The following is a 41,956-nucleotide window of genomic DNA, read 5'->3' as shown; positions in this document are numbered from 1 at the left end:
AAAGCCTGGTGCAACAACCCTAATAATTGGTCTCAAGAAATTCTATAACATCTATCTAGGATTCGAAATCCAAAAGGATGTGGGTACACGGTAGGATTGCAGCGGCATCCCGAATTTCTCGGGATATAGCAGAAAGCGGGACTGCTGAATCAAAAAAGGTACTGGGATTGCTTTCCAAATCTTAAAACACGACAAATTTTCAGGATAAATAACTAATTACCAGCAATTTAGTCATTAAAAACAATTTAAGTAAGACAAAATTTCCGATTTAGAAAAGCAATTTGCCGATGGCATTTGTTTTGATTAAAACGGTTATATGAACTTCAACAATTTTACAATAAAAGCCCAGGAAGCAATTCAGCAGGCTTCTGAAATAGCGCAAGGCAATCAGCAACAAGCTATTGAAACGGCACACCTTTTAAAAGGTTTGCTTACTGTTGATGAAAACGTAGTTTCTTATGTTTTAAAGAAATTAAATGTTAACCTAAGTACATTAAACCAAAATTTAGATGCAGAAATCGCAAAGTTCCCGAAAGTAAGTGGAAGCAATGTTTATCTGTCATCGAATACAAATAATGTTTTACAAAAAGCGCAATCGTTTTTAAAAGAATTTAAAGATGAATTTGTTTCTGTTGAACATCTTTTACTTGGAATTTTAGCCGTTAATGATAGTACCTCGAAGTTGTTAAAAGAACAAGGTGCTACAGAAAAGGATCTTAAAAAAGCCATTACAGAATTACGCGGAGATAATAGGGTAACCGACCAAAATGCCGAAGCAACTTATCAGGCTTTAGGCAAATATGCCCGTAATTTAAACGAATATGCCGAAAGTGGTAAACTCGATCCAGTTATTGGTCGCGATGAGGAAATACGCAGGGTGATTCAAATTTTATCTCGAAGAACTAAAAATAACCCGATTTTAATTGGCGAACCCGGTGTTGGTAAAACCGCTATTGCCGAAGGTATTGCATTTAGAATTATTAAAGGCGATGTACCCGAAAATTTGAAAAGCAAAACCGTTTACTCGCTAGATATGGGTGCTTTAATAGCAGGTGCTAAATACAAAGGCGAATTTGAAGAACGTTTAAAAGCCGTTGTTAAAGAAGTTACGCAGAGCGATGGCGACATCATTCTATTTATTGATGAGATACACACTTTAGTTGGTGCAGGTGGTGGCGAAGGTGCAATGGATGCTGCAAATATTTTAAAACCTGCTTTAGCTCGTGGCGAATTACGTGCAATTGGTGCCACAACTTTAGATGAGTATCAAAAATATTTAGAAAAAGATAAAGCTTTAGAACGTCGTTTCCAAAAGGTTATGGTTGAAGAGCCGGATACTCAAGATGCGATTTCTATTTTGCGTGGTTTAAAAGAGCGTTATGAAACCCATCACAAAGTGCGCATTAAAGATGAAGCCATAATTGCTGCTGTAGAAATGAGTCAGCGTTATATTGCCGACCGTTTTTTACCAGATAAAGCCATCGATTTAATGGATGAAGCGGCATCTAAACTTCGTTTGGAAATGGATAGCGTACCAGAAAATGTTGATGCTTTAGACCGTGAGATTATGCGCATGGAAATTGAGCGTGAAGCCATCAAGCGTGAAAAAGACGATAAAAAGGTTAAAGAACTAACAGAAGATATTGCAAACCTTTCAGCAGAGCGTGATGAACTAAAAGCTAAATGGCAAGGCGAGAAAAATCTGGTAGACAACATTAACAATCAGGTTGAATTGATTGAGCAATATAAACTTGAAGCCGAACAGGCCGAACGTGCCGGGGATTATGGTAAAGTTGCTGAAATCCGTTATGGTAAAATTAAAGAAGCGCAAGATACTTTCGACAGGCTAAAGGCAGATTTAGAAAATCAGCAAAGCGATAGCAGAATGCTTAAAGAAGAGGTTACCGCTGATGATATTGCAGGCGTAGTTGGGCGTTGGACAGGTATCCCGGTTACGAAATTAATTGCAAGTGAACGCGAGAAATTGTTGAATCTTGAAGCTGAACTACACCAACGTGTTGCCGGGCAAGATGAAGCGATTGAAGCGATTTCTGATGCCATTCGTCGTTCTCGTGCAGGTTTACAAGATAAACGCAAACCAATTGGCTCATTCATTTTCTTAGGTACAACTGGCGTAGGTAAAACCGAATTGGCTAAAGCGTTGGCAGAGTTTTTATTCAACGATGAAAATGCTTTAACTCGTATTGATATGAGTGAATACCAGGAACGCCATGCAGTTTCAAGGCTAATTGGTGCGCCTCCGGGATATGTGGGTTATGATGAAGGCGGACAATTAACTGAAGCGGTTAGACGTAAACCATATTCAGTGGTATTGTTAGATGAAATTGAAAAAGCACACCCAGATGTATTTAACATTTTGTTACAAGTTTTAGATGATGGACGTTTAACCGATAATAAAGGTAGAACGGTAAATTTCAAGAATACCATTATCATCATGACTTCGAACATCGGTGCGCATTTAATTCAGGATAACTTCAAAAACCTGGATGATGACAACCGTGATGAATTAATTGCAAAAACTAAAAACGAGTTATTTGAAGTTTTAAAACAAACGATTCGTCCGGAGTTTTTGAATAGAATTGATGAACTGATAATGTTTACACCGTTAAACCGCAGCGAAATCAGAGATATTGTTTCACTTCAGTTTAAACATGTTCAACAGACGTTAGCAGAGATGGGCATAGAAATGGACGCATCAGCAGAAGCTTTAGATTGGTTAGCTCAGCTTGGTTACGACCCTCAATTTGGTGCTCGTCCGTTAAAAAGAGTGATTCAAAAACGAATTTTAAATGAGCTTTCTAAAGAAATACTGGCAGGCAAGGTTGATAAGGATAGCAAAATAAAACTCGATATGTTCGATAATAACTTTGTGTTCTTGAATCAGAACGCTTAAATGAAATAAACGATTTGTAAAGAGGCTGTTAGATAACAGCCTCTTTTTTTTTAACTAAAAAATAAGTTGTACTTTGGAGTTACATCCAAATATTATGAAAGCGCTCAAAACCCTATTTGTTTTATTATCAATACTTTCATTTTCTAAGAGTTTAATCGCTCAGCAACAAGCATTCAGCACAAAGTTTATTAAAGATTATGACAGTGCAAGCAAAGTTGCCCCAAGAGAAAAATTATATGTACAGCTAGATAGAACCATTTATTCTCCTCAAGATACATTGTGGTTCAAAGCTTACTTAACAGATGCAAAATCACATACTTCATCAAAAATAAGCGGACTAATTTATTTTGAAATGTTAGATAGTAAGGGAAACCCGATGCAAACCATTTGCCTGCCAACGGCTATGGGCATAACTTGGGGAGGATTTGCATTAAAACCTGAGCTATATAAAGACAGTCATTACACTTTTAGAGCTTACACTAATTGGAGTAAAAATTTTGGCGATGATTATATATTTAAGCAAAACATCCAGATTGTGGATTATGTTGAACCAGAATCCTTGACAGATGAAAAAAATATACCCCAAACTATTGCAAGCACATCAAACTCAAAAAAACAAAGTCCTAAGGAAATAGATGTTCAGTTTTTGCCCGAAGGCGGAAACATACTTACAGAAATTCATCAAAAAATTGCATTTAAAGCGATTGATTATAACGGATTTGGCAAAAAAATTAAAGGTACTATAATTGATTCCAAAGGAAATATGATAACTCCATTCGAATCAAATGATAGAGGGATGGGTTATTTTACCATGTTCGCAGAACCAAACGAAAGTTATTCTGCCAAGTTTGATAGTGTTGAACCGATAAAGAACATAAATCTCCCCTCCTCAAAAAATTCGGGCACATCAGTTCAGCTAAATAATTCTTATCATTCAGATTCTGTTGCCGTACATATTAATATAAAAACTCAGCCTCAAGAGGTATTTTTAATTGGGCAAAGCAGGGGGATAATTTGCTTTATCGCCAAGTTAAATGCCGGTGTAAAATCCAAAACGATAAAAATAGCGAAATCACTTTTTCCAACTGGTGTAGCACAAATTCTTCTGGTCGATATAAATAAAAAACCACTGAATGAAAGGAGCTTTTTTATTTACAGAAATGATGAATTGAAGATAAACCCAATTTCTTCATTAAGCAGGTATACTTTAAGGGATAGCATTAATATAGATTTAAGTGTTTTAAACCAATATAAAAAACCTGTTGAAGGTAGCTTTTCGATTGCTGTAACGGATGATACACAGATAAAAAAGGACAGTTTAAATTGGAATAACATTTTTGCCCACATGCTATTAAATTCTGATTTAAAAGGAGAAATTGAATCACCAGGCTATTACCTTCAAAATTATAATGAACAGAAGCATAACGAATTAGATGCACTTTTGCTAACGCAGGGATGGGTTAATTACAATTGGGATTTATCTAAAAAGCCAATTTTTGAGCCTGAGAAAGATTTTACCATCAGCGGGAAAGTTACAAACATGACAAATAAGCCAATAGATAAAGCTCAGATTTTACTTTTAGGCACAACAAAACAGTTATCAATTGCAAGTACCACAACAAATGCCAAAGGAGAATTTTTATTCCAAGATTTTACGCCCATGGATAGTGTTTCATTCGTACTTCAAGCTAAAAATTCGAAAGGCAAAGTTGGAACATTAAATATAGAAGTTAATGATTTTAAGCGCCCGCCATTTTTACCATTAGCTGTGAAAAAAAATTATATCGATAATCCAGTTGAAAAAGTTGCTATCGACAGCCTGATTGCAACTAAAAAACAGGAAAATGATATCGCCTTTAAAAGTGGAATTAGGCTAAACGAAGTTAAAATAATCGGAAAAAAAACTGTCAGGGATTCCAAAAACCTAAATGGACCGGGAAATGCAGATGTTATTTTAAACGAAGAAGATTTAGAAAGGGTACCAAAGAAAACTTTGTATGATTTGATTAAAGAAAATGTTAAAGGGTTTAGGGTTAATGCAGAAGGTAAGATTTTACCAAGAATTCACTTCTTTGCTGTTGATGAAGAGCCTTTAAGCTTAATCATTGATGGGGTAAATATTAAATTCTTTTATGAAAAAATTGATGCCAGAAACGGTAAAGAATACCTCTCTTTTATGAAGAGTTATATGGATTTATACAAGGCTGAGGATATTAAAGGCATTGAAGTAATGATTTCAAATAAAAACACGAATAATTACATTAATGAATATACTGATCCATTTACAACATCAAACACGGCATTTGTAGAAGTAACAACTAAAAGTGGTTATGGTCCGCATCTTAAACAGGCTGATAATATGTTTAAGTACAAACCACCAACTTACGGAGATAATAAAACTTTTTACAGCCCGAAATATACTGCTGCAAATAAAACCAATCCAAAACCAGATTTCCGTACAACAATTTATTGGAATCCAAACTTAATGACTGATAAAAACGGCAAGGGCAATTTTTCATTCTTTTCTGCTGATAAGAAAGGAACTTATACCGTATGGATTGAGGGTACAGATTTTGACAGCGGTTTTGGATTTAAAACGATGACTTTAAATATCGGTGATAAAAAATAACTTGTTTGTAAAGAGGCTGTTAATCAACGGTCTTTTCTTTATTAGCTAAAATATATTTGTATTTTGGAGTTACATCTCAATGCTCATGTCTAAATTGCTTTATTCCTTCTTTTGCTTGATAATCCTTTTAGGTAGTTACAGCAATGGATTTTCGCAGACTTTAACCGAAAATGATAAGCAAATCTCCAAGCGATACGATAGTTTACTTAAAATTGCTCCCAGAGAGAAAATCTATGTTCATCTAGACCGAAATACCTTTGTTCCGCAAGATACATTATGGTTTAAGGCTTATCTTATTAATGCCAATACAAATGGTTTTTCTAAAATAAGTGGTTTAGTATATTTTGAAATAATTGATGCAAATGGCACAATTGTTCAAACCATGAGCATGCCAACGGCGATGGGCATAACCTGGGCCGGATTTGCTTTAAAACCAGAAATCTATAAAAAAGGAAATTATACATTCAGGGCTTATACCAACTGGATGCAAAATTTTGGACAAACCCATATTTTTTCGAAATCATTTAAAATATTAGATTTTTTACAAGAAGAGCAAATTTCGGAAGTTGAAACCACGAAGAAAGCAAAAGCCATAAAAACTGTAACATCAGTTCCTGAAAATCAACAGCAAATAGATGTTCAGTTTTTGCCAGAGTCTGGTGCTTGGTTAGCCGATAGAAACCAAAAAATGGCTTTTAAAGCCATAAATGCAGATGGTAAAGGCATTAAAATAAACGGAGCAATTTTGGATTCAAAACAACAACTCATTACAAATTTTAGTTCTAACGAAATTGGTATGGGTTATTTCGAAATGATTCCGGCAGCAAATGAAGTGTACACCGTAAAAATTAATGAATATCAAAACCTAAAAAGATTAAACTTTCCCAAAGCAACTTCACAAGGTTCTTATTTTAGGTTGTTCAATAATTTCAATACAGATTCTATTAGCATTCAGGCTTACGCAGATTTGCCAGAACAAGTACTAACTATAATTGGTCAGTTAAGAGGGAGCATTTGTTTTCAGGCACAAATTAAATCAAAGAAACAATATCGTCCTTTTAAAATTGCTAAATCATTTTTCCCGACAGGTGTTTGCCAGATTTTGCTGCAAAATGCTAAAGGTCAAATTTTAAATGAAAGGAGTTTCTTTATAAATCATCAGGATGAAATAAAAATTGAGGCAACTCCGCAGGCAACAGTTTATAATATTAGAGATAGTATTTCGATAAATTTAAACACAACAGATACAAACAAAAAGCCTGTTTCTGGTGCATTTTCCATTTCAGTTACCGATGATAATCAAATCCAAAAAGACAGTTTAAATGATGAAAATATTCGCTCGTACTTTTTATTAAGCTCCGATTTACATGGAGAAATTGAAAAACCAGGCCATTATTTTCAAAATTACAATGAAGATAAGCATAATCAGTTAGAAGCCCTCATGCTTACACAAGCCTGGGTTAGCTACAACTGGAATGAAACTAAAAAACCACTGTTTAAAGCAGAAAAGGATTTTAGCATCAGCGGTAAAATAACCAACCTTACAAACAAGCCCATTAACAATGCGAAGATTATTTTAATGGGTTTAAAAAAGCACGCCACAGTAATTGATACCGTTACCAATGAAAAAGGAGAATTTGTTTTTGAGAACTTCCCGGCTTTAGATAGTGCTTCCTATGTTATACAAGCTAAAAATTCGAAAGGAAAATCTGGAACCTTAGGTATTGAGTTAAATGAATTTAAAAATGCTCCATTTTTATCAAGATTAAAAAAACAAACACTTGAAACCGCTCAGGATTTAGACATTTTAAGCCAACAATTTATAGCAATTAAAAATGAAGAATATAAGGTTGCTTTTAAAAGTGGAATTAATTTAAGGGAAGTTAAAATTATTGGAAAGAAAATCATCAAAAGCTCTAAAAATTTAAATGGAGCGGGAAATGCAGACCAGGTTTTAAACGAAGAAGATTTGGATAAGGTTGCAAAGAGAACTTTATTAAATGTTTTGAAGGATAATGTAAAAGGTTTCAGACAAGGATTTAATAAGGCAGGTAAAGGTGGGTATTATATAAACTTCAGCATTTTCAGGTTAATTATTGATGGTATTGATGTTGATTTTTTTTACCAACCATCAGGTGCTTCCAGTAATGAATATGTCGATTACATCAATACCTATCTCCTATACTACGCTGCAGAAGATATAAAAGGCCTGGAAGTTATGGCATATCCAAGATATAGCAATAGCTATCGTTCAAAATTTCAACATCCATTAGATGATAGAGATTTTGCTTACGTGGAGGTTACAACAAGAACTGGTGAAGGACCGTTTGTGCGCAAATCTGCTAACATGTACAAATTCAAACCTCAGTTTAGCTATGGAGATAATAAAACATTCTACAGCCCAAAATACACTTCAAAAAATAAAACTGATAAAAAACCTGATTTCCGGTCAACAATATTTTGGTTACCCAACCTTGTTACCGATGATAATGGCAAAGCTAACTTTTCTTTCTTTTCTGCTGATAAAAAAGGAAGTTACACCATTTGGATTGAAGGTGCAGACATGGATGGAAACTTTGGTTTTAAAGCAATTAAATTAAAAATAAATTAACTTATATTAAATAGTTATTCAATTTAAACTAAGCAAAATAACCAATGCATCATGTTTTAAGATTTACACACTAACTTGAGTACAATTTTCTTTAATCCACCTGTAATCCCGCCAAATATTTTTTGGCCGGGATTTTTTTATGCTGAATTAATCCATCACCTAAAGCTCAGCCCACAACCAAAAGTTGTAAAAGTTTATTAGCTTTGCCCTTTTAAAATTATTTATTCAATTAGAAATGAAAAAGATTATTACAAGCTTATTATTATTAGCAATAGGTTTTACGCAAGCAAATGCACAGATTGATGCTTACAAAGGGAAAGACGATTTGAGGTATCAGATTGGTGCAAGTTTTCAAAAATGGGGAACCGGAATTGTTACTTCATTAGATTATGGAGTTGGACCAAGTTTTTCCATTGGCACACAAGCAGGCTATATTTTGGGTGTGAAGGAATTTGCAGGCATCGATAAACCAGGCTTTGGCGATAGATTTGACCTTAAAGCAAAATTTAATGCCAATTTAGGTAGCGTAATTGGTTTACCTTCAAATGTTGATGTTTATCCGGGTTTAAACCTTGGTTTAAAAAACTTCGGTGGACATGTTGGTGGCAGAGTATTTTTTGCAAAAGGTTTTGGTCTTTTTGCTGAAGCTCAGTTTCCAATTGCAAGATATAACGCTGATGCCATTGGCTATGAAAGATTAAACAATCAGTTTACAGTTAACGCAGGTGTTGCCTTCGATTTAACTAAGTAAATACCAAAAATCATCCCTACCCTATTATTTCTTCGTTTCTATAATAGGAAGAAAGCCCGTTAACAAGCCAATTAAAGGTAGAAATGCACAAATATTAAAAACATATTCAATGCTCGTATTATCTGCGAGTTTACCTAATAAGGCCGAACCAATACCACCCATCCCAAAGGCAAAACCAAAAAATAAGCCTGCTACCAATCCAACCTTACCCGGAATTAATTCTTGTGCATAAACCAATATTGCAGAAAATGCAGAGGCTAAAATCATCCCGATAGGAACAATTAAAATGCCTATCCAAAATAAATTAGCATGAGGAAGTAAAAGTGCAAATGGCGCCGTACCTAATATCGATGCCCAGATTACATACTTCCGCCCTATTTTATCTCCAATTGGGCCACCTAGTAACGTACCGGCAGCAACAGAGAATAAGAAGATAAAAAGATATAGCTGCGAAGTTTGTACTGAGACGTGGAATTTGTCAATCAAGTAAAAGGTAAAATAATTGGTTAAACTCGCCATGTAAAAGTATTTTGAGAAAATCAGCAATAATAAAATACAAACGGAGAATATGACTTTACCTCTTGAAAACTGATTAACAACCGCTTGAATATTCGCTTTCTTACTTCTGGATAAAACAAAGCCTTTATACCAATTACCAACATAGCTTAAAATTACGATTGCCAATAATGCAATTGCAGAAAACCAGATAACGCTGATTTGTCCGTAAGGAACAATTATCCAGGCGGCCAACAAAGGGCCTAAAGAACTTCCGGCATTACCACCCAATTGAAATACAGATTGAGCTAAACCTCTTTTCCCACCAGATGCGGCATGAGCCATTCTTGAAGCCTCAGGATGAAATATAGAAGAACCAATACCGATTAAGCAAACCGAAATAAGCATAGTGTAAAAATGTGTAGATTGAGATAGCGTAATTAAACCAATCAGCGTAAAGCCCATACCGGTAGCTAAAGAATATGGTTGTGGTTTTTTATCAGTATATAAACCAACAAAAGGCTGTAAAAGCGATGCTGCCATTTGAAAGGTAAGTGTAATTAAGCCAATTTGTGAGAAGCTTAAATGGTAACTTGTTTTTATTATTGGATAAATTGCAGGTATTAAAGATTGTATGGTATCGTTTAATAAATGCGAAAAACTTAAAGCAAAAAGAATTGGAAAGACTGTTTTTTCGACTATCGATTTTGCGGAGGATGATTCTATCATAAAATAAGTACTTAATGCAAATGTAAACAATTACGCATTTTGGTTTGTAGATTGCATTAAAACTTTTAAATAGTTTATTAGGTTACAATAAGATGGAAAAGAATAAAAAAATAGTTGGCTTATGCGGAAGCCTTAGAAAAGGCTCTTACAATGCAAAGCTTTTAAAAATTGCCGGCGATTTATTACCAGAAGGAATAGAATTCCAAATTATATCATTTGATGATGTTCCGGTTTATATTGCAGATATTGACCTGCCCGAGGTAAATGAGCGACCAGAATCTGTTAACAAATTTAGAGAAGCGCTTGCTGCTGCAGACGCATTCATAATCTCTTCGCCCGAATATAACTTTTCCATTCCTGGTGGATTAAAAAATGCCATTGATTGGGCTAGTCGTGGCAAAGATTCCCCTTTAATGCACAAACCTGTGGCATTAATTGGCGCAACACAAGGTATGTGGGGAACTGTTAGAATGCAAACCGCATTTCTACCCGTTTTTACATTTTTAAACATGAATCCTGTTTTACAGCCCGAAGTTTTAATTGCACAAGCACAAAGTAAATTCGATGAGAATGGAGAATTAACAGATGATAAAACGTTGAACCTTATAAAAAGAAAGGTTGAAAACCTCGTTTCTGCCTGCCATGTATAATTTTGTTTTTGGCAGTTCAAACTGCCAAAAACACTTTCAAAAAACCTGACATTTATACAAAAAAAGTCAGATTGTCAATTCCTGACAGTTACCGAAGTTAATCAATCGATTAATTTTTAGTCACAACAAAATAATATTGATTTAACATCAAAATTATATCTGTTTATTAATAAACAAGTTAGCTATAATCTGATTTTTTAATGACTTTATTAATGTTTTTTGGCACAAGTGTTGACTTTTATCCAAATATAGTCAGAAGTTAAAAAAGTAAAAACTGGCTATTTATTAAAACAAATAAATAATAAAAAAGATGAAAAAACTATTATTATCATTAGTAGCAGTTGCAGGTTTAGTGTACAGTGCTAATGCACAAACAGAAAAAGGAAAAGTAATTTTAGGCGGTAGTGTTGGTTTCAATTCAACTAAAGTAGAAGGTGCTCAGAAATCAGATGTGAGCTTTAACATTATTCCTAGTGTTGGTTATTTTGTAGGCAACAACTTTGCAATTGGTACAGGTGTTGGTTATCAATCAGATAAAGAAGTTAGCCGTTTAATTCAAAACGAAGCATTTGTTGTTGCTCCTTTCGGTCGTTACTATGTTGGTTTATCAGATCAGTTTAAGTTCTTCGGTCAGTTATCAGTACCAATGGCTTTCGGTTCAAATAAAGTTGTTGCTCCAAATGGCGATACAGGTGCTAAAGTTGCTTCTACTACATCAATCGGTGTAAATGTAGCGCCAGGTTTCGCTTTCTTCCCAACTAAAAGAATTGGTATCGAAGTTTCAGTTAACGGTTTAGGTTACCAAAATTTTCAAGCTAAAAACGAAGCAACTGGTGCTAAAGCTACTACAAACTCTTTCGGTTTAGAAGCTGATACATTTGCTCCAAAATTAGGTGTAATGTTTCACTTTTAATCAGCAGTAAATAAATTCAACAATGAAGCCACAGATTAGCAGATTCATTTCTGTTAGCCTGTGGCTTTTTTTCTCTAACTAAAATCAAGAAAAATATTAGCAAATCTATGGCTAAAAATAGTTGCCACGGAAACACTGAATACACGGAAGTCATTTTAACAAATAATGGCAAAAAAAATAATGTAATCTGTAAATCTGTGGCTAAAAATAGTTGCCACGGAAACACTGAATACACGGAAGTCATTTTCACAAACAATGGCAAAATAAAATAATCTAATCTGTAAATCTGTGGCTAAAAATAGTTGCCACGGAAACACTGAATACACGGAAGTCATTTTAACAAACAATGGCAAAAAAATAATGTAATCTGTTAATCTGTGGCTAAAAATAGTTGCCACGGAAACACTGAATACACGGAAGTCATTTTAACAAATAATGGCAAAAAAATAATGTAATCTGTAAATCTGTGGCTAAAAATAGTTGCCACGGAAACACTGAATACACGGAAGTCATTTTAACAAATAATGGCAAAAAAAATAATGTAATCTGTTGATCTGTGGCTAAAAAATAGTTGCCACGGAAACACAGAATACACGGAAGTCATTTTCACAAACAATGGCAAAATAAAATAATCTAATCTGTAAATCTAGGGCTAAAAATAGTTGCCACGGAAACACTGAATACACGGAAGTCATTTTAACAAATAATGGCAAAAAAATAATGTAATCTGTTAATCTGTGGCTAAAAATAGTTGCCACGGAAACACTGAATACACGGAAGTCATTTTAACAAATAATGGCAAAAAAAATAATGTAATCTGTAAATCTGTGGGTAAAAATAGTGCCACGGAAACACTGAATACACGGAAGTCATTTTAACAAATAATGGCAAAAAAAATAATGTAATCTGTTAATCTATGGCTAAAAATAGTTGCCACGGAAACACTGAATACACGGAAGCCATTTCAACAAATAATGGCAAAATAAAATAATCTAATCTGTAGCTAAAAAATAGCTAAAAACTACTTCTTATCCCTTATTGCCTTAAACTCCGAGCCTTCTTTCCATTTCGGATAATGACTTTCGTTGCTCAATTTATACCCTAAATCAAACACCAACCGAACATCCTCTACAATACCAGATAAATCCCATGTTTTAGCATCAAAATTATCTTGTGGCGAATGGTAACGGTTTTTGGTAAAATCGGCTACTTGCTTCAATCCCCATTCCCTGCCGTTTTTTACGTTATCTACACCAGAACCTGTAAAAAGCGATGGTACACCAACTTTTGCTAGGTTAAAATGGTCAGATCGGTAATACAAACCCGATGATGGAACCGGATCTGGTACAATTACCCGATTTTGCTTTTTAGCAGATGCGGCAGCATAATCCTCCAACTCCGATTGACCAAAACCATAAACCACAATATCCTTTGTCTTTCCGGCAAGCCCCATCATATCCATATTAATATTTGCAACCGTTTTCTTTAGCGGAAATACAGGATGCTTTGCATAATATTCAGAACCTAGCAAACCCTGCTCCTCTGCTGTGTAAGAAATAAAAACAATACTTCTTTCTGGCGCTTTCGGTAATTTTTTAAATGCAGATGCAATTTCAAATAATGAAGCCACGCCTGTTGCATTATCAACCGCACCATTATAAATAGAATCGCCCAAAACCTTTTCACCAACACCTAAATGGTCCCAATGTGCCGAATAAATAATGGCTTCATCTTTACGTTTATCGCCAGGAATTATAGCAATAACATTATGAGTAACCGATTTTTTAATTTTATTCTTAACCGTAAGCGAAGTGGTCGATTTCAAATCAACAGCCTTAAACTCCTTTTTACGGGCACTGGTTGCCAAGACCTCAAAAGATTGACCGCCCAATGCAAATAACTTTTTCGCCACATCCAAACCAATCCAACCCTCAACAATAGTTCTGTTCATGCCATTATCTGGTGCTTGCAGCTGGAGTTTCGATTTAGACCAACCACTTCTAACCACTGTCCATGGGTAAGCTGCTGGTTCGGTATCATGCACAATTAAAACACCAGCGGCACCTTGCCTCGATGCCTCTTCAAACTTATAAGTCCAACGACCGTAATAAGTCATATTTTTGCCTTTAAACAGGGTAGAATCTGCAAATCCAGGGTCGTTAATTAAAACTACAACTGTTTTGCCTTTCACATCAAGGTTTTTATAATCATTCCAGCCATATTCTGGCGCAACAATTCCGTAACCTGCAAATACCAATGGCGAATTTATAATGCTGACCTCCTCCTGCACCCGGCGAGAACCAGCAACAAACTCTGTTAGATAATTTAAAGAAAGTTCCTTTCCATTGCCTTTAAAAATCATTTTATCTTCAGGAACAGACTTTATCTCAACCATTGGTACTTCCTGAAAATAGCTATCGCCATTTCCGGGTTTTAAACCAAGTTTTTCAAATTCTGCTTTTAAATAATTTATGGTTTTGGTTTCGCCATTGGTGAAGGGTTTTCTGCCTTCCAGGCTATCGGCTGCAATAACCGATAAATATTGGGTTAAGCTCGAATCGTTAATTGCTTTAATAGCTAAGGAATCTGGTGCATCGGCAGTAGTTTCAGCATTTTGTGTACAGGCCGTTAAGCCAATTGCTAAGGCAGAAATGTAAAATAAGGTTTTCTTCATAAAAATAAGTTTAAACCGTAATTTATAAATTTTTGGCGATTTTAATCTGTAAAATGATTTGAAGCGCAATAACAGAAGCCTCTATTTATGTTAGTCCCGCTATACATTTCAAGTCCTCTCCCGAAACAAGTTCGGGCTCCGGGCTTTTCATTTCTATCGGGGCTAATTAACAAAGTTTTCGTTAAATTAGGTAAAGCATCTATAACGCCTATGTATAACACAAAGCTAATAAAGCATAAAGGAGAAAACAGAATTGCCGTATATTTCGAAAAAAATGAAGCGCTGATTAACAGATTTAAACAACTGTCGGGCGCTAAATGGAGTAATTCGCTTAAAGTTTGGCATTTACCAAACAACCTAACGTACAGAAAACTATTTAAAATAGAACCAAAACAAAAAAGTGATAAAAACAATTTAGAAACTGCAACGCAGATAAATGAATTTATTTGTTGGCTAAAAAGCAAACGTTACAGCGAAAACACCATTAAAACCTACACCGATGCTATAAACGTGTTTCTAAATTATTTTACCGATAAAAGTTCTACTGCAATTAATAATAATGATGTTATAAATTTTACTAACGAGTATATATTAAAGAATAATTTATCAGCATCGTACCAAAACCAAATAGTTAATGCAATAAAATTATTTTTTAGCATTGTTCATAATACGGTTATAGATATTTCAAAAATACATCGCCCAAAACATCAAAAAACATTGCCCAATGTTTTAAGCAAAGAAGAGATAAAGGCCATTTTAAATGCACATGTAAATATCAAACATCGTGCAATGCTAAGCTTAATTTATGCCTGCGGACTTAGAAGAAGTGAGCTTTTAAATTTAAAACCTTTGGATGTAGATAGCAAACGTTGCATTTTAATAATAAGGCAGGCAAAAGGAAAAAAAGATAGAATTACGCCTTTATCTGAAAAAATTTTAATGCTGCTACGAGCGTATTATAAATTTTACCGACCTGAGAAATGGTTATTTGAAGGGCAAATAGCTGGTGAGCAATATTCTGAACAAAGTTTACAAAGTGTTCTAAAGCAAGCTTTAGAAAAAGTAGGACAAAAAAAACCAGTTTCTTTACATTGGCTTAGGCATAGCTTTGCCACGCATTTGTTGGAGGCGGGAACTGATTTGCGCTACATACAAGAACTCTTGGGACATAGCAGTAGTAGGACTACAGAAATTTATACCCACGTAAGTACTCAAAGTATTCAAAAAATTAAGAGTCCGTTTGATGATTTATAGTAGTATATTGTGATACATTTTTACCATACAAATACAACTTATAGTTGTATAATTTGTACTATATTGTGAGCTATATAAATAAGTTACCAGCAATGCTAAATGGACGACCACACAATAAAAACATTTGACTATGGGAATGGACATCAATATTTATACAAAAGGGTTTTCGGCTGACTTGATACCCAAAATCAAAAAACGATTTGCAGACTTTCACATGGACATTGAGTTCCATCCTGAATTTAAGTTTGACGAACAGACAGACACCGGCTTTCTACCAATAAAATTGAAGGTGCGTCCTGGACACTCAAAGCAGTATGACAACATTGACTATGAAATTATGACAGGCTTTGAGCTCCTATTCAGCGACTTTAACTTTGACGAAGAATTAAAAAACGCTCAACAACAAGCTGCACCGACTGAGAGCAAATCTTTTTTATCAAAACTTTTTGGCGGTAGTAAATCGGTAAATCAGACAGAAGAAACTTTTGTAGCTGATAAAGACCTTGACAAACTACTCAAACTATGTAAAAAGGATGTGATGCTTAACTGGAAATCTTGGAACAAAAGCGAATTAAGAATTAGTTTATTCTTCGCAGCTATTTTAGCGGAGTTGACCGACGGAGTTATTTACGACCCACAGAACGGACGCTATTTAAACGGACAACAAGCGTTGCATACATTTCCGTTGGAGATTGATGACTATGAGCAGTCTTTTGTCACGGACGAATTTATGGTTGACAAATTTGAAGGATGGGTATGACAGAGAGAAAAGCACATGCTGGTAACAGCACCTACACGCAAGGCGGGGTTTCGTGCCTCGCAGACACATTGGTGCAAGCCGAAAGTTCAGTTCTCCGAACAAACTTTAGTGCTAAAATTCCCGCCCTGCGTGTAGCTGCAAAACGTTACCTGCCATTTTAATGAGACACTGCATAAACATAATAACACTGACAATAATGTTTGGACTATTTGGATGTAAAGACAACAAAAAGAAAGATTTTGTATTTGACGAATTCAAATCTCAAATAGAAAGTAACGGAATGAAAATCGACTCTGTTGATGAAACAGGACTTATTTATATTTCACAAGGAGAAATGACACTTAAAGTAAGTTTGGACAATGTGCGAAGAAACTACGACCGAGATAAAGATAAAAGTCATATTTCTGACCTAGTGCAAACTTTGGTTTCTTACTCAATTGAGCTTCCTAAAAATTGGGAAGACGCAAAAGACGAAATTTACATTTCACTTTTTCCAAACGACCACGACTTTCAAGAGTTTTTACACGCTAAAGTAACAGATGAATTTAGCAAAGTGTATGTTTATAGCGGACAAGACAAGCTTACTTGGATAACTAAGGACGACTTGAAAAAATGGAATATTACAGAAACCGAAATTGACATTCAGGCTAACAATAATGCTGACAAATTACTTAAAACAACACCAATTACTTTTGACACAATTGAAAATCGAAAACTTGGATTAATAGAAGTTGAACATACAACATTAAAAGGTGCTTTACTCTTTGCACCGACAATGAAAGAGAAAATTAAGACAGACTTTGGATTTCCTTTTTATGCTGTAATTCCTGTGAGAGATTTTTGCTACATTTTTTCCGAGAAGGACTTTGAATTCTTTTCAGGTAGAATTGGTAAAGTAGTTGTTGACGAATACAAACAATCAGGTTATCCAATAACGACAGAAATATTAAAATTTACAGACAATGGAGTTGAAGCGGTTGGAAAATATCCGGTTGAATAAATGAAAGCAAAAGAAAAACGGCAGGTAACAGCAGTTTGGCAAAATGGCGGGTTCAGTGCTAAATTCAACGGCAGTTCTTCGATTGAACTTTTGTGCAAAAGTGAAAGTAAGTGCTTCGATTTCCGCCACTTCGCCAAGCTGCAAAACGTTAGCGGCAAGCATAAACATACACCCTAAAAATCAAGACAAGACAAAATGAACAAAACATTTCTTTTTTTATTTAGCATTTTAAGCACGGCAATTTTTGCTCAACAAAAAAATAACTTAGACAAAAATATTTACACGATTTTAGACAACAATGCCGAAAATTTGCTTAAAAAATCAAAAGCATATTCTGTTTCTATAGGCATTGTAAAAGACGGAAAAGTTTACACCAAACATTATGGTGAACTTGACAAAGGAAAAGGTAATAAAGCCAACAACGATACTTATTTTGAAATTGCTTCTGTTACAAAAGTGATGACAGGATATTTATAGGCAAAAGCCGTTTTGGAAAGAAAAGTAAATCTTGACGACGATATTAGAAAATATCTTAAAGGGGATTATAAAAATTTAGAATTCAATGGGAAACCAATTAGTATTAAAAACCTGATTTCTTATGAATCTGCTATTCCAAGCGTCTTGCCGGATGACAGAGATATTATGAGAACTTTTGACGATAGCACAACTTTTAAACTTGTCAAATTACATAGAGATTATACAAAAAACGACTTTTTACGAGACCTTAAAACAGTCAAATTAGATACAATTCCAGGAACAAAATACAATTATAGTAATCCAAGCCTTGAGATAACAGGATTATTATTGGAAAATATCTACAAAAAGCCTTTTGAAAACCTATTGAAAGAACATCTTTGGATAAAATTGAATATGAAGCATACCAAATTTGCATTAAACCCCAAAGAAAAATTAGCAACTGGCTATAACAATAATCACATTTTAATGCCTCATTTTGTCAGCAATTTATGGGGTTCATCTGGCGTAAAAACAAAATCGAATTTGAGCGATTTAATGAAACTGCTCAAATTTGAATTGGAAAGTCAAAATAAAATACTACAAGAAACACAACGTAATATTAAAAATAGTAATGGAAATTGGTTTGGCTATTTTTGGGATAATATTTATATATCAGAGTTTGGCAAGTATGCTTATAAACACGGTGGAGCTTTTGGAAATCAAGTTATGTTTTCTATTTTTCCAGAACAGAATATTGGATTATGTCTTATTGTAAACATCAGTGGACCCGAAACACACGGAGTTTTAGCTAATACAGTTTTTGATATAGCCAATGATTTACTTATTAAAGATAAAGTTGCTCCAAACACATATGGTTACAAACTGACCAATGATAAGGTAGTTTTCACATATCACCATAACCAAAAGTTAGATTCAAAATTAATAAAAAGTATTTCTGTTACAGGCTCTTTTAACGATTGGAATCCTGACAATAAAATGTACCAAATGCTTCCAAAAGACAATAACACATTTGAACTTGAATTACCAAAAACACAATTTGAGAAAGGGAAAGAATATCAATTTAAATTTGTAATCAACAACGTTCGTTGGATAATGACACCCAAAAACGCATTGAATACAGACAAAACGGAAGATAATAATTTGATATTTAAAATAGACTAAAAATGCCTGCCGCTAACAAGGTATTGCCAAAAGCGGGGCTGAAGTGCTTCGATTGAGCATTTGTGCAAGGTTCAACAGCAGTATTTCTATTGAACTTTAGTGCTAAAAATCCCCGCCTTCGGCAATACCCGAAACGTTAGCGGTCATGCTAAAACGAACTACGAACCGACAGAAAAATATGAAGTTTTGGATTAGGATAATTTTAATAGCAATAATTGACTTTGTAGTTATTTGGCTTTGGGTAAAACAAATGAACCCCGACCCAAGCGTTTCAATTGGAATTTTATTATTAGTTCCTTTAGTGGTTTTAGTTAATTTAATTATTGCTTTAATCCTATACTTTACAAAAAGACAATTAACCTCATTATTTGTAATTAACTCAATAATTTCTGGAATATTAATGTACTACTTATTCGGGCAAGGAATTGATAGATATCAAAATAACCGACTTGAAAGCTGGGAGTTTAAACTACAAGACACGACTTTCCAAATTACTCATTGGAAACTTAACAATACATTTAGTTTAAGTGAAAGCACTAATCCTGGTTCTTCCACAAGCTTTTTAGACGGAAACTTTATAAAAAAAGGAAACGCTTTTTATCTAACAACTGACACAACCGAATATATAATTAAAGACGACTACATATATAAATTCAGAAATCCAACCGACAGTATTAAATTGACGAAAATTAAAAGATAAAATGAAAAAAAGCCCGAACCGCTAACCACAAATTTGTATTATAATGGCTGAACTGCTTTACGTTATTTCATCGCAATTAACTAAGTTTATATGGGCAGACAAGTTTGTGCTTTCTATGCCATTACAATACAAATTAGCAAACCGTTAGTAGCAAGTTAAACAGACACTACAATAACGACAGGACAATGAAAGAAACCATACTGAATTTTCAATATCAATACAGTAAATTATTTAACCTCGGACTGAATAGAAAAAAGTTTGAAATAAATGCAACTGCGGACAAGTTATTCGCAATGAATACTTCAAAGAATACATTCATAGCATTATTTTTTACCTTGTTTGCAAGCGGACATCTTTTTTCAGGTTTAATTGTTGGCTTAAGTTCGACAGAGAAACTTGATACTGACTTTTATTTAGCATTTACTATTTTGTTTATAGTCGGACTTATTGGTTTTAGACAATTTTTGTGGTTGGTAAATGGACGACAAGAATTGACAATAGAAAATGGAACTTTGATGCTTACTAAAAATGGGACATTTTTCACAAAACCAAAATCTTATACATTTGACAAAGTTGAAAATATTAGGCAAGCATTTGACGAAGACAGTTTATCTCTATTTGACAAAATTCAAAAAAATATAGGTGTAAATCGAAAAGTGATTTTTGGACACATTTACGGACAAGTGCTATTTGACTATAATCAGCAGACTGTAAAGATTTTCTGTGATTTGGACAAAGACGAACGACTAAAACTAATTGACGAAATGAAGAAACAAAAATAAAACCAGCCACTAACAGCAGTTTGGCAAAATGGCGGGTTTAGTGCTAAATTCAACAACAGTTCTTCGATTGAACTTTTGTGCAAAACCGAACTTTTGTGCTTCGATTTCCGCCACTTCGCCAAGCTGCCAAACGTTAGCTGTCATTGTACCGAACGACACGAACAGACAAGAAATAATAGACCAAATGGAATCAACTTTTAGATTTGGAACAAGAAAAGCAAAAGAAGAATTAGCAAACGAACTAAATCTACCTTTTGAAAATTGGATGCAAGATTGGCCTTATGAAGTTGTAATTCCAGATGACATTGAAAAATACATTGAGCATTATGTAAAACTTACAGATGAAGACAAGAAATTTGTTTTAATGGAGGGAATTATTCAAGCAACCGAAGACCAAGTAAGAGAAGTTCAGTTTTTAAAATATTGGAATGAAATTAAATATTTACTGGACAATGATTTTTACATTCACGAATATACGATCTATTATTGGTCTTGTTTTGATAATGAAAACATTGACGATTGTTGGAGAATTACACCATTTATGCGACAATTTTGGAAAGAAAAAGTAAGCTGAAAAATCTATAAATCAAGTATAAAGAATTATAAAAAAGAAATTTCAGACAAGCTTTGTTACACCGAACTTGTTTATGGAAGAATTAATTTAAGAGTAGCAATGAATGACGTGGGAATTTTTAAACTTCCAAATGGAAAACATATTATTCTTTCTATCTACCTTAAAAACATAACGGAGACAAGGGATGATACTGAAAAAATAATTGCTGACATAACAAAAGCAACTTGGAATTATTATACGAAAAAATGAACTGTCAATAAACTCATAAACGTTAAATTACATAATGAATTTTGACTATAAAATTGATTATATCTTAGAAGACAAGACTGTACTTTTAAGACCTTTGAAAACACACGACTTTAAGCATCTTTTAAACTTTTCAATTAACGAACCTGAAATTTGGGAATTTAATATTGGTGGTGCAAATGGAGAAGAGAATCTAGTTAAATATATTGATAACGCTATAAATCAAAGACAAAGCGAAAAACAATATCCATTCATTATTTTCGACAAAAGAATTAACGAATATATAGGAAGTACGAGATTTTATAATATCGACCTGGAAATGAAAACAATTGAAGTTGGCTACACCTGGTACGGAAAAAAACATCAAGGAACGGGGATAAACAAAAATTGCAAATACCTGATGTTTGACTTTTCATTTGATAAATTAGGAATTGAACGAATTGGACTTGGAGCAAACAGCAAAAATAAACGAAGTATAAATGCAATGAAAAGTGTTGGTTGCACAGAAGAAGGACTTTTGAGAAGTCGTAGTTTAGACCAAAATGGCAACAGAATTGACTCAGTAATTTTGAGTATATTAAAATACGAATGGACGGAAATTTGGAAAACAAAACTTAATGATAAAACAATAAAATAAAAGCACTACTGCTAAATTTTTTTAGCCAGGCGAGCTGAATTGGGCACTTGAAATCTGGTTTCTACAATCTCTTAAATCTACAGCAATATCAGCAACGGCTTATCTGCTTCAATTCTTAATTCTTTTAACCAAAGAACTATCAAAAAATTAAAAAACAATATATTTTTATTGTTTATCAATAATTATTTATTAATTTTGAATCAACATTTTAAATTATTTATAATTATGAAAAGAATTTCAATTGTATTTCTCCAGTCGGTAATTGCACTAATTGGTATTATCGCACTTTTCATTTTGATTCGTTTTCCACTAACAGAAGGACGAGCTAAGGACCTGGATTTAATCAGTATTTATGCCGACCCTTTAATAATTTATGCCTACGTAGTCTCAATTGCTTTTTTTGTTGCACTCTACAAGGCGTTTAGGTTAATTGGCTATATCGGGCAAAATAAAATATTTACACCCAGTGCGGTAAACACATTAAAAAGCATTAAATATTGTGCAATAGCCATTAGTGTTTCTATTGTAATTGCAGGTATTTATATCAAATTTGCACACCACAAAGATGATGATCCTGCTGGCTTTATTGCCATGTGCATCGTAACTACCTTTGCCTCTATCGTAGTAGCAACTACTGCAGCGATATTCGAAAAACTTTTGCAAAATGCCGTAGATCTGAAATCTGAAAACGAGTTAACAATTTAAAATATGGCAATTACAGTAAATTTAGACGTGATGATGGCGAAGCGTAAAATGTCTCTCAATGAATTATCAGATAGAGTGGATTTAACACTTTCAAACCTGTCTATCTTAAAAACAGGGAAGGCAAAAGCAATTCGTTTTAGCACTTTAGATGCAATTTGCAAAGCTTTAGATTGCCAACCGGGCGATATTCTGGAATATGTAAATCAAGATAAATAAAAATTTTGTTGATTTAGGTTTCAAAGGAAAGCGAGAATTTTCTGGTCGATTTAATAATTATTTTTAATAATCTCTTGAAAATGAAAGCTTGGTACTAATGGCGGCCTTTAGCCCCGCTAACCGCTTTACTTGCCTGATAAAACCTGTGAAACAAGTAAGCAACAATTAAAAACGATTATTACAGTACTTTACTCAGGCTTCGTGTTCGCTATTATCGGGTTTAGAAACAACAAATCATGCATTAAAAAAACCTCAAAAAATTAACTTCAGCAAGTTTCAGATTTTTTGACTGAAACATAGTTTCGACATTTGTAATATAAAATTAAGAAGCAATGGAAACGCAGCAAGAAATAAATTACAGCCGGATTGCCGAAGCAATAGAATACATTAAAAACAACTTTAAACAACAACCAAATCTGGATGAAGTTGCAGAAAAAGTACATTTAAGCCCAACCCACTTTCAGCGATTATTTACCGAGTGGGCAGGTACCAGTCCTAAAAAATTTTTGCAATATATTAGTGTAGAACATGCCAAAAAAATATTAAAAGAAGAGCAATCTACCCTATTCCAAACGACATTTGATACTGGTTTTTCAAGTACAAGTCGTCTGCACGATTTATTTGTAAAGATAGAAGGCATGTCGCCTGCCGAGTATAAAAACGGCGGTAAAAACCTTTCCATTAATTATAGTTTTGCAGAAACACCTTTTGGAAATATAATAGTTGCGTCTACAACAAAAGGCATTTGTTATATGGTTTTTGAGGATGATGAAGAAACAGCGATGACTAACCTAAAAGTTAAATTTCCTAATGCAACTTATTTGCAAAAGTTAGATTTAATACAGCAAAATGCACTTTTCATTTTCCAGCACGATTGGAGCAAATTATCTGAAATAAAACTACATTTAAAAGGTACTGATTTTCAACTGAAAGTTTGGGAAACACTCTTGAAAATCCCTATGGCTAAACTTTCTACTTATGGTAACATTGCCCGGTTAATTGGCAATACAAATGCATCAAGAGCAGTTGGAACAGCTATTGGAAGCAATCCGGTTGCTTTTTTGATTCCTTGTCACAGGGTTATACAATCATCAGGAAATATTGGAGGATATATGTGGGGCAGCACAAGAAAAACAGCCATTATAGGTTGGGAAAGTGCAAAAGCAAATACCAACGAATAAATCTCGCAAAACATTATTAATGATAAGCCACACTGAACTATCGGATAAGGATTTAAGAAGTAGAATTAAAAATCAGGAAATTGGCTTTGCGGGAAACCAAAAACTGAAAATATACGGAATTTTAGGCTGCAAATCTGGCAAGAAAATGAAACGTGAAAACCGGGTTTTCTTTAATACAGAAAAAGAAGCTTTGGCAAAAAAATATCGCCCTTGCGGCCATTGCATGAGCGCAAATTACAAAAAATGGAAAGATGGATTTATTTAACCAAATTATAGATAAAAATAAAAATTTGCTACTTAAAGATGGTATTGTTAATTATTACGGCCGATTGTTTACCGCCACAAAAGCAGATTTTTACCTGGATAAATTGCTGAATAACATTGAGTGGCGCAATGATGAAGCCATTATTTTCGGCAAAAAGATAATTACAAAACGTAAAGTAGCTTGGTATGGCGAAAAACCCTTTGAATACACCTACTCTAATACAACCAAACATGCCTTACCTTGGACTAGCGAATTATTAGAACTAAAAAATATTATAGAAAAAGAAACTGGCGAAATCTTTAATTCTTGCCTGCTTAATTTATACCACAATGGCGATGAAGGAATGGCATGGCATAGTGATGGTGAACTTGATTTGAAGAAAAATGGGGCAATTGGTTCAATAAGCTTTGGAGCCGAAAGAAAATTCGCATTTAAACACAAAAAAACCAAAGAAAAAGTAGAATTAATTCTAGAAAATGGAAGCTTATTGATGATGAAAGATACCACTCAAACCAATTGGTTGCACAGGCTTCCTCCAACAAAAAAGGTAACCAGCGCAAGGGTAAACTTAACCTTTAGAACAATTATTGAATAAGAAGAAGTTAGATAAGCTTTTGTAATAAATGCCTGGTTATGTATCTTCAACAATATACAGAAATATTAAATAGTCTGCTAAGACAGGCATTTTAATTGTACCTATTATTATATTACCATGAGATTTTAAAATAATGGCTGAAAAAATTATCGAGACGTTTTACCCAACAAGCCGAGAAGCATGGAGAGAATGGTTGCTAAAAAATCATAGCTCATCACAATCTGTATGGCTGCTTGGTTACAAGAAAAATGCTAACATGCCAACCATAAGTTGGGAAGAATCAGTTGAAGAAGCTTTATGCTTTGGATGGATTGACAGCATCAGAAAAAGTCTGGGTGATGGAAAATTTATACAGTTTTTTAGTAAGCGGAAACCAAATGGCACATGGTCTAAAATAAATAAAGAAAAAATTATTAAATTGATTGAAACCGGACACATGACAGATGCCGGATTAGCGACCATTGAAAAAGCAAAACAAAAAGGTTCATGGACAATCCTAGACGAGGTTGAGGCGCTAATTATTCCAGCAGATTTAGAAGATGCATTTTTACGTAATCCAAACTCAAAAGAATTTTATTTAAGCTTAAGTAAGTCAAATCAAAAAGCGATTTTACAGTGGATAGTTTTGGCGAAATTGCCAGAAACCAGGCTAAAGAGAATTAACGAAATTGCAGAACGAGCGAGCCAAAGTCTAAAACCGAAGCATTTGTAAAAATGACACCATTAAACCAAGACACAGAATACTGAAACAAATTCAGCATGACGAGTTTACAAAAAAGGCTTGTGTAGCGATACACAAGCCTTTCTTTTGATAAACATCTTTTTAACTACTTCCCTGTCTTCTCAATATCCCTATCCATTTCGGTTAAGTCAACATCCTCAGGATTAGAAAAATCACCGATAAGATATTTGTTAAAGTGATCTGCCAATTTCCAGAAAGCATATTCTGTCATATCTCCAAAACCATGTCGCTGACCAGGAATAATTAAGAAATCAAAACGTTTTCCAGCCTTCATTAAAGCATTAGCAACACGAATACTATTTGCAGGATGAACATTATTATCTACATCGCCATGCATCAATAATAAGTGACCTTTTAAGTTTTTAGCCAAATCAGGGTTTTTATCAATGCTATATTTAAACGATGTATCTCCTTTTAAGGAAATAACTTCTTTTACACCATGATGTTTTTCACTCCACCAACGGTTGTAAATGCTATTATCATGATTACCGGCATTTGAAACTGCAGCTTTAAAAAACTCCGGATAAACCAACATTGCTGCGGTTGACATAAAACCACCACCTGAGTGACCAGTGATTCCAACTCTTGTTTCATCGATATATGGATATTTTGAAGCCAATTGCTCAATTGCAGTCTTTTTATCAGCCAATCCATAATCGCGAAGATTACCATAACCATAAGTATGATACCATTTAGAGCGAGATGGATTTCCGCCTCGGTTACCTACAGTAATAACAATGTAACCAAACTGAGCCAAGCGCTCTGTACGGTCCATACTTTTACTAAAAGCTTTGTTTACCGCTTCAGTTTGTGGTCCTGGGTAAACGTACTCTATAATCGGGTATTTTTTATTCGGATCGAAATCAAATGGTTTATACATTACTCCATATAAATCTGTTATGCCATCATCTGCCTTAACTTTAAATGGTTCAGGAAATTTGTATCCAGAAGCCATTAAAAGCGATAAGTCAGTAGTTTCTAAATCCATCACTTTTCTCCCGGCCTTATCGTAAACACTAGATTTCGGTGCAGTGTTTACTCTAGAATAATTATCAACAAAGAAAGTATTGTTATCGTTCATGCTCGATGCGTGGTCGAAATCTCCTGCATTAAGCAATTTAAGATTAGTACCATCAAAATTAATGCTGTACAAATGAAGATAATAAGGATCTTCTTTCGCTTCCTTTCCGTTTGCAGTAAAGTAAAGCACCCGATTTTTCTCATCAATATTTACAATACTTTCGCAGTGAAATGCACCTTTTGTAATCTGATTTTTCAGCTTTCCATTTCCATCAAAAAGATAAAAATGCGCCCAGCCATCACGTTCACTCCAATGGATTAATTCTTTTCCATCGTTAACTAAACCAGGGCGATTAACCTCAACATAGGTATTAAAACGTTCATCAATTAATGGGGTAACTTTACCCGTTGCAATTTCTACCATACCAATATCAATACGCTTTAAATCACGGCTGGTACGAGAGAAATATAATTTACTGTCGTTACCTAACCAAACCGAAGGGCGAAATTCATTGTCACGATCTTTTACCAAGCTTGGTTTACCCCAAACACCAATTGTTTGATCTTTAAACGCCGAAAGATTCAACTTTTTAGATGTTTTAGCAGCAAAATCAAAAAGTAAAGTTTCGTCTTTTGGTGCTTCGGCTTCGCCTGGCATTTGATATTTATAAGTTTCTAAGGTTGGACGACCTGGTGTTACACTATTAATAACCCATAAATCTTTAACCTTACGAGAATCCGTTCTATCTAAAACAAAGTATTTAGAATTTGGCGACCAAAGTACGTAAGCACCACGACGTTTTTTATTGTTCTTCTCATTTTCAACGTTATTTTCGCCATCTCCATCACTACCGTAAGAATAGAATTTAACGCCATCTTTTGTAAGTTGATGTTCTACAATTGTGCTATCATCTTCATTTTTAACCGCTTTTTTGTAATTTTCTTTATCCATCCAGTACAAATTATAATTGCGAGAAAAGATAATTGCTGATGAATCTGGAGCAACAGAACCCCATCTCGGTTTTACTTTTGGCTTGGTGTAATTAGGTATTTCAGTAAGTTTTGTAGTCGCTAAATCATACCTGAAGGAGAAGATTTTTTTCTGCATAGAATCCGCAGCTTTTTTATCCTTTCTATCTTGCTTTAATTCATCAATTGTACTCTTAATTTCGAAAGTGACGGTTTTTTCATCTGATGCGAATTTTAGTTCATCCAAAGGTAAATGCTCAGCATCAAAAGGATCGCGAACTATTAAAGTTATATCTGCTGCCAACTTTGCATTATCAAAAAGCAATTTTTTACTTTTCGTGGCTGGATCAACCAAATACCAGAATTTGCCTTTCGGACCTTCAAAAGTATACCAGAAACGGTTGGATAGTTTAAGCCAGTGCGGATCTACAGAAGTAGAGTACACCATCTTCTTTAATTTATTTGGCGAGAATCGCGATGCTAACTGATAATTTGCCTTAGGTTGTGGCGCAATATTTTCAGAAATAGTGAATGTTTTAGTTTGTGCTGCGACCGAAAAGGCGATTACCTGCGCAAAAAAAACAAGTTTGTAAAGTTTGTTCATTAATAAGTTGATTTTTAGTCGCCAAAAATATTTATTAATAACATAAAAGCTTATTTTGCTGTGTAATAAATGCGTTAGCTATAAATACCAATTAAAATAATTATCAACAATCTTTAATTCCGTTTTAAATAGTGGGCTTTTTTTTAGTTTTGTGCTAAATATCTAAAACATGAAATTCAAAATTCTAACTATTATAACTGCTTGTGCAATATTAATGAGCAGCTGTCAGTCAAAATCTCAAACAGAAGCAGAAAAACCAACCGATTCTACAGCTATAGGTACATCCGGTGATAACAATACAGCCGCTTCTGTTGATGTGTCAAAAATAAAGGTTGCCGATGCTAAAACCATTCTAGAACGTAAACAAGTACCCATTCTTTGCTATCATCAGGTGAGAAATTGGAAACCAACTGATGGAAAAGTAGGTAAAGATTATATTGTAGAGATACAAAACTTTAAAGACCAGATGAAAATGTTGGCCGACAGTGGTTACCATACCATTTTGCCCGATCAACTTTACGCCTACCTAAACACTGGAGCAGCATTGCCGAGCAAGCCAATTATGTTAACCTTTGATGATACCGATTTGGATCAGTTTACAATCGTTAACCCAACACTAAAAAAGCTTGGTTACAAGGCTGTTTATTTCATTATGACTGTTTCGATTGGTAAGAAAGGAAAATTTGTTGATTATATGAGCAGCGACCAGATTAAACAACTTTCTGACGAAGGGAATATCATCGGATCGCACACTTACGACCACAAAAACTTTAAAAAATATGCAGGTAAAGATTGGGAAGAGCAGTTAGATAAACCAACTAAAAGACTGGAAGAAATTACCGGTAAAAAAATGACTGAGTTTGCCTATCCCTTTGGCTTATGGAACGCAGAAGGTATTCCTGAATTAAAAAAGCGTGGATTTAGAATGGCTTACCAACTTTCTACTAAACGTGATGAAAAAGATCCATTGTTCACCATCCGCAGAATTATTGCCAGCGGCTACTGGAGTCCGAAAACATTAAGTAACAGCATTAAAAATAGTTTCTAATCTAATAAACCCTGGCAAATGCCGGGGTTTCTTATTTATAGATTAAAAAGAATTTATTCTATCTGAAAACGCTGTATCTTTGGTGAAATAAATTTTTAATGGCCACAGATTTACAGATTTTTAAACATCTATTTTTAAATCTGTGGCTAAAAATGAAGCTTAGCATCAAGAAATTAAACGGAAATAAATTGAATAAAAATTTAAAAACAGCTGCTCTATTCCTTTCATCGGCAACACTTTTAACTTGCATACTTATTGCTTGCTCCAACAATAAGACTAAAGAAAATGCAGCACAAAATACTACCATTCTAACTGATGAAAAAACAGATACTGCCAATTTAAAACCTGCTGATGCAAAAACCATTTTAGCCAGAAAGGAAGTTCCTGTTTTATGTTACCATCAAATCCGTAATAATATTGCAAGCGACAGCAAAAGGGCACACGATGATATTATTGCGCCTGATAAATTCAGAGAACATATAAAAATGTTAGCCGATAGCGGATATCATTCTATCTTGCCAAATCAACTTTATGATTATCTGGTTTATGGCAACAAACTACCGGAAAAGCCAATTATGATAACTTTTGATGATACCGATGAAGACCAGTTTACGGTTGGAAATGCGACGTTAAAAAAATATGGTTTTAAGGGTGTTTATTTCATAATGACGGTTTCTATCGGCAGAAAAGGTAGAATCAATTACATGACTAAAGAGCAGATTAAGCAATTAGCTAATGAGGGTAATACCGTTGCTAGCCATACTTACGATCATAAAAACTTTGCCCAATTTACTAATGAAGATTGGAAAACGCAGATAGATGAACCAACAAAAAAATTAGAGCAAATTACTGGTAAAAAGGTGGAGTATTTTGCTTATCCATACGGTGTTTATAAAGCAGCTAATTTACCAAAGCTAAAAGAGCATGGTTTTAAAGCAGCATTTATTCTATCAACAGCAAGAGATGAAAATTACCCGCTTTATACAATTAGAAGGATAATTGACCCGGGAAGATATACTGCAAAAAACCTTTATTACAGTATTAATAAAAGCTTCAATAAAACAAAAGCTAAATCTTAAGTGTAGATAAGTTAATAAAACAATAACTGCTACCGTTTGATATGAAGAATTTAATCTATCTGGGCTTATTTGGCCTGCTTATAGCTTCCGCATGTAATAATCCTAAAAACGAAGGTAATTCAGCAACTACAGATACAACTCAAAATACTAAAACCGAATTAACGGCCAATTTTTACAAACGTTTAGAAGGAACCATAGCTGGAAAACCTGTGGTTATGCATTTGCAAAGCACCGAGAATGATTATTCCGGCGTTTATTCATATAATGGCGCTTGGTTAAACCTTTCTACCGATACTCTAATTGATAAGGACAGCGTTATTTTAAACGAAAACGGTTTTTATGATTATTACTTCGATAAAGATGCAAAACAGTCTCGCCTGAACTTAAAATGGAATGGGAATGGTTTTGATGGTACTTGGAAAAACGATAAGGAAAATAAAACTTTCCCCGTTGCCTTGGTAGAAAAATATCCAAAAGGAAGTTATCAATTTGAAGCCGGAATGTATCAAGATTCCATAAAGGCGATGATAAATGATGATAAATCGCCTGTTGCTCAAATTACTTTTGAATACCTTAAGCCTAAAGCGAAAGATGATTCTGGTGTTTGGCTGGACAAACAGTTAAGGCAAATTTTTAACCTTCAAATGGCCCAAGCAGACAGGCACATTGGTTTTAAGAAAATTGCTTCAGCATACTTTGAGGATTACAAAAACCAGATTAGGGAGCAGCAAAAAAACGCCAAAGATCGAGGTTTTCTACAATGGATGAATTATACTAACAACTCGCAACAATCTATCGCTTATAATGACAATGATTACGTGGTTGTAGATTTTCTGGCCGATGCTTACACAGGCGGCGCACACGGCAATTACGGAAGTACCATGTTTTGCTTTGATGTGAAAAACAAAAGGCAATTGGTATTGAGTGATGTGGTAAAAATCGATTCGAATACATTACAGAAAATACTGGAAAAAAATCTGCGCAAAAACTACAACATAAAGCCTAGCGAACAGCTGAATAGTGTTTTATTCGACAACTTCATTAAACCGAATAACAATTTTTACTTTAATGCAAATGGCTTGGCATTTATGTATAATCCCTACGAAGTGGCCAGTTATGCACAAGGTCAAATTGTGGTTTTTATTCCTTATACAGATTTAAAAGATTATTTAGTTCCGGCCTTTGCCGATAGAATGGCGATTAAATAATCCATTCCGTCATGCTGAATTTATTTCATATTGATGCACCAAACCTAAAAATTTTCGAACCATCTAAGTTATATAAGCTAATGCAGTACCAACAAAAATCTGTGGCGTAGAACTAAAGAATTTCCTTAATCAAATATTTTTTACCGTTAAAGTTTAACTCTGCTCCTACTTTTTTTCCAATAAAAAGCTTACCAATTGGTGCAGCCTGCGAAACTGCAAAATACTTTTGTCCATCAAGGTTTAACTCGCCTGCACTAATGCTGATGTAAAAGTTACCTTCCGAAGTTAAAATCAAACTACCATTTTTTACTTCTTTGGCCGCATCAACATTCTCAACCTGTTGCAAAGCAATTTTTTGCTGACCCGCCTCGTAAAGTAATTTACTGCTTCTATCCATTTCCTGCTGCATCATCTCGCGTGTCGTTTCATACTTATCGCCTGCGCTGCTTTTGGTATCATCATTTGAAGCTTGTCTGGCTTGCCCCATAGAATATTCGATATTCTCTATTCGGTTTTGAATGAAAGTGAAGCAAAGCTGATACAGTTGAGATTTTAAATTAGACATATTTTTATAATGGAAAACGTCAGATTGGAAATGGATAAGAGATATTGGGGAATAGATAATGGATTAGCTGCGTAAGGTCAAGGCTTGTTTTAGAATTGATTTTATCTTTTCCTCTGGTATATCTTCGAGATGATTGATTAGTAAAATTTTCATTCTGGCTCTTTTCTCTTGCAATAAATCTTCGTGTTCAATTTTATTTCCATCAACAAAACCAATGTAAGGTTGATGGTATTTTTTATGAGTCCAAAGATAGCAGAACATTTTTCCTTTATGGTAATAAAAAGGCAATCCATATTTCCAATGTTCAGTGATATCTTCATAACCACTAAGCAGCAATCTTAAATATTGAAGGCAACTTTTTACTGGTTCTTCTTTTTGTTCGAAGAAATTATCTAATGGATTAAGCATAAGAAATTGATAAGCATTCTTTTTATTTTTCGTTGATTGTTTTTCGTCTATCGTTTCTCGAAAAACGAAAAACAACAAACGGTAAACGATCAGTCCTCTATCCAGCTCACTTTTTCCTCCATCGAAGTACGATTAGCTGCCCAAGGTTTCTCGTTATGATAGCCCATATAAAATAAGCCGATACACTTTTCATTTTCCTTTAATCCTAAGAAGTTACCTAAATCATGAATTAATGGCGGCGAGCTCCAATAAGCACCAACCTTTAAACTTTCAGCAGTTAAGGCCATATTTTGTACCGCACAAGAAACGGCAGCCAGTTCTTCCCACTCTGGAATTTTACCGCTAACCGCCATATTTATAGCAATTATACAATCTGCCTGACTCGTTTTTTCGGCAAAACTATCATATTTCTTTTGCAGAAAATTTTGTGGAGAAACCAGTTCCTTATATAACCTTCCTAGCTCTGCTCCTAGTTTAGCCAAACCTGCTTTTCTAATTATAGTAAATCGCCAGGGTTGTGTTAACTTATGTGTAGGTGCGTAATTCGCAGCTTCCAGAATCTGGTTAATAACTTCTACAGGAATTTCTTTTTTTATATAACTCGCCGGGAAAATACTGCGGCGTTCTCTTATAACTTGTGATACGATATCGTAATTGCTCATATTGTAAAAATAGCGAAAAGCTTTTTAGATTAAAGAACCAGAAATAAAGAATAAAGACCATAGCGGAAAGACAAAAGCGGAAAGGAAGTTCAAAGTCTATTGTCTAAAGTTGAAAGTCCAAAGCAAAAGCTATTTGTAATTCAATTTGTCTTGATACTAGATACCTGCTACTAGATACTTCCTACGATCGCAACTGCCTCCTAATCTGCTTAACCTTGGCGAAAAAGGCAATACTTTCCTTATCAACCAAAAAGTCCATGGTATAAGTAAGCTCATCTTTAATCCAGCTGTGTTTGTAAATTAAGTTTGCGAGAATATTTAAGCAATGAGATTTAACCGCAACCGGAATTTCATCAATTAACCAGGCGAAGGTAACTTCTACAAGTTTTTCTGTTTCATAATTTAGAATAATCTCCTTAACCTCAAAAGAAGCATTTTTCTTAGTCATGAAAGCCAGGATTTTTACGTAATGCCTTAGTGCCGATAGATTTTTCTGCAAAGGAAGTCTCTGGAGAAAATAGTTGCTAAACGCTAGAAATCTTTCCTGATGATTGGAATAAACCCGCTCTAATATCCAGGCGGCCCTAAAACCAATTTGCTCATCTGGATGAAAGCTTAAATCAATTAAATCTTTAGCAGAAAAGGTATCGTTTGATGCAAGAATTTCTGTTTCAATTTTTCCAATAGGTGTTTTTATGATATTGATTAAATCCATTGATACTAAAATAGTATTTTACCCAAGTATCTATAGTAAAAAAAACCTCACCATTTTAAAAAAGGTGAGGTCGAAAATCTTCAATTCAATGGAAAGCATTACATCATTTCCAAAAATATTCGTCTTGTGGTATTATATTTTTTTTAGAACCATTAGATTCAATAATAGTGTTACCGAAGATATCGATACTTTTCTTGTAAATAACGTTGCCCGACCCATCTTCAATAATTTTGTTTCCAAAAATATCTGTCTTATACTTTCTTAAAACGTTACCATTTCCAGCTTCGATAATAGTATCGCCAAAAATATCTTTCCGCTTTTTATAAACCGTTTGGCCAGAACCATCTTCTACAATTTTATCGCCGAAAATATCTGTTCTATACTTCCTCACAACATTACCATTCCCATCCTCAATAATCTTACTTCCAAAAATATCTGTTTTATACTTTCTGATTACATTACCATTCCCATCTTCAATAATCTTATTGTCGAAAATATCCTTTCTCTGCCTTTCAATTACTGTATGGTTTTTGTCAACGAGGATGGTGTCGCCAAAAATATCTACATCGAGTTTATAAGTATTAGTTTGACCGTGAGCCAATGGCCCAATGATAGACATGATAATGCCTAGTGTTAATTTTTTCATAACGTTTCATTTTTGTGTGTGAACTAAAATAAGAAAATGAAAGCAAGAACTTAGTTGAATTGCATAACTTTTTTAGTACCGTCTGTTGAAGCAAACGGCAATGAAAATCAAAAACCATAATTTATAATTATTGCCGTTGGTTTCAACCAACGGCAATAAATTGTAAATTGGCTTTAGCCAAATATAAAATTTGAGGTTTACTGAAGCCATGAGCAAATTCCTTTGTTAAATAAACCCGATTAAACGAAAATACTTTTAAAATTGCAGCAACCCTGAATATACTGTCATGCTGAGGCACGAAGCATCTGCAACCGATGAAACAGATGCTTCGTGCCTCAGCATGACAGGCTTTTTTAAAAGATTGCAGTGAAAGCGGGGCTGCATTTGCCATGAAATACCAAACGCTGATTTTCAAATTATTAGTTGTAAACCTTTTAAACTCTACCTTTTTACCCTCAACCTTTTTGCCTATCTTTGCGGCTTATTTATTTTACAGTATGATTTCAGTTTCTAATTTATCTTTACGATACGGCAAGCGCACACTATTTGAAGACGTTAACATTAAGTTTACCCAAGGCAATTGCTATGGTGTAATTGGTGCTAACGGGGCAGGCAAATCAACTTTCCTGAAAATTTTATCAGGCGAAGTGAGCCAAACTTCGGGTAGCGTAGCTTTTACTCCAGGAGAAAGAATGGCGGTTTTAAAGCAAAATCACTACGAATTTGATGAGTTTTCGGTATTAGAAACCGTAATGATTGGCCATAAAGAGCTTTATGCCATCATGAAAGAAAAAGATGCCATTTACATGAAAGAAGATTTTACCGAAAAAGACGGCGAACGTGCCGGAGAATTGGAAAATCTTTTTGCTGAAATGGACGGCTGGAACATGGAAAGCAATGCGGCAACCATGCTAAGCAACTTGGGCATTACCGAAGATAACCACCATAAATTATTAAAGGAACTGGATAACACCCAAAAAGTACGTGTGTTATTGGCTCAAGCGTTATTTGGTAACCCGGATATTTTACTATTGGATGAGCCGACCAACGATTTGGACATAGAAACCATTGCCTGGTTAGAAAATTTCTTGGCTGATTACCAGAACATCGTATTGGTTGTAAGTCACGATAGGCACTTTTTGGATGCCGTTTGTACGCATATTGTGGATATCGATTTCGCAAAAATGAGTACCTACACGGGTAACTACACATTCTGGTATGAATCTAGTCAGTTGGCGTTAAAACAACGCAGCGACCAGAATAAGAAAATGGAAGATAAGGTGAAAGAATTGCAGGAATTTATCCGCAGGTTTAGTGCGAATGCATCGAAATCTAAGCAAGCAACTTCACGTAAAAAAGCCTTAGATAAAATCGACATCACCGAGATTAAGGCTTCAAGCCGTAAATACCCGGCCATTATCTTTAACAATACAGGTAGAGAAGCAGGCGACCAAATTTTACAGGTTGATGCTTTAGGTAAATCAGGTAATGATGGCGTTTTGTTCGATAAAGTTACCTTCATGGTAAACAAAGGCGATAAAATTGCAATTCTATCTCAAAACAGTTTGGCTACCGCAGCATTTTACGATGTTTTAACAGGCAGAACACCGGCTGATAAAGGCGAATTTAAATGGGGTGTTACCATCAGCACAGCTGATATTCCGAATGATAACTCAGAATACTTCGCTGGTAAAGATGAAAACCTGGTAGATTGGTTGCGTGAATATTCTGGAACGGATGCCGATGAGCAATTTGTACGTAGCTTTTTAGGCCGTATGCTGTTCTCGGGTGAGGAAGTTTTGAAAAACGTAAAAGTGCTTTCAGGTGGTGAAAAAATGCGTTGTATGTTTTCGAGAATGATGTTACAACAAGCTAACCTTTTAATGTTTGATGAGCCAACCAACCACCTGGATTTGGAATCTATTGAAGCCTTAAACAACGGTATGAAAGATTTTAAAGGCACAATTTTATTTACTTCACGAGATCATCAATTAACGGAAACGGTTGCAAATAGAATCATCGAGATTACGCCAAAAGGCACAATTGATAAGTTAATGACTTACGATGAATACATCAACAATCCTGAAGTCGCTAAACTTCGCGAAGAAATGTATTCGTAATTACCGTATTAAATTATATTTTAAAAGAGTTTTGATATTCCATCAAAACTCTTTTTCTTTATAAGACAAAACTAAATATGAAAATAATCTGTACGCTCTCATTATCCCTCCTATTTCTTTCTTCTTTTGCACAAAAAAGTGATTCAACACGCGTTCGAAAAAGCACGAATAGCTATGGTTTAATAGAAAAAAGTGTCGAATTAAAATCAAAACCGCATATAAAAGAAGGTTCAGCTGAGGTATTTCTTCACAATAAACTAATAGCCACCGGTTTGTACAAAAACAATGAACGCATAGGCCGATGGCGCTTTTTTAATGGCGATAGTATATCGCAACTTTACAATTACAACTCTAAGAAAATAGAGTATAATGTTCCCGATACTACTCTGACTTATAACATTGATTCATTAAAGGAAGGCGACAAATTATTATATCCTGTAAAAATCGGCAGCATGAATGATTTGTACTGGTACTTAGCATCAACAGCAAGAATACCTGACGAGTTGAAACAAATAAATGGTGAATATCAATTAATCTTCATACTAAACATCAATAAGCTAGGAAAAATATCAAAACTGGTTGTAGATTACAGATTGGGAAACAACAGTAAAAGTTATGAGCTTGTAGACCAAACACACAGATATAAAGATTTCGACTTTGTTCCGGCAATTGTGAATGACAAGGCTGTAAATAGTCAAATGCTACTTAAAGGTAGGGCAACAATTGGCTACTAAGTATCTAATTAATGTTTTTAATATAACATTCTCAAATTATGAAAACGCTCGCCTCACTCCTTTTAATTTTAATTAGTTTTTTGACGTATGCTCAAAAAAGCGATTCTACACGTACCCATTACAAAATTATTCGTGGCGGTATGATTGAGCATTCTACAGAGCTAAAATCTAAACGTTATATTAAAAATGGCGAATCGGAAATAAAACTAGGCAGAAATATTGTTGCATCAGGATTGTACAAAAATGGGCAACGCTATGGAAGATGGCGTTTTTTTAATGGCCCGGACTCAGTAGAACAAATCTACAATTACACAACAAAGAAATTAGAATACAATAAGAAAGCAAAAAACATAACTTGCGAAATAGACGCTGCAAAAGTGGGTGATAGGATTATACAACCTGCAAAAATTGGTGGCTTTTATAGCAGTTTGCGGTTGTTGATTAAAGAGTTTGCTCCTTCAAAAGAGTTCAGAGCGCATCCAGGTGTCCATTCAGTATTTCTAATTTTTTACATTAATAAAGAAGGAAAGCTTATTAAATATGAAGCAGAAACCGTTGGAAACAATTTAAAACTTTCAGAAATAATTCCACTATCCAAATTTCATCCAGACGAATTGGATTTTACACCCGCATATTTAAACGGAAAACCTGCTTCCAGTAGATTAATATTTGAATCCAAATTAACCGTTGAATAAATTTCAATAAAAAAACATAATTGCTGTAGCGTTTCTTTAGCTGCTTTCGTTTTATCAGAAAAGTGTTAATGGCCATTAACCAATTTTATTAAAAAATTGATTTAGAACATTAAAATGAAAACTACTCTGAAAAACTTTAGCACAAGAACAAAAATTATATGCGCTCTTCTTTCTATAACTTTATTTTTATCAGCCTGTAAAAAAGACTGGAATGAATCCGATTCTGTTACGGTAGCCGGTATTGGTTTTGTACATGCATCGCCAGGAACTGGTGCTTTGGATTTTATTGTTGGCGGTCAAAAAGCTAACAACGTCGATTTTACTTTTGGAAAAGATTTAGGCTATTATGGTGCCTATCCGGGAACTCGTTTGTTTGGAATCGCAAAAAAAGATACGCTGAAATACCTTTCTACACTTGATGTAACCTTGAAGCCAGGTATTTTTTATTCTGCCTTTGTAGTCGATGTTTTACCAGCACCAAAAATTTTAGTTTTTGAAGATGATTTGAAGGCACCTGAAACAGATAAGGCAAAAGTTCGCTTTATAAACTTAAGTCCTGATGCACCTGCTTTAGATTTGGCTACTTCTGGCCAGACTGCAGCATTATTCACTGCAAAAGCGTATAAGGAAGCTACACCTTTCATTTCTATCGACCCATCAGATAATTATACTTTCCAAATTAAAGAAGGCACAAATGTTACTGCAACATTACCGGCAACTAAAATTGAAAAAGGTAAAATATATACACTTTGGGCAAAAGGTTTAAAAAGCAAAACCGATAGCACTAAATTTAGTTTAGCAATATTAAGCAACAAATAACACCTACATATGAAAGGAAAATTAACATCATCCATAATTTTGGGTGATGTTATTTTCTTTAAATTAGCGATGACATTAAAACTAATCTCCATTAAGTTCTTAAAGGGTTGATAAAAAAAATACTCGACGTTGAGGAAATTATAAAAGGCTGCAAAAAGAACGACAATGCTGCTAAAGAAATGATGTATAAATCATTTTATGGCTATTTAATGGGTATTATTTTACGTTATGTTAAAAACAGTTACGATGGCGAAGAGCTTGTAAATGATTGTTTTATAAAGATTTTCAAGAATATAAGCAGTTATCAAACACCTGCTAATGCCGTTGATGCCCAAAAAACCTTCAAAGGTTGGATGGCCAGAATAGCTTCGAGAACTGCAATAGATAAACTCAGAACTTTAAAGAATCAAAGCTACCTTGATGATTTAACCGAAGATGAACACCCTGCAAGTCACGTTTCGGTTACTTCTGATTTGCATGTACAGGATATTTTAAAATTATTGAATGAATTACCAGATACACACAGGCTTGTTTTCAATTTATACGAAATTGAGGGATTTGCGCATGATGAAATATCAAAAATGATGAGCATACCCGAAAGTTCGAGCAGGGTTTATTTAACCAGAGCAAAAAACAAACTGCGAACATTGTACACAAACACATTGGTTAATTCGTATGAGAGAAATGGATAAGGAATTAATTGAACATATAAAAGATAGTCTTTCGGTACACGAAGAGGCCTACACTCCCGGCGCATGGGAGCGCTTTGCTTTACAGGAAGAAAAAAAACGTAGGGGTTTTGTACTTTGGCCACTTTGGTCGGCAGCAGCGATAATATTAATTATTGGTGGATTCTTTGTTTTCAATAACAATTCTAACATCAAGCAACAGATTTCTGCTAAAAAACCAGCTCCAAAATTAGAATCCAAAAAAGATACAATTCATAATTCATCTGTAAATCCAAATAATCAGGAGGTTTTAGCGAAAACGCCTCAAAATATAATAAAGACTAAAGAAACAACTACAGATAACATAGAAAACTCAGTAAAATCTGCTCCAATAGAACCCGATTATGCCAAAGTTGGGAACCAACAGATTAATCCTGCTTTGGAAAACAATACCATAAGCCAAATTGATTTACCTGCAGTTGTAAGGCAAAATGAAAACACCTTATTAAGGCCTAACGATGGCTTCAACATAGCTAGTATTAATGATAGTAAAAAAGCAGAACTGGTAATTGAGAAGAAAAAACCTGCTCAAACGAAGTTAACTTTCGAAGATATTTTAGCTCGCGACAGTTACACAAGCAATCAATCCAAACCGGAGAAAACCAAGGGCAACAGCAAATGGGAACCTGGTGTTTTTGTTGCACCATCTATGGGAAATGATAATAAAGTAAATATGAATTATGGTTTCTCACTTTCTTATAACGTTGCCAACAAACTTTCAATCAGTTCTGGCATTGCTTACGCCGCATTAAGCAGCACCAGCAATCCATCGGTAAATAATGGCAATCTTAGTTATGATGCTGCAGCTAGTCCGGTAATGAGTGGCAAAGGTTCATCAACAGTGAGCACTTCAAAAAATTTAGAATCTGTTAATGCAAACGTTAGGGGTATAAATATTCCGATAGAATTAAAATACAGCATCAGCAAAAAATTGTACACCGGAATAGGCGTATCAGCGCTTGCCATTTTAAACAATCGCCAGGATAATAATTACCTGGTAAGCAGTGCGCAAAACAGAACCGTTGCAAATGCAGCGAATGGCTATTCGGAACAACAAATGCTTTTGGTAACCGAACGCGTTTCAGAGCCGCAGGCAGAATCTGCAACCGCCGCAGATAAGTACATTGGTTTCTATAATTTCTCTTTAGGATACAAACAGAAAATATCTGGCAAGAAAAATTTCGCTGTCGAACCGTTTTTACGCGTTCCAATGAAAACCTTTTCTAAAGATAACCTGAACCTAACAAACGGCGGGTTAAGACTAAAACTTGATTTCTAAAGCATAGCGGCAATATCCTTAATCGATGCTCTTTTTTTGTAATCCTTATCAAATTGCACATACTTAATCTTGCCGTTTTTACCGATAATGTAAGTTGCCGGAACAGGTAAAACAGCATCAAGCGCTCCATTATTCTTCGCAACATCAATTCCGTAGGTTTTATATTTCGAAACCAAGCTTTCTTCCATTACAAAATCCACTTTGTAGGCTTTCATAATTTTATAAGCTCTATCCGATATAAGCGAAAAAGAAGCATTAGTTTTTCCTTTCGTTTTGGCAATAGATTCATTTGTTTCAGGTGTTACGCCAAGTACATAAGCGCCTTTATCACTCAACTTAGTTAGCGAATCTTGCAAATCTTTAATGTGTTTATTGCAGTATGGACACCATTGCCCACGGTAAAAAAACAAAACAACGCTCTTGTTTTCTTTAAGCAGTTGTTTAAGGTTAATTTCTTTACCATCGCTGTTTTTGGCAATAAATTCTGGCGCTTTATCGCCAACTTTTAACCCTGTTTGGGCGTACAAACCAGTTGTGCACAGCACTATAAATATTGTGAAGATGAAGGTTCTCATTTCAATTGAATTTAGATATAAATATAATTAAATATTATGTGGTTGCTTCATTTGTAAATTTTAGATATATATTCTGAAAGATTAGAAAAGCAAAAAAGCAAATTCAGTGGTGCTTTTGTTGCAGCAGTCCCGTAGCAAAGGCACTCCTTTGGTACGGGACTATCGGAACCGATAAACTACTACAATTGCTTTCAAAAAAAAACAATGGATTAATTATTGAATTGCTGTTTACGCTTGTTGAAAATTTGGTAAAAATTAATATTTATTACAAATTTAAAAGATTTCTCCGCAAGGTCGAAATGACGGAGTTTTGTTTAATAAAAAAGGTACTGTTATAAATTCCAAATATTTAGACAAAAAAGTATTTTTGTATTCTAAAGAGGTTCAGCTACTGAACTATCTTGCGTAGTCTCGATTTTCG

The 41,956-nt window shown here is 34.5% G+C and carries 39 protein-coding genes and 1 pseudogene; 31 read left to right on the top strand and 9 right to left on the bottom strand.

The genetic code is table 11. The features are described 5' to 3' along the window. Positions 1 to 316 precede the first annotated feature (316 nt). From clpB to QWY86_RS00440, 4 genes are all read left to right on the top strand, one after another. Positions 317 to 2,914 (top strand): ATP-dependent chaperone ClpB, encoded by a 2,598-nt coding sequence (gene clpB, locus QWY86_RS00455; protein ID WP_290237471.1) that lies wholly within the window; start codon positions 317 to 319, stop codon positions 2,912 to 2,914. Between the two features lie 94 nt (positions 2,915 to 3,008). After that, on the top strand, positions 3,009 to 5,543 hold the full coding sequence (locus tag QWY86_RS00450) for a hypothetical protein (RefSeq protein ID WP_290237469.1): 2,535 nt from the start codon (positions 3,009 to 3,011) through the stop codon (positions 5,541 to 5,543). A gap of 85 nt (positions 5,544 to 5,628) precedes the next feature. Beyond that, positions 5,629 to 8,154: a hypothetical protein gene (locus QWY86_RS00445; protein WP_290237467.1), complete on the top strand. Its 2,526-nt coding sequence runs from the start codon at positions 5,629 to 5,631 to the stop codon at positions 8,152 to 8,154. A 235-nt stretch (positions 8,155 to 8,389) separates the two neighbouring features. Further along, the gene (locus tag QWY86_RS00440) at positions 8,390 to 8,905 is read left to right on the top strand and encodes a DUF6646 family protein (protein ID WP_290237465.1); all 516 of its coding nucleotides are present in this window, start codon (positions 8,390 to 8,392) and stop codon (positions 8,903 to 8,905) included. Positions 8,906 to 8,929: 24 nt separating this feature from the next. Here QWY86_RS00440 and QWY86_RS00435 read toward each other — a convergent pair whose 3' ends face one another. Continuing rightward, the gene (locus tag QWY86_RS00435; protein ID WP_290237463.1) at positions 8,930 to 10,129 is read right to left on the bottom strand and encodes an MFS transporter; all 1,200 of its coding nucleotides are present in this window, start codon (positions 10,127 to 10,129) and stop codon (positions 8,930 to 8,932) included. 92 nt (positions 10,130 to 10,221) lie between these two features. Between QWY86_RS00435 and QWY86_RS00430 the strand changes: the two genes are divergently transcribed. Then, the gene (locus tag QWY86_RS00430) at positions 10,222 to 10,779 is read left to right on the top strand and encodes an NADPH-dependent FMN reductase (protein ID WP_290237462.1); all 558 of its coding nucleotides are present in this window, start codon (positions 10,222 to 10,224) and stop codon (positions 10,777 to 10,779) included. 310 nt (positions 10,780 to 11,089) lie between these two features. Beyond that, complete coding sequence (locus tag QWY86_RS00425; RefSeq protein ID WP_290237460.1) at positions 11,090 to 11,692, top strand: outer membrane beta-barrel protein; 603 nt, start codon at positions 11,090 to 11,092, stop codon at positions 11,690 to 11,692. A gap of 1,021 nt (positions 11,693 to 12,713) precedes the next feature. Here the strand turns inward: QWY86_RS00425 and QWY86_RS00420 are convergent. Next, on the bottom strand, positions 12,714 to 14,366 hold the full coding sequence (locus tag QWY86_RS00420) for a M28 family metallopeptidase (protein WP_290237458.1): 1,653 nt from the start codon (positions 14,364 to 14,366) through the stop codon (positions 12,714 to 12,716). 210 nt (positions 14,367 to 14,576) lie between these two features. On the opposite strand from QWY86_RS00420, the gene xerA reads away from it, so the two are divergent. The 16 genes and pseudogenes from xerA (at position 14,577) to QWY86_RS00345 (ending at position 25,631) form a co-directional block, all read left to right on the top strand. After that, positions 14,577 to 15,620 carry a site-specific tyrosine recombinase/integron integrase gene (xerA, locus tag QWY86_RS00415; protein WP_290237456.1) on the top strand — a complete coding sequence of 348 codons (1,044 nt, stop codon included), beginning with the start codon at positions 14,577 to 14,579 and terminating at the stop codon, positions 15,618 to 15,620. A 136-nt stretch (positions 15,621 to 15,756) separates the two neighbouring features. After that, positions 15,757 to 16,380, top strand: coding sequence for a hypothetical protein (locus tag QWY86_RS00410; RefSeq protein WP_290237454.1), 624 nt, complete (start codon positions 15,757 to 15,759; stop codon positions 16,378 to 16,380). 196 nt (positions 16,381 to 16,576) lie between these two features. Next, positions 16,577 to 17,380 carry a hypothetical protein gene (locus tag QWY86_RS00405; protein WP_138731237.1) on the top strand — a complete coding sequence of 268 codons (804 nt, stop codon included), beginning with the start codon at positions 16,577 to 16,579 and terminating at the stop codon, positions 17,378 to 17,380. Continuing rightward, positions 17,381 to 17,557: a hypothetical protein gene (locus QWY86_RS00400; protein WP_290237449.1), complete on the top strand. Its 177-nt coding sequence runs from the start codon at positions 17,381 to 17,383 to the stop codon at positions 17,555 to 17,557. A gap of 18 nt (positions 17,558 to 17,575) precedes the next feature. Next, positions 17,576 to 19,018, top strand: a pseudogene (locus tag QWY86_RS00395) (serine hydrolase). A 178-nt stretch (positions 19,019 to 19,196) separates the two neighbouring features. After that, positions 19,197 to 19,718 carry a hypothetical protein gene (locus tag QWY86_RS00390; protein ID WP_290237448.1) on the top strand — a complete coding sequence of 174 codons (522 nt, stop codon included), beginning with the start codon at positions 19,197 to 19,199 and terminating at the stop codon, positions 19,716 to 19,718. A 185-nt stretch (positions 19,719 to 19,903) separates the two neighbouring features. Continuing rightward, complete coding sequence (locus QWY86_RS00385) at positions 19,904 to 20,500, top strand: hypothetical protein (RefSeq protein WP_290237446.1); 597 nt, start codon at positions 19,904 to 19,906, stop codon at positions 20,498 to 20,500. Between the two features lie 28 nt (positions 20,501 to 20,528). Continuing rightward, positions 20,529 to 21,074 (top strand): hypothetical protein, encoded by a 546-nt coding sequence (locus QWY86_RS00380; protein WP_290237444.1) that lies wholly within the window; start codon positions 20,529 to 20,531, stop codon positions 21,072 to 21,074. Between the two features lie 99 nt (positions 21,075 to 21,173). Continuing rightward, positions 21,174 to 21,323: a serine hydrolase gene (locus QWY86_RS20205; RefSeq protein WP_494338187.1), complete on the top strand. Its 150-nt coding sequence runs from the start codon at positions 21,174 to 21,176 to the stop codon at positions 21,321 to 21,323. Between the two features lie 34 nt (positions 21,324 to 21,357). Further along, positions 21,358 to 21,957, top strand: coding sequence for a GNAT family N-acetyltransferase (locus QWY86_RS00375; protein WP_290237442.1), 600 nt, complete (start codon positions 21,358 to 21,360; stop codon positions 21,955 to 21,957). A 225-nt stretch (positions 21,958 to 22,182) separates the two neighbouring features. Further along, positions 22,183 to 22,662, top strand: coding sequence for a DUF2975 domain-containing protein (locus QWY86_RS00370; RefSeq protein WP_290237441.1), 480 nt, complete (start codon positions 22,183 to 22,185; stop codon positions 22,660 to 22,662). Between the two features lie 3 nt (positions 22,663 to 22,665). After that, positions 22,666 to 22,878 carry a helix-turn-helix domain-containing protein gene (locus QWY86_RS00365; protein WP_290237439.1) on the top strand — a complete coding sequence of 71 codons (213 nt, stop codon included), beginning with the start codon at positions 22,666 to 22,668 and terminating at the stop codon, positions 22,876 to 22,878. Between the two features lie 332 nt (positions 22,879 to 23,210). Next, positions 23,211 to 24,059, top strand: a complete 849-nt coding sequence (locus QWY86_RS00360) for a bifunctional helix-turn-helix domain-containing protein/methylated-DNA--[protein]-cysteine S-methyltransferase (protein WP_290237437.1) — start codon at positions 23,211 to 23,213, stop codon at positions 24,057 to 24,059. A gap of 19 nt (positions 24,060 to 24,078) precedes the next feature. Further along, on the top strand, positions 24,079 to 24,324 hold the full coding sequence (locus tag QWY86_RS00355) for an Ada metal-binding domain-containing protein (protein ID WP_290237435.1): 246 nt from the start codon (positions 24,079 to 24,081) through the stop codon (positions 24,322 to 24,324). Beyond that, on the top strand, positions 24,311 to 24,919 hold the full coding sequence (locus QWY86_RS00350; RefSeq protein ID WP_290237433.1) for an alpha-ketoglutarate-dependent dioxygenase AlkB family protein: 609 nt from the start codon (positions 24,311 to 24,313) through the stop codon (positions 24,917 to 24,919). The genes QWY86_RS00355 and QWY86_RS00350 overlap by 14 nt, the downstream gene beginning before the upstream one ends. 133 nt (positions 24,920 to 25,052) lie before the next feature. Beyond that, a complete protein-coding gene (locus tag QWY86_RS00345; RefSeq protein ID WP_290237431.1) occupies positions 25,053 to 25,631 on the top strand; it encodes a YdeI/OmpD-associated family protein in 579 nt (192 codons plus the stop codon). 115 nt (positions 25,632 to 25,746) lie between these two features. Here the strand turns inward: QWY86_RS00345 and QWY86_RS00340 are convergent, their stop codons facing one another. Next, the gene (locus QWY86_RS00340) at positions 25,747 to 28,254 is read right to left on the bottom strand and encodes a S9 family peptidase (protein WP_290237429.1); all 2,508 of its coding nucleotides are present in this window, start codon (positions 28,252 to 28,254) and stop codon (positions 25,747 to 25,749) included. Positions 28,255 to 28,423: 169 nt separating this feature from the next. On the opposite strand from QWY86_RS00340, the gene QWY86_RS00335 reads away from it, so the two are divergent. The 3 genes from QWY86_RS00335 to QWY86_RS00325 all read left to right on the top strand — a co-directional run bounded on the left by QWY86_RS00335 (position 28,424) and on the right by QWY86_RS00325 (position 31,589). Then, positions 28,424 to 29,302, top strand: a complete 879-nt coding sequence (locus QWY86_RS00335) for a polysaccharide deacetylase family protein (protein ID WP_290237427.1) — start codon at positions 28,424 to 28,426, stop codon at positions 29,300 to 29,302. A gap of 152 nt (positions 29,303 to 29,454) precedes the next feature. Continuing rightward, complete coding sequence (locus QWY86_RS00330; protein ID WP_290237425.1) at positions 29,455 to 30,381, top strand: polysaccharide deacetylase family protein; 927 nt, start codon at positions 29,455 to 29,457, stop codon at positions 30,379 to 30,381. A 41-nt stretch (positions 30,382 to 30,422) separates the two neighbouring features. Further along, the gene (locus QWY86_RS00325; protein WP_290237422.1) at positions 30,423 to 31,589 is read left to right on the top strand and encodes an RsiV family protein; all 1,167 of its coding nucleotides are present in this window, start codon (positions 30,423 to 30,425) and stop codon (positions 31,587 to 31,589) included. Between the two features lie 112 nt (positions 31,590 to 31,701). On the opposite strand, the gene QWY86_RS00320 is transcribed toward QWY86_RS00325, so the two are convergent. From QWY86_RS00320 to QWY86_RS00300, 5 genes are all read right to left on the bottom strand, one after another. Then, positions 31,702 to 32,154 carry a 3-oxoacyl-ACP synthase gene (locus QWY86_RS00320; protein ID WP_290237420.1) on the bottom strand — a complete coding sequence of 151 codons (453 nt, stop codon included), beginning with the start codon at positions 32,152 to 32,154 and terminating at the stop codon, positions 31,702 to 31,704. Between the two features lie 63 nt (positions 32,155 to 32,217). Beyond that, a complete protein-coding gene (locus QWY86_RS00315) occupies positions 32,218 to 32,562 on the bottom strand; it encodes a DUF1801 domain-containing protein (RefSeq protein ID WP_290237418.1) in 345 nt (114 codons plus the stop codon). A gap of 89 nt (positions 32,563 to 32,651) precedes the next feature. Then, positions 32,652 to 33,224 carry a nitroreductase family protein gene (locus tag QWY86_RS00310; RefSeq protein WP_290237416.1) on the bottom strand — a complete coding sequence of 191 codons (573 nt, stop codon included), beginning with the start codon at positions 33,222 to 33,224 and terminating at the stop codon, positions 32,652 to 32,654. Between the two features lie 181 nt (positions 33,225 to 33,405). Continuing rightward, positions 33,406 to 33,939, bottom strand: coding sequence for a HEAT-like fold family protein (locus tag QWY86_RS00305; RefSeq protein ID WP_290237414.1), 534 nt, complete (start codon positions 33,937 to 33,939; stop codon positions 33,406 to 33,408). A 103-nt stretch (positions 33,940 to 34,042) separates the two neighbouring features. Continuing rightward, entirely contained in the window at positions 34,043 to 34,585 is a 543-nt protein-coding gene (locus QWY86_RS00300) for a hypothetical protein (protein WP_290237412.1), read from the bottom strand. Positions 34,586 to 35,082: 497 nt separating this feature from the next. Between QWY86_RS00300 and QWY86_RS00295 the strand changes: the two genes are divergently transcribed. The 6 genes from QWY86_RS00295 (at position 35,083) to QWY86_RS00270 (ending at position 40,960) form a co-directional block, all read left to right on the top strand. Continuing rightward, positions 35,083 to 36,705, top strand: coding sequence for an ABC-F family ATP-binding cassette domain-containing protein (locus QWY86_RS00295; protein ID WP_290237473.1), 1,623 nt, complete (start codon positions 35,083 to 35,085; stop codon positions 36,703 to 36,705). Between the two features lie 77 nt (positions 36,706 to 36,782). Further along, entirely contained in the window at positions 36,783 to 37,439 is a 657-nt protein-coding gene (locus tag QWY86_RS00290) for a hypothetical protein (protein ID WP_290237410.1), read from the top strand. A 38-nt stretch (positions 37,440 to 37,477) separates the two neighbouring features. Continuing rightward, on the top strand, positions 37,478 to 38,134 hold the full coding sequence (locus QWY86_RS00285; protein ID WP_290237409.1) for a hypothetical protein: 657 nt from the start codon (positions 37,478 to 37,480) through the stop codon (positions 38,132 to 38,134). 114 nt (positions 38,135 to 38,248) lie between these two features. Beyond that, a complete protein-coding gene (locus tag QWY86_RS00280) occupies positions 38,249 to 38,953 on the top strand; it encodes a DUF4397 domain-containing protein (RefSeq protein ID WP_290237407.1) in 705 nt (234 codons plus the stop codon). A gap of 107 nt (positions 38,954 to 39,060) precedes the next feature. Beyond that, positions 39,061 to 39,645, top strand: a complete 585-nt coding sequence (locus tag QWY86_RS00275) for an RNA polymerase sigma factor (protein WP_290237405.1) — start codon at positions 39,061 to 39,063, stop codon at positions 39,643 to 39,645. Next, on the top strand, positions 39,638 to 40,960 hold the full coding sequence (locus tag QWY86_RS00270; protein ID WP_290237403.1) for a hypothetical protein: 1,323 nt from the start codon (positions 39,638 to 39,640) through the stop codon (positions 40,958 to 40,960). The genes QWY86_RS00275 and QWY86_RS00270 overlap by 8 nt, the downstream gene beginning before the upstream one ends. Here the strand turns inward: QWY86_RS00270 and QWY86_RS00265 are convergent. Then, positions 40,957 to 41,535 (bottom strand): peroxiredoxin family protein, encoded by a 579-nt coding sequence (locus QWY86_RS00265; protein ID WP_290237401.1) that lies wholly within the window; start codon positions 41,533 to 41,535, stop codon positions 40,957 to 40,959. The genes QWY86_RS00270 and QWY86_RS00265 overlap by 4 nt on opposite strands. Positions 41,536 to 41,956 lie beyond the last annotated feature (421 nt).

The organism is Pedobacter aquatilis (genome assembly GCF_030409415.1).
Classification (GTDB): Bacteria; Bacteroidota; Bacteroidia; order Sphingobacteriales; family Sphingobacteriaceae; genus Pedobacter; species Pedobacter aquatilis.
The sequence above is the reverse complement of the archived record's forward strand: the minus strand, read 5'-3'. Positions and strand labels throughout refer to the sequence as shown.

Bases quoted from the DNA above. Each gene is read 5' to 3' on its own strand.
- clpB (WP_290237471.1), top strand. From the start codon at position 317: ATGAACTTCAACAATTTTACAATAAAAGCCCAGGAAGCAATTCAGCAG.
- QWY86_RS00450 (WP_290237469.1), top strand. From the start codon at position 3,009: ATGAAAGCGCTCAAAACCCTATTTGTTTTATTATCAATACTTTCATTT.
- QWY86_RS00445 (WP_290237467.1), top strand. From the start codon at position 5,629: ATGTCTAAATTGCTTTATTCCTTCTTTTGCTTGATAATCCTTTTAGGT.
- QWY86_RS00440 (WP_290237465.1), top strand. From the start codon at position 8,390: ATGAAAAAGATTATTACAAGCTTATTATTATTAGCAATAGGTTTTACG.
- QWY86_RS00435 (WP_290237463.1), bottom strand. From the start codon at position 10,129: ATGATAGAATCATCCTCCGCAAAATCGATAGTCGAAAAAACAGTCTTT.
- QWY86_RS00430 (WP_290237462.1), top strand. From the start codon at position 10,222: ATGGAAAAGAATAAAAAAATAGTTGGCTTATGCGGAAGCCTTAGAAAA.
- QWY86_RS00425 (WP_290237460.1), top strand. From the start codon at position 11,090: ATGAAAAAACTATTATTATCATTAGTAGCAGTTGCAGGTTTAGTGTAC.
- QWY86_RS00420 (WP_290237458.1), bottom strand. From the start codon at position 14,366: ATGAAGAAAACCTTATTTTACATTTCTGCCTTAGCAATTGGCTTAACG.
- xerA (WP_290237456.1), top strand. From the start codon at position 14,577: ATGTATAACACAAAGCTAATAAAGCATAAAGGAGAAAACAGAATTGCC.
- QWY86_RS00410 (WP_290237454.1), top strand. From the start codon at position 15,757: ATGGACATCAATATTTATACAAAAGGGTTTTCGGCTGACTTGATACCC.
- QWY86_RS00405 (WP_138731237.1), top strand. From the start codon at position 16,577: ATGTTTGGACTATTTGGATGTAAAGACAACAAAAAGAAAGATTTTGTA.
- QWY86_RS00400 (WP_290237449.1), top strand. From the start codon at position 17,381: ATGAAAGCAAAAGAAAAACGGCAGGTAACAGCAGTTTGGCAAAATGGC.
- QWY86_RS00390 (WP_290237448.1), top strand. From the start codon at position 19,197: ATGAAGTTTTGGATTAGGATAATTTTAATAGCAATAATTGACTTTGTA.
- QWY86_RS00385 (WP_290237446.1), top strand. From the start codon at position 19,904: ATGAAAGAAACCATACTGAATTTTCAATATCAATACAGTAAATTATTT.
- QWY86_RS00380 (WP_290237444.1), top strand. From the start codon at position 20,529: ATGGCGGGTTTAGTGCTAAATTCAACAACAGTTCTTCGATTGAACTTT.
- QWY86_RS20205 (WP_494338187.1), top strand. From the start codon at position 21,174: ATGAATGACGTGGGAATTTTTAAACTTCCAAATGGAAAACATATTATT.
- QWY86_RS00375 (WP_290237442.1), top strand. From the start codon at position 21,358: ATGAATTTTGACTATAAAATTGATTATATCTTAGAAGACAAGACTGTA.
- QWY86_RS00370 (WP_290237441.1), top strand. From the start codon at position 22,183: ATGAAAAGAATTTCAATTGTATTTCTCCAGTCGGTAATTGCACTAATT.
- QWY86_RS00365 (WP_290237439.1), top strand. From the start codon at position 22,666: ATGGCAATTACAGTAAATTTAGACGTGATGATGGCGAAGCGTAAAATG.
- QWY86_RS00360 (WP_290237437.1), top strand. From the start codon at position 23,211: ATGGAAACGCAGCAAGAAATAAATTACAGCCGGATTGCCGAAGCAATA.
- QWY86_RS00355 (WP_290237435.1), top strand. From the start codon at position 24,079: ATGATAAGCCACACTGAACTATCGGATAAGGATTTAAGAAGTAGAATT.
- QWY86_RS00350 (WP_290237433.1), top strand. From the start codon at position 24,311: ATGGATTTATTTAACCAAATTATAGATAAAAATAAAAATTTGCTACTT.
- QWY86_RS00345 (WP_290237431.1), top strand. From the start codon at position 25,053: ATGGCTGAAAAAATTATCGAGACGTTTTACCCAACAAGCCGAGAAGCA.
- QWY86_RS00340 (WP_290237429.1), bottom strand. From the start codon at position 28,254: ATGAACAAACTTTACAAACTTGTTTTTTTTGCGCAGGTAATCGCCTTT.
- QWY86_RS00335 (WP_290237427.1), top strand. From the start codon at position 28,424: ATGAAATTCAAAATTCTAACTATTATAACTGCTTGTGCAATATTAATG.
- QWY86_RS00330 (WP_290237425.1), top strand. From the start codon at position 29,455: ATGAAGCTTAGCATCAAGAAATTAAACGGAAATAAATTGAATAAAAAT.
- QWY86_RS00325 (WP_290237422.1), top strand. From the start codon at position 30,423: ATGAAGAATTTAATCTATCTGGGCTTATTTGGCCTGCTTATAGCTTCC.
- QWY86_RS00320 (WP_290237420.1), bottom strand. From the start codon at position 32,154: ATGTCTAATTTAAAATCTCAACTGTATCAGCTTTGCTTCACTTTCATT.
- QWY86_RS00315 (WP_290237418.1), bottom strand. From the start codon at position 32,562: ATGCTTAATCCATTAGATAATTTCTTCGAACAAAAAGAAGAACCAGTA.
- QWY86_RS00310 (WP_290237416.1), bottom strand. From the start codon at position 33,224: ATGAGCAATTACGATATCGTATCACAAGTTATAAGAGAACGCCGCAGT.
- QWY86_RS00305 (WP_290237414.1), bottom strand. From the start codon at position 33,939: ATGGATTTAATCAATATCATAAAAACACCTATTGGAAAAATTGAAACA.
- QWY86_RS00300 (WP_290237412.1), bottom strand. From the start codon at position 34,585: ATGAAAAAATTAACACTAGGCATTATCATGTCTATCATTGGGCCATTG.
- QWY86_RS00295 (WP_290237473.1), top strand. From the start codon at position 35,083: ATGATTTCAGTTTCTAATTTATCTTTACGATACGGCAAGCGCACACTA.
- QWY86_RS00290 (WP_290237410.1), top strand. From the start codon at position 36,783: ATGAAAATAATCTGTACGCTCTCATTATCCCTCCTATTTCTTTCTTCT.
- QWY86_RS00285 (WP_290237409.1), top strand. From the start codon at position 37,478: ATGAAAACGCTCGCCTCACTCCTTTTAATTTTAATTAGTTTTTTGACG.
- QWY86_RS00280 (WP_290237407.1), top strand. From the start codon at position 38,249: ATGAAAACTACTCTGAAAAACTTTAGCACAAGAACAAAAATTATATGC.
- QWY86_RS00270 (WP_290237403.1), top strand. From the start codon at position 39,638: ATGGATAAGGAATTAATTGAACATATAAAAGATAGTCTTTCGGTACAC.
- QWY86_RS00265 (WP_290237401.1), bottom strand. From the start codon at position 41,535: ATGAGAACCTTCATCTTCACAATATTTATAGTGCTGTGCACAACTGGT.